The 57,671-nt window shown below is 54.2% G+C and carries 46 protein-coding genes, 3 tRNA genes and 2 pseudogenes (1 of these 51 running past the window's edge); 30 read left to right on the top strand and 21 right to left on the bottom strand.

Annotated elements, in window-relative coordinates:
• Together NQ012_RS05255 and NQ012_RS05250 are read left to right on the top strand one after the other, a co-directional pair.
• Positions 1–248 carry the end of an SDR family NAD(P)-dependent oxidoreductase gene (locus NQ012_RS05255; RefSeq protein WP_257066561.1) on the top strand. It extends 481 nt beyond the left edge of the window, so only the last 248 of its 729 coding nucleotides appear in the window; the start codon falls outside the window, past its left edge; the stop codon is at positions 246–248.
• Positions 249–426: 178 nt separating this feature from the next.
• The gene (locus NQ012_RS05250) at positions 427–1,047 is read left to right on the top strand and encodes a Smr/MutS family protein (RefSeq protein WP_257066560.1); all 621 of its coding nucleotides are present in this window, start codon (positions 427–429) and stop codon (positions 1,045–1,047) included.
• A gap of 229 nt (positions 1,048–1,276) precedes the next feature.
• On the opposite strand, the gene NQ012_RS05245 is transcribed toward NQ012_RS05250, so the two are convergent.
• The gene (locus NQ012_RS05245) at positions 1,277–2,905 is read right to left on the bottom strand and encodes a CTP synthase (protein ID WP_257066559.1); all 1,629 of its coding nucleotides are present in this window, start codon (positions 2,903–2,905) and stop codon (positions 1,277–1,279) included.
• A gap of 56 nt (positions 2,906–2,961) precedes the next feature.
• Between NQ012_RS05245 and NQ012_RS05240 the strand changes: the two are divergent.
• Positions 2,962–3,210, top strand: a pseudogene (locus NQ012_RS05240) (hypothetical protein).
• A gap of 33 nt (positions 3,211–3,243) precedes the next feature.
• Here the strand turns inward: NQ012_RS05240 and NQ012_RS05235 are convergent.
• Positions 3,244–3,393 (bottom strand): hypothetical protein, encoded by a 150-nt coding sequence (locus tag NQ012_RS05235; protein ID WP_257066558.1) that lies wholly within the window; start codon positions 3,391–3,393, stop codon positions 3,244–3,246.
• 326 nt (positions 3,394–3,719) lie between these two features.
• On the opposite strand from NQ012_RS05235, the gene NQ012_RS05230 reads away from it, so the two are divergent.
• The 3 genes and pseudogenes from NQ012_RS05230 to NQ012_RS05220 all read left to right on the top strand — a co-directional run.
• On the top strand, positions 3,720–6,182 hold the full coding sequence (locus tag NQ012_RS05230) for a heavy metal translocating P-type ATPase (protein WP_257066557.1): 2,463 nt from the start codon (positions 3,720–3,722) through the stop codon (positions 6,180–6,182).
• Between the two features lie 68 nt (positions 6,183–6,250).
• The gene (locus NQ012_RS05225; RefSeq protein ID WP_257066556.1) at positions 6,251–7,324 is read left to right on the top strand and encodes an NAD(P)H-dependent flavin oxidoreductase; all 1,074 of its coding nucleotides are present in this window, start codon (positions 6,251–6,253) and stop codon (positions 7,322–7,324) included.
• A 504-nt stretch (positions 7,325–7,828) separates the two neighbouring features.
• Positions 7,829–7,972 (top strand): annotated as a pseudogene (locus NQ012_RS05220) (lipoprotein signal peptidase); the annotation flags it as partial.
• A gap of 48 nt (positions 7,973–8,020) precedes the next feature.
• On the opposite strand, the gene NQ012_RS05215 reads toward NQ012_RS05220, so the two are convergent.
• Together NQ012_RS05215 and NQ012_RS05210 are read right to left on the bottom strand one after the other, a co-directional pair.
• A complete protein-coding gene (locus tag NQ012_RS05215; RefSeq protein ID WP_257066555.1) occupies positions 8,021–9,454 on the bottom strand; it encodes an NAD-dependent succinate-semialdehyde dehydrogenase in 1,434 nt (477 codons plus the stop codon).
• Positions 9,455–9,626: 172 nt separating this feature from the next.
• The gene (locus tag NQ012_RS05210) at positions 9,627–10,481 is read right to left on the bottom strand and encodes a c-type cytochrome (RefSeq protein ID WP_257066554.1); all 855 of its coding nucleotides are present in this window, start codon (positions 10,479–10,481) and stop codon (positions 9,627–9,629) included.
• A 253-nt stretch (positions 10,482–10,734) separates the two neighbouring features.
• Between NQ012_RS05210 and NQ012_RS05205 the strand changes: the two genes are divergently transcribed.
• The 5 genes from NQ012_RS05205 (at position 10,735) to ilvC (ending at position 14,918) form a co-directional block, all read left to right on the top strand.
• A tRNA-Arg gene (locus NQ012_RS05205) sits at positions 10,735–10,810 on the top strand.
• A gap of 366 nt (positions 10,811–11,176) precedes the next feature.
• Positions 11,177–12,955 (top strand): biosynthetic-type acetolactate synthase large subunit, encoded by a 1,779-nt coding sequence (ilvB, locus tag NQ012_RS05200; protein ID WP_257066553.1) that lies wholly within the window; start codon positions 11,177–11,179, stop codon positions 12,953–12,955.
• Positions 12,955–13,446 carry an acetolactate synthase small subunit gene (ilvN, locus tag NQ012_RS05195; protein WP_085365007.1) on the top strand — a complete coding sequence of 164 codons (492 nt, stop codon included), beginning with the start codon at positions 12,955–12,957 and terminating at the stop codon, positions 13,444–13,446. Before ilvB ends, ilvN begins: the two co-directional genes overlap by 1 nt.
• 118 nt (positions 13,447–13,564) lie before the next feature.
• Entirely contained in the window at positions 13,565–13,870 is a 306-nt protein-coding gene (locus NQ012_RS05190; protein ID WP_257066552.1) for a putative quinol monooxygenase, read from the top strand.
• 34 nt (positions 13,871–13,904) lie between these two features.
• Positions 13,905–14,918, top strand: coding sequence for a ketol-acid reductoisomerase (gene ilvC / locus NQ012_RS05185; RefSeq protein ID WP_257066551.1), 1,014 nt, complete (start codon positions 13,905–13,907; stop codon positions 14,916–14,918).
• A 263-nt stretch (positions 14,919–15,181) separates the two neighbouring features.
• On the opposite strand, the gene NQ012_RS05180 is transcribed toward ilvC, so the two are convergent.
• Positions 15,182–16,081 (bottom strand): DMT family transporter, encoded by a 900-nt coding sequence (locus NQ012_RS05180; protein ID WP_257066550.1) that lies wholly within the window; start codon positions 16,079–16,081, stop codon positions 15,182–15,184.
• A gap of 346 nt (positions 16,082–16,427) precedes the next feature.
• On the bottom strand, positions 16,428–17,618 hold the full coding sequence (gene dapC, locus NQ012_RS05175) for a succinyldiaminopimelate transaminase (protein ID WP_257066549.1): 1,191 nt from the start codon (positions 17,616–17,618) through the stop codon (positions 16,428–16,430).
• A 452-nt stretch (positions 17,619–18,070) separates the two neighbouring features.
• Between dapC and NQ012_RS05170 the strand changes: the two genes are divergently transcribed.
• From NQ012_RS05170 to NQ012_RS05160, 3 genes are all read left to right on the top strand, one after another.
• Positions 18,071–19,465, top strand: coding sequence for an MFS transporter (locus NQ012_RS05170; RefSeq protein WP_257066548.1), 1,395 nt, complete (start codon positions 18,071–18,073; stop codon positions 19,463–19,465).
• 55 nt (positions 19,466–19,520) lie between these two features.
• Positions 19,521–21,053, top strand: coding sequence for a phospholipase D family protein (locus NQ012_RS05165; protein ID WP_257066547.1), 1,533 nt, complete (start codon positions 19,521–19,523; stop codon positions 21,051–21,053).
• A 515-nt stretch (positions 21,054–21,568) separates the two neighbouring features.
• Positions 21,569–23,347 (top strand): transferrin-binding protein-like solute binding protein, encoded by a 1,779-nt coding sequence (locus NQ012_RS05160; RefSeq protein WP_257066546.1) that lies wholly within the window; start codon positions 21,569–21,571, stop codon positions 23,345–23,347.
• A 121-nt stretch (positions 23,348–23,468) separates the two neighbouring features.
• On the opposite strand, the gene NQ012_RS05155 is transcribed toward NQ012_RS05160, so the two are convergent.
• Together NQ012_RS05155 and NQ012_RS05150 are read right to left on the bottom strand one after the other, a co-directional pair.
• Positions 23,469–23,792, bottom strand: a complete 324-nt coding sequence (locus NQ012_RS05155) for a hypothetical protein (protein ID WP_257066545.1) — start codon at positions 23,790–23,792, stop codon at positions 23,469–23,471.
• 12 nt (positions 23,793–23,804) lie between these two features.
• On the bottom strand, positions 23,805–24,407 hold the full coding sequence (locus NQ012_RS05150) for an NUDIX hydrolase (protein WP_257066544.1): 603 nt from the start codon (positions 24,405–24,407) through the stop codon (positions 23,805–23,807).
• Between the two features lie 167 nt (positions 24,408–24,574).
• On the opposite strand from NQ012_RS05150, the gene NQ012_RS05145 reads away from it, so the two are divergent.
• The 11 genes from NQ012_RS05145 to NQ012_RS05095 all read left to right on the top strand — a co-directional run bounded on the left by NQ012_RS05145 (position 24,575) and on the right by NQ012_RS05095 (position 35,944).
• Positions 24,575–26,431: a tetratricopeptide repeat protein gene (locus NQ012_RS05145; protein WP_257066543.1), complete on the top strand. Its 1,857-nt coding sequence runs from the start codon at positions 24,575–24,577 to the stop codon at positions 26,429–26,431.
• A gap of 147 nt (positions 26,432–26,578) precedes the next feature.
• Positions 26,579–27,172 (top strand): lipoprotein insertase outer membrane protein LolB, encoded by a 594-nt coding sequence (gene lolB / locus NQ012_RS05140; protein WP_257066542.1) that lies wholly within the window; start codon positions 26,579–26,581, stop codon positions 27,170–27,172.
• Positions 27,173–27,188: 16 nt separating this feature from the next.
• On the top strand, positions 27,189–28,031 hold the full coding sequence (gene ispE / locus NQ012_RS05135; protein ID WP_257066640.1) for a 4-(cytidine 5'-diphospho)-2-C-methyl-D-erythritol kinase: 843 nt from the start codon (positions 27,189–27,191) through the stop codon (positions 28,029–28,031).
• 17 nt (positions 28,032–28,048) lie between these two features.
• Positions 28,049–28,124 (top strand) — tRNA-Gln (locus NQ012_RS05130).
• A 9-nt stretch (positions 28,125–28,133) separates the two neighbouring features.
• A tRNA-Gln gene (locus tag NQ012_RS05125) sits at positions 28,134–28,209 on the top strand.
• A 208-nt stretch (positions 28,210–28,417) separates the two neighbouring features.
• Positions 28,418–29,404: a ribose-phosphate pyrophosphokinase gene (locus NQ012_RS05120; protein ID WP_115336354.1), complete on the top strand. Its 987-nt coding sequence runs from the start codon at positions 28,418–28,420 to the stop codon at positions 29,402–29,404.
• A gap of 67 nt (positions 29,405–29,471) precedes the next feature.
• Positions 29,472–30,044: a 50S ribosomal protein L25/general stress protein Ctc gene (locus NQ012_RS05115; RefSeq protein ID WP_257066541.1), complete on the top strand. Its 573-nt coding sequence runs from the start codon at positions 29,472–29,474 to the stop codon at positions 30,042–30,044.
• A 346-nt stretch (positions 30,045–30,390) separates the two neighbouring features.
• Entirely contained in the window at positions 30,391–31,647 is a 1,257-nt protein-coding gene (locus NQ012_RS05110; RefSeq protein ID WP_373566635.1) for a TolC family protein, read from the top strand.
• A 42-nt stretch (positions 31,648–31,689) separates the two neighbouring features.
• Positions 31,690–33,840: a type I secretion system permease/ATPase gene (locus NQ012_RS05105; protein WP_257066539.1), complete on the top strand. Its 2,151-nt coding sequence runs from the start codon at positions 31,690–31,692 to the stop codon at positions 33,838–33,840.
• 88 nt (positions 33,841–33,928) lie between these two features.
• Complete coding sequence (locus NQ012_RS05100; RefSeq protein WP_257066538.1) at positions 33,929–35,158, top strand: HlyD family type I secretion periplasmic adaptor subunit; 1,230 nt, start codon at positions 33,929–33,931, stop codon at positions 35,156–35,158.
• A gap of 45 nt (positions 35,159–35,203) precedes the next feature.
• Entirely contained in the window at positions 35,204–35,944 is a 741-nt protein-coding gene (locus tag NQ012_RS05095; RefSeq protein ID WP_257066537.1) for a hypothetical protein, read from the top strand.
• A 665-nt stretch (positions 35,945–36,609) separates the two neighbouring features.
• Here the strand turns inward: NQ012_RS05095 and NQ012_RS05090 are convergent.
• Together NQ012_RS05090 and argG are read right to left on the bottom strand one after the other, a co-directional pair.
• Positions 36,610–37,293, bottom strand: coding sequence for a pseudouridine synthase (locus NQ012_RS05090; RefSeq protein WP_257066536.1), 684 nt, complete (start codon positions 37,291–37,293; stop codon positions 36,610–36,612).
• A 473-nt stretch (positions 37,294–37,766) separates the two neighbouring features.
• Positions 37,767–39,116, bottom strand: a complete 1,350-nt coding sequence (gene argG, locus NQ012_RS05085) for an argininosuccinate synthase (protein WP_257066535.1) — start codon at positions 39,114–39,116, stop codon at positions 37,767–37,769.
• 138 nt (positions 39,117–39,254) lie between these two features.
• On the opposite strand from argG, the gene NQ012_RS05080 reads away from it, so the two are divergent.
• From NQ012_RS05080 to NQ012_RS05070, 3 genes are all read left to right on the top strand, one after another.
• The gene (locus tag NQ012_RS05080) at positions 39,255–40,058 is read left to right on the top strand and encodes a competence/damage-inducible protein A (protein WP_257066534.1); all 804 of its coding nucleotides are present in this window, start codon (positions 39,255–39,257) and stop codon (positions 40,056–40,058) included.
• Complete coding sequence (locus NQ012_RS05075; protein ID WP_257066533.1) at positions 40,045–40,734, top strand: hypothetical protein; 690 nt, start codon at positions 40,045–40,047, stop codon at positions 40,732–40,734. The genes NQ012_RS05080 and NQ012_RS05075 overlap by 14 nt, the downstream gene beginning before the upstream one ends.
• A gap of 261 nt (positions 40,735–40,995) precedes the next feature.
• Positions 40,996–42,657, top strand: a complete 1,662-nt coding sequence (locus NQ012_RS05070) for an electron transfer flavoprotein-ubiquinone oxidoreductase (protein WP_257066532.1) — start codon at positions 40,996–40,998, stop codon at positions 42,655–42,657.
• Between the two features lie 98 nt (positions 42,658–42,755).
• Here NQ012_RS05070 and NQ012_RS05065 read toward each other — a convergent pair whose 3' ends face one another.
• The 6 genes from NQ012_RS05065 to recO form a co-directional block, all read right to left on the bottom strand.
• Positions 42,756–44,738 carry a DNA topoisomerase IV subunit B gene (locus NQ012_RS05065; protein ID WP_257066531.1) on the bottom strand — a complete coding sequence of 661 codons (1,983 nt, stop codon included), beginning with the start codon at positions 44,736–44,738 and terminating at the stop codon, positions 42,756–42,758.
• Between the two features lie 127 nt (positions 44,739–44,865).
• The gene (gene galU, locus NQ012_RS05060; protein ID WP_085365144.1) at positions 44,866–45,738 is read right to left on the bottom strand and encodes a UTP--glucose-1-phosphate uridylyltransferase GalU; all 873 of its coding nucleotides are present in this window, start codon (positions 45,736–45,738) and stop codon (positions 44,866–44,868) included.
• Positions 45,739–45,884: 146 nt separating this feature from the next.
• Complete coding sequence (gene ligA, locus NQ012_RS05055; RefSeq protein WP_257066530.1) at positions 45,885–48,323, bottom strand: NAD-dependent DNA ligase LigA; 2,439 nt, start codon at positions 48,321–48,323, stop codon at positions 45,885–45,887.
• Between the two features lie 120 nt (positions 48,324–48,443).
• Positions 48,444–48,821 (bottom strand): holo-ACP synthase, encoded by a 378-nt coding sequence (acpS, locus tag NQ012_RS05050; RefSeq protein WP_257066529.1) that lies wholly within the window; start codon positions 48,819–48,821, stop codon positions 48,444–48,446.
• Positions 48,822–48,852: 31 nt separating this feature from the next.
• Positions 48,853–49,584, bottom strand: a complete 732-nt coding sequence (pdxJ, locus tag NQ012_RS05045) for a pyridoxine 5'-phosphate synthase (protein ID WP_257066528.1) — start codon at positions 49,582–49,584, stop codon at positions 48,853–48,855.
• A gap of 65 nt (positions 49,585–49,649) precedes the next feature.
• Positions 49,650–50,396 carry a DNA repair protein RecO gene (gene recO, locus NQ012_RS05040; protein WP_257066527.1) on the bottom strand — a complete coding sequence of 249 codons (747 nt, stop codon included), beginning with the start codon at positions 50,394–50,396 and terminating at the stop codon, positions 49,650–49,652.
• On the opposite strand from recO, the gene NQ012_RS05035 reads away from it, so the two are divergent.
• Complete coding sequence (locus NQ012_RS05035; protein ID WP_257066525.1) at positions 50,374–50,649, top strand: hypothetical protein; 276 nt, start codon at positions 50,374–50,376, stop codon at positions 50,647–50,649. The two genes, recO and NQ012_RS05035, sit on opposite strands and share 23 nt — an antisense overlap.
• On the opposite strand, the gene trmA is transcribed toward NQ012_RS05035, so the two are convergent.
• The gene (trmA, locus tag NQ012_RS05030) at positions 50,603–51,697 is read right to left on the bottom strand and encodes a tRNA (uridine(54)-C5)-methyltransferase TrmA (RefSeq protein ID WP_257066524.1); all 1,095 of its coding nucleotides are present in this window, start codon (positions 51,695–51,697) and stop codon (positions 50,603–50,605) included. The genes NQ012_RS05035 and trmA overlap by 47 nt on opposite strands.
• A gap of 158 nt (positions 51,698–51,855) precedes the next feature.
• Positions 51,856–52,221, bottom strand: a complete 366-nt coding sequence (locus NQ012_RS05025; RefSeq protein ID WP_257066523.1) for a DUF4870 family protein — start codon at positions 52,219–52,221, stop codon at positions 51,856–51,858.
• Between the two features lie 362 nt (positions 52,222–52,583).
• On the opposite strand from NQ012_RS05025, the gene NQ012_RS05020 reads away from it, so the two are divergent.
• Positions 52,584–53,156, top strand: coding sequence for a hypothetical protein (locus NQ012_RS05020; protein ID WP_085364980.1), 573 nt, complete (start codon positions 52,584–52,586; stop codon positions 53,154–53,156).
• A 147-nt stretch (positions 53,157–53,303) separates the two neighbouring features.
• Here NQ012_RS05020 and NQ012_RS05015 read toward each other — a convergent pair whose 3' ends face one another.
• The 3 genes from NQ012_RS05015 to hemB form a co-directional block, all read right to left on the bottom strand.
• Positions 53,304–54,758: a dihydrolipoyl dehydrogenase gene (locus NQ012_RS05015; RefSeq protein WP_257066522.1), complete on the bottom strand. Its 1,455-nt coding sequence runs from the start codon at positions 54,756–54,758 to the stop codon at positions 53,304–53,306.
• Positions 54,759–54,983: 225 nt separating this feature from the next.
• Entirely contained in the window at positions 54,984–55,718 is a 735-nt protein-coding gene (locus NQ012_RS05010; RefSeq protein ID WP_257066521.1) for a glutathione peroxidase, read from the bottom strand.
• Between the two features lie 532 nt (positions 55,719–56,250).
• A complete protein-coding gene (gene hemB, locus NQ012_RS05005) occupies positions 56,251–57,258 on the bottom strand; it encodes a porphobilinogen synthase (RefSeq protein WP_257066520.1) in 1,008 nt (335 codons plus the stop codon).
• Between the last annotated feature and the right edge of the window lie 413 nt (positions 57,259–57,671).

The raw sequence follows: 57,671 nt of genomic DNA, 5'->3' as shown, positions 1-57,671 counted from the left end.
GCATCGCCGCCGAACAACATCCGCGCGTGAAAATCGCATCCATCGCCCCGGGCGTGGTCGATACCGCCATGCAGGGCGAAATCCGCCGCGCGCATCAGGCGGATTTTCCGATGGTGCAGCGTTTTCTCGACCTGAAATCAGAAGGCGGCTTAAGCAGCCCCGAAGCCACCGCCGCCGAAATTGCCGGAATGATTGCAAGCGAGTGTTTCGGCACAAATGTTATTGATGATGTGCGCCGCCTGCGTTAGGGCGTGTTGTCGAAGGCATTGCGGCGGTATTTTTGGTTAAAATCTGCTTCACAAGCTATCAACGACACGCCTTAGGGCGCGGTATAAAATGTTTTCAGACGGCCTCAAGGCGTATCGATATTAAAAAACGCAATCTTATTGAGGCCGTCTGAAAAAACGATCATAGAAAGCAACAAGCATGAACAAAGATTTCCAATCCGTTTTAAAAACATTGGGCAAACAGGCCAAACAGGCCGCCGAGGCGAAGGCACAAGCTGAAGAGGCGGCACGCAAACAGGCGGCGCAACAGGTGGATTTCGCCAAAGAAATGGCCGGCGTTACCCCGTTGAAAAACAGCAACCGCTACGCGCCGCCGCGCGACGTATCACCGATCAAACCGCGCCAAACCCAAGCGGAGGCCTTAGCGGCGGAAGATTATTTTTATGTGGGCGACGGCGGAACCGACGAACCGCCCGCCACCTTCAGCAAAAACGGGCAGGGCAAAAACGACATCCGCCGTTTGCAGAGCGGCCATTGGCCTGTGGTGGCCGATGTGGACCTGCACGGCTACACGCAGGAAGAAGCGCAGCAGGTGTTGAACGAGTTTATCGAGTTCACCAAAAAACGCGGCGTGTGCGGCGAAATCGTCCACGGCAGCGGTTTGGGTTCTTCGGGCTACAAACCTGTGCTGAAAAATCTGGTGCGTCGCTGGCTGATGGCCCACCCCGACGTGCTGGCTTATGCCGAACCGCGCCCGGGCAACGACGGTGCGGTTAGGATTTTGCTCAAACGCAACCGTTCGTGGGAGCAGGAAAGTTAGACGGGGGCTTTGCAAGCTGCCCAGGCCGTCTGAAATGCTTGAATACCGTCATATTCGGGCTTGCCCCGAGTATCGGCCAGTTCTTTTTTAACAAAGAGATGCCCGGGCCAAGCCCGAGCATGACGCAGAGGTTTTAAAAATACCGACATGAATTTGGCAAAGGTTGGCATATTGCGGCAACAAAAAAGCACCCTGAACAGGGTGCTTTCGGTTTTAACGGCAGGCTGCGTCAAACTTTTTTATTCGCCAGCGCCGCTTTGATATAGGCCGTAAACAGCGGGTGGCCTTTGCGCGGGGTGGAGGTGAATTCGGGGTGGAACTGGCAGGCAAAAAACCATGGGTGGCCGGGCAGCTCGATGGTTTCCACCAAGCGTTCGCGGCCGGCGGATACGCCGCCGATTACCAAGCCTGCTTTTTCCAGCTCGGGCACGAAGTTGTTGTTCACTTCGTAGCGGTGGCGGTGGCGTTCTTTGATTTCGGTGCTGCCGTAGATTTTGGCGGCAAGGCTGTCGGGCTTCAATTCGACTTCCTGTGCGCCCAAACGCATGGTGCCGCCCAAATCGGCGTTTTCGTCGCGTTTTTCCACGCTGCCGTCGGCGGTTTGCCACTCGTCGATCAGCGCCACAACGGGATACGGGGTTTTCAGGTCGAACTCGGTGGAGTTGGCGCCCTGCAAGCCGGCCACGTCGCGGGCGTATTCGATCAGCGCAATCTGCATACCGAGGCAGATGCCCAAATAGGGGATATTGTTTTCGCGCGCATATTTGACGGCGGCGATTTTGCCTTCCACGCCGCGCACGCCGAAGCCGCCGGGCACGAGGATGGCATCCATATCGTGCAGGCAGCCGGTGCCTTCTTTTTCGATGGCTTCGCTGTCCACATAGGTAATCTGCACGTCGGTTTCGGTGTGGATGCCGGCGTGTTTCAGGGCTTCGGTCAGCGATTTGTAGGATTCGGTCAAATCCACATATTTGCCGACCATGGCGATTTTAGCGGTGTGTTTGGGGTTTTTGATGGCGTAAACGATTTTTTTCCATTCGGTCAAATCGGCCTGCTGCACGTTGAGCTGCAACTGCTCGCAAATAATGTTGTCGATGCCCTGGTTGTGCAGCATTTCGGGGATTTCGTAGATGCTGTCGGCATCGTAGCTGCCCGCCACAGCGCGCTCTTCCACATTGCAGAACAGGGCGATTTTGCGCTTTTCTTCTTCGGGCAGAATGCGGTCCATGCGGCAGATCAACACGTCGGGCTGGATGCCGATTTCGCGCAATTCTTTCACCGAGTGTTGGGTGGGTTTGGTTTTGATTTCGCCGGCGGCGGCGATATAGGGCACATAACTCAGGTGCACGTATAAGGTGTTGTTGCGGCCGAGCTGGCTGCGCATCTGGCGGATGGCTTCCAGAAAAGGCAGCGATTCGATATCGCCCACGGTGCCGCCGATTTCGACGATAGCCACATCATGCCCCGCCGCGCCTTCGTGGATTTTACGTTTGATTTCGTCGGTGATGTGGGGGATAACCTGCACGGTGCCGCCCAAATAGTCGCCGCGGCGTTCTTTGGCAATCACCTGTTCGTAAACCTGGCCGGTGCTGAAGCTGTTGCGGCGCAGCATGGTAGAATTGATAAAGCGTTCGTAGTGGCCCAAATCGAGATCGGTTTCGGCACCGTCTTCGGTAACGAACACTTCACCGTGCTGGAACGGACTCATGGTGCCGGGATCGACGTTGATATAGGGGTCGAGTTTGAGCATGGTGACGTTCAAACCGCGCGATTCGAGAATGGTGGCAATAGAAGCGGCGGCGATACCTTTACCTAATGAAGATACGACGCCGCCGGTTACGAAAATAAACTTGGTCATGATTTTTACCGCTCGTTTTGAATGTGCGATTTTACCTTGAAAGAAGGGCGTTTTCAATAAGGTGTAGGCCGTCTGAAAACCTTTCAGACGGCCTGAGACCTTTGCAAAACCGCCATCTGCGGCGCATTTCTGCGTTGTGCGCTGCTCACTCGCTTGCCTAACTCCATGTTATGTCTGCGCTCGCTGCGCTGCTACGCCTTGAACTGCATCCGCATCTGAGGGTTTTGCAAAGGTCTCGGCCTGTTTTGAAATCAGGCGGGGCAGTGCGGCAGCGCAGCCGTTATGCGCGGAGCGGGTATGCCTGACGGCTGTTTTTTTATCCGCCCGTGTGTTGCCGTTTAAACCGCGGTGTGTTGCGTGTGTGTTTGGGTGGTTTTTTTCTTGTTTGGAAACAGGCTGCTGTAAACGGCCCAAGCCGCCAAGCCGGTGTAGCCGAGCATGGACAGCACACCGATAACGGCGAAAATGGGCATCAGGCGGTCAATCATGGGTATCTCCGAGTAAAGAAACGTTTTATTGCGTATTTGTTTGTTAATTCCATTAATTGAAATAAAAAGACTTGAAAATTTATTTATACTTTGTTTGATGTATTATATTTTGGAATTTTAAAAATTTTCTGTCAACTTTTATAACATTAAATTATTTTTAAAAAGGAATAGTGTTGTAAATTTATGTAATCAAGGGTTTGGAATCGATAACGTTGTTGGCCTGGAGATGGGAACAAAACATGCGGCGGGCGGCGGAAAACCCGAGGCCGTCTGAAAGGGCGGTGCGTCGTTGCCCGCGCCAAGCGCTGCGCGTACAATTCCGGCCTATGAAAAAAACATGCTTCCATTGCGGGCTGGATGTGCCCGACAACATTTCTTTAACCGTGGTTTACGAAAACGAACCGCGCGACACCTGTTGTGCGGGCTGTCAGGCCGTGGCGCAGGGGATTATCGATGCGGGGCTGGGCAATTACTACAAACAGCGCACGGCCGATGCCGAAAAAGCGGCGCTGCCGCCGCAGGAAATTCTCGACCGCCTGAAACTTTACGACCTGCCGGAAGTGCAGGCCGGTTTTGTGGAGGCGGGCTCGGGCGAAGAGCGCGAGGCGGTGCTGATGCTGGAGGGCATTACCTGCGCCGCCTGCGTGTGGCTGATCGAGCAGCAGCTTTTGCGCACGGCGGGGGTGTTGCGGGCGGATTTGAATTACAGCACCCGCCGCGTGCGCGTGTTGTGGGACAACAGCCGCGTGCTGCTTTCCGATATTCTGCTGCGCATTCAAAAAAGCGGTTACAGCGCCGTGCCTTACGATGCCCATAAAATGGAAGAGCAGGTGCAGGCCGAACGCAAGCAGTCGCTGATACGTTTGGCGGTGGCGGGTTTGTCGATGATGCAGACGATGATGTTCGCCGTGCCCGAATATCTTTATGGCAATGAAATCGAGCCGGTTTATTTGAACGTGCTGCATTGGGGTTCGTTTTTAATGGTGCTGCCGGCGATGCTTTATTCGGCGGTGCCGTTTTACCGCGGTATGTGGCGCGACCTCAAAAACCGCCGCACCGGCATGGATACGCCGGTGGCGGTGGCGCTGATTCTGACGTTTTCGGCCGGCGTGTACAGCCTGCTAAGCGGGGCGGGGCAGGGGATGTATTTCGAATCGATTGCCATGTTTGTGTTTTTTCTGCTCGGCGGCCGCTATATGGAGCAGATCGCAAGGCGCAAGGCGGGGGATGCGGCCGAGCGGCTGGTGAAGCTGGTGCCTGCGTTCTGCCACAAGCTGGGCGGTTATCCCGACAACGAAACGGCCGAAGAGGCGGCGGTGGTACAGCTGCGCCCGGGTGACGTGGTGGCGGTGTATCCCGGCGAAGTGATTCCGGTGGACGGCACGGTGCTGGCGGGCGAGAGCGAGGTAAACGAAGCCATGCTCACCGGCGAGAGCCTGCCCCTGCCCAAACAGGCGGGGTCGGCGGTGGTGGCGGGTACACTCAACACGTCCGGCCCGCTGGTTATCCGCACCGACCAAGTGGGCGGCGGCACGCGGTTGGCGCACATCGTGAAACTGCTCGACCGCGCTTTGGCGCAAAAACCGCGTTTGGCCGAACTGGCCGACAAATACGCCGCTTTCTTTTTATCGCGCCTGCTGCTGTTGGCCGTGCCGGTTTTCGTGGGTTGGACGATATACGCCGGCCCCATGCAGGCGTTGTGGATTACCGTGTCGCTCTTGGTGATTACCTGCCCGTGCGCGCTTTCGCTGGCTACGCCCACCGCGCTGGCCGCTTCCACGGGCGTGCTGGCTTCAGACGGCATCTTGATCAGCGGCAGCGGCAGTTTGGAAACTCTGGCTCAGATTGACGATGTGGTGTTTGATAAAACCGGCACCTTAACCCGGGGCACTTTATCGGTTATCGAGGCGCGCCCGTTAGGCCGTCTGAACAGCCGCCTGGCCACTGCCGTTGCCGGTGTGCTGGAAGCCCAGTCGGAACACCCCGTGGCCAAAGCCATTCTGGATTATGCCGAACGTTCGGGCGCCGAAGGGCAGCATGAAATCTGTGCCGAACAGCGCGCCAACCATGTGGGCAGCGGCGTGAGCGCACGGCTCACGGTAAACGGCGAAACGCAAATCTGGGCGTTGGGCAAGGCGGATTTCGTAGCGGGCATTTCCGGCAACCTGCCCGAAGCGGGCATGATCGAGCACGGCGGCGGTTTGGTTTACCTCGGCAACCAACAAGGTTTTCAGACGGCCTTTCTGCTGGCCGACGAAACCAAAGCAGGCATTGCCGATATGCTGGCCGAGCTTAAAGCGCAGGGTGTACGGCTGCACCTGCTCAGCGGCGACCGCAGCCCCGCCGTAGAAAACCTTGCCCGCGGTTTGGGTTTGGACAGCTACCGAGCGGAAGCCTCACCCGAAGACAAACTGGCTTATGTGGAAACCCTGCAACGGCAGCAGCGCAAAGTGCTGATGGTGGGCGACGGTATCAACGATGCCCCCGTGCTGGCGCAGGCCGACGTTTCCGTGGCCGTGTCGGGCGGTGCCGACGTTGCCCGCGAAGGGGCCGATGTGATACTGCTGAACGAAGATATGCGCGTGTTGCCGAAAACCATACGGCAGGCGCGGCGCACCCGTTCGGTTATCCGCCAAAACCTGATTTGGGCCAGCGTTTACAATCTGATTGTGGTGCCTTTGGCCGTGTGCGGTTACGTTACCCCGTGGGTGGCCGCGCTGGGCATGAGCCTAAGCTCGCTGGTGGTGGTGGCCAATGCGTTAAGGTTGTTGAAAAAAGAGGCTGTCTGAAAACAGAAAAGGCCTTGGATGGGATTGCAGGGAAAGTAACCATAGCTACACCGATTTAGGAGCAAACCATGAATACCGTGTCCCGTTTGTTGAAGCTGATTCAAACCCGCCTGCCGCTGATTCAGGCGCCGATGGCGGGCGTGCAGGGCAGCAGGCTGGCCGTTGCCGCCTGCCGTGCCGGCGCGCTGGGTTCGCTGCCCGCCGCCATGTTGCCGGCCGAGCGTTTGTGTGCCGAAATCGAAGCCGTGCGGCGGCAGACCGACCAACCGTTTAACATCAACTTTTTCGCCCACAAACAGCCGCAAGCCGATGCCGCGCAGCAGGCAGCATGGTTGCAGGCGCTGCAACCGTTTTACCGCGAATTCGGCTTGAATGAAGCAGACGTTGCCGCAGGCGGCGGCAGGCAGCCGTTTGGCGAAGAGCAGGCGGAAATCGTGCTGCGTTACCGCCCGGCCGTGGTCAGCTTTCACTTCGGGCTGCCCGAGCAGACATTGTTGGACAAAGTGAAAAGCAGCGGCGCCGTGGTGATGTCGAGCGCCACCACAGTGGAAGAAGCCCGCCGGCTCGAGGCCGGCGGCGCCGACATTATTATCGCGCAAGGCTTGGAAGCAGGCGGCCACCGCGGCATGTTTCTCAGCAGGGACTTAACCACCCAGTCGGGCACGTTCAGCCTGCTGCCGCAAGTTTGCGCGGCTGTAAACGTGCCGGTGGTGGCAACAGGCGGCATCTGCAATGCCGCCACCGCCCGCGCCGCCTGTGATTTGGGCGCGGCAGGCATACAGATCGGCACCGCGCTGATGCTGGCCGACGAGGCCGACACCTCGCCCCTGTACCGCGCCGCCCTGCAAAGCAGCCGTGCCGAACATACCGCTCTAACCAACCTGTTCAGCGGCGGCTTCGCGCGCGGCATCGTCAACCGCTTTATCCGCGAAGCCGGCCCCATCAATCCCGCTGCACCGCCTTTCCCGCTGGCGCAGGCTGTGGCCGCACCGTTGAAAGTGGCGGCGGAGAAACAGGGTTCCGACGAATTTTCTTCGTTGTGGGCAGGGCAGAATGCGCCGCTGGCCGAAACCGGCAGCGCGGCGGAAATTATCGGCAGAATCATGGCAGGTTGGGGAAATGTGCCGGAAGGTAGTGAATGAGATGGAGTTAAATTATTGATACAAAAGGTTTATAAAGATATTCAGGCCGTCTGAAAGTATGCGTTATATGCTTTCAGACGGCCTGAAACCTTTGCAGAAATTTCAGTTCATGCCGGTATTTTAATATCTTCGTCATGCTCGGGTTTAACCCGAGCATCTTTTTGTTTCAAAAGGAATAACAGATACCCGGGCTGAGCACGGGTATGACGAAACATAAATAAATTCAGGGTTGGGGAGTGTAGTCAGAATGCTTGCGAAGCGGTTTTTTGAGGAAAAATCCGCAGATGCCAGGCAAAAAGCGCAGCAAGATTGGACATCTTGCGAGCATTTTAGCTTCGCAAGTCCGCTACGCTACCTAACGCCGCAGATGCGGACTTTAACCAAAAATACCGCCGCAACGCTTTCTGACTACACTCCCTAAAACGTGTTTTTGCAAAGGTCTCAGGTCAAGCCCGAGTATGACGGTGAATACGGCAATCGGGCATTTCAGACGGCCTGAGACCTTTGCAACCCCCCCATCTGCGGCGCATTTCTGCGTTGTGCGCTGCTCACTCGCTTGCCTAACTTCATGTTATGTCTGTGCTCGCTGCGCTGCTACGCCTTGAACTGCATCCGCATCTGAGGGTTTTGCAAAGGTCTCGGCCTGAGCGGATTTTGCAAAAGTATCAGTCTATCCGTTTCTGTGCCGGCAGATATTCAGCCGATATCCAAACACAGATATTTCAATTCGAGATATTCGTCTATGCCGTATTTGCTGCCTTCCCTGCCCAAGCCGCTCATTTTGATGCCGCCGAAAGGCGCCACTTCGTTGCTGATGATGCCGGTGTTGATGCCCACCATGCCGTATTCGAGCGCTTCGGCCACACGCCATTGGCGGGCAGTGTCGCGGGTAAACAGGTAGGCAGCCAAGCCGGCTTCGGTGCGGTTGGCTTGGGCAACGGCTTCTGCTTCCGATTCGAATTTGAACACGGGACAGAGAGGGCCGAAGATTTCTTCGCGGGCCAAAAGCATATCGGCGGTGGCGCCGCTTAACACCGTCGGTTCGAAAAACGTGCCGCCCAACGTGCTGCGCCGCCCGCCGGTTAAGCATTGCGCGCCTTTTTCGAGCGCATCGGCGATGTATGCTTCCACCTTGGCCACCGCGTCTGCATCGATTAACGGGCCTTGCTGCACGCCTTTGTCCAAACCGTTGCCGAGTTTCAGACGGCCTGCCTGCACGGCGAGGCGGCGGCAGAATTCGTCGTAAACGCCGGCCTGCACATATACGCGGTTGGTACACACGCAGGTTTGGCCGCTGTTGCGGAATTTGCTGAGCATGGTGCCTTCTACGGCTTTGTCGAGGTCGGCATCGTCGAAAACCAGCAGGGGGGCGTTACCGCCCAGCTCGAGGCTGAGTTTTTTAATGTGCTCGGCGCTGTTGCGGAAAATCTGTATGCCCACTTCGGTGGAGCCGGTGAAGCTGATTTTGCGGATAATCGGGTTTTGCGTGAAAGTGTGGCTGATGTCGGCGGCTTTGCCGTTCACAACCGCAAACAAGTCTTGCGGAATGCCTGCGCGGTAGGCCAACACGGCTTGGGCGTAGGCGCTCAGGGGTGTTTGGCTGGCGGGTTTGACAATCATGGCACAGCCTGCCGCCAGTGCGGGTGCTGCTTTGCGGGTAATCATGGCGGCCGGGAAGTTCCACGGGGTGATGGCGGCGGTCACGCCGACGGGCTGCTTGATCACCATCAGCTTTTGGGTGGGTTTCAGGCTGGTGAGAATGTCGCCGTCGATGCGGCGGGCTTCTTCGGCAAACCAGCGGATAAACCCTGCGGCATAGTCGATTTCGCCCAGCGACTCGGCCAGGCTTTTGCCTTGTTCCATCGTCATCAGGCGGGCGAGGTTTTCTTTGTTTTCCTTCATCAGGCGGTACCATTGCCAAAGTATGTCGGCACGCTCCAGCGCACTTTTCGCCGCCCACTCGGTTTGGGCGGTTTGGGCTTTGGCGATGATGTGGTTCAGCTGTTGCACGGAAGCGGTACGGATATAGGCCAGCGTGTCGCCGGTAGCGGGGTTGCGGATTTTGAGGCCGTCTGAAAGCGGGGTGGTGCGGACGTCGGGGTGGTTAAGCAGTTGTTCGATGGCGTTCATGGCGGGTTCCTGTGAAAGCGGCGGGCGGCACGGCCGGGCGGGAAAACCTGATTTTCCGTTTTGTGCCGGATAGGGTTGGGGCCGTCTGAAAAGGTTGCGGCAGCGGCCGGCCCAAATAAAAAAAGCGTACCTGAATAGTACGCTTTTAAAAAACATTTGAGTATGAAGCTGATCAAATTTTACCGCCGGATTGGTTAACCATATAGGTTACCGCGGCTTTCACTTCGTCGTCTGTCAGATTGGCGTTGCCGCCTTTGGCCGGCATCAGGCTGCCGCCGGGGCCGGTGAAGCCTTCGATCGCATGTTTGAACAGAGTTTCTTTGCCTTGTTTGATGCGCGGTGCCCACTCATCATTTTTGGTGATTTTGGGTGAATTGGGAATGGCAGAAGTCGCACCGTGGCAGGCAACGCAGGTGGCGTCGAACACTTTCTTGCCGTCGGCCGAAGCGGTGGCGGCAGCCGGAGCCGCTGCACCGGCGGAATCGGAAGCCGCAGAAGAAGCAGAAGAAGCGTCGGCATCCGAAGCGGCAGCACCCGAGGCCGCGCCTACGGCCGGGGCTTGCAGATTGCCGCCTGATTGGTTGGCCATATAAGCGATGGCGCGTTTGAGTTCGTCGTCGGTCAGGTCGGCCTGGCCGCCTTTGGCCGGCATGGCGTTAAAACCGTTGAGTGCGTTGTTGAACAGGGTTTCGAAACCCTTAGCGATACGCGGCGCCCATTCGTTATTGTGGGTTACGCGGGGAGCGTTGGGGATGTTGCCGTCGGCGGCGTGGCATTGGATACAGATTTTGTTGAAAATCTGCTCGCCGGTGCGTTGGCCGACGGGTGTGCCGTCGCCCATGGTAACGCTGCCTGCGGGCATGATGCGGGTTTGGGTGGCGGAGGGCGTGGAAGCCTCTACATCGCTGTAATAGCCGCTGGTTGCCAGTTTGACCAGAAAAAACAATACTGCAAGCAGGATTACGATGCCGCCGATAAGCGGAGTTAACGCAGAGCCTCGGGCTTTGTTGTTGCTCAAGTGGTTCATGTGGTTGGGCCTCGCCGTTTTTGGTAGGTTGTGAGGATAAGGGATTGTAATTGTTGGTTCTGTTAATTTGCATTAACAATAATTTGCTGGATTATACTGAATTCGCGGCGGCTTTCCAATCTTTAAGTTTAACCTTCCTCAAAAAAATGCCGATTACTACATCCGCCTACATGCTGTGCGCAAAAGACGGTGCGGCGCGCATGAAATAACTTTTGCCAAAAAGGGCGTTTTGCGTTAATCTGTCGGCCTTTCCGCACCCATAGCTCAGTTGGAAGAGTGTCAGTTTCCGAAGCTGGAGGTCACAGGTTCGATCCCTGTTGGGTGCGCCAGTTCGGTTGTCGGGCAGCTCCGTGTTATGCGGTGTTGCCCGATTGGTTTTCAGGCCGTCTGAAAGCGGATTTTCTTCGGTAATACCGATTTATTTTGTTGTAAATCAAACATTAAAACATATATGAATTTTTTCTGCTTTCAAATGAAAGTTTTTGTCTTGATTGGATAGAGTGTTTGGGTTATCTTTCAAGCTCTTTTACTTCGATAAACGCTCAAGCGTCTGAATCAATTGATTGGGCTGCTTGGCTGCCGCTGTTTTTCTGCAATGCGCGTACCCTAAACCGCTGCCTGCAGAAATTGCATTACAGGTGCTGTGGCGGAGCCGGCTTCCCCTATTGGTTTACACGCAGAAAAAAGAGGCAGATATGCAGTTATCAGGTGCACAAATACTCGTGCAGAGTCTAAAGGCCGAGGGCGTGGAATACGTTTTCGGTTATCCCGGCGGCGCGGTTCTCGAAATCTACGACGCGCTTTTCCAGCTTAATAAGTTCAAACATATTTTAGTGCGCCACGAGCAGGCCGCGGTACATGCCGCCGATGCTTATTCGCGCACCAGCGGCAAAGTGGGCGTGGCCTTGGTAACATCCGGCCCCGGCGCCACCAATGCGCTGACCGGCATTGCCACGGCCTATTCGGATTCGATTCCGTTGGTGGTGATTACCGGCCAGGTGGGCACGCCCGCCATCGGCACCGATGCGTTCCAAGAAGTGGACACCGTGGGCATCACCCGCCCGTGCGTGAAGCATAACTTTCTGGTAACCGATATCAACGAGTTGGCCGTTACCATTAAAAAGGCATTCCAAATCGCCGCCAGCGGCCGCCCCGGCCCGGTGGTGGTGGATATTCCCAAAGACGTTACCCAGGCGATGGCGAAATTCAGCTATCCGCAGGAAGATATCTTTATCCGTTCCTATCAGCCCGTTACGCAGGGTCACACCGGCCAAATCAAAAAGGCCGTGCAGATGCTCGCTTCGGCCAAGCGTCCGCTGGTGTATTTCGGCGGCGGCGTGGTGCTGGGCAATGCGCATCAGGAACTTATCGACTTCGTGCGCCTGACCGGCGTACCGTGCACCGGCACGCTGATGGGCTTAGGCGCATATCCGGCCGGTGACCGCCAATATCTCGGTATGTTGGGTATGCACGGCACCTATGAGGCCAACCTGGCCATGCAGAATGCCGACGTGGTGGTGGCGGTGGGTGCGCGTTTCGACGACCGCGTGGTGTCGGTGCCTACCAAGTTCTTGGAAAAATCCAAAAAAATCATTCATATCGACATCGACCCTTCAAGCATCGCCAAGCGCGTGCGGGTGGACGTGCCGATTGTGGGCGATGTGAAAAACGTATTAACCGAAATGACTTGCTTGTGGAAAAAGCAAGAGCTGGTGATTACGCCCGCCGCCCTTGAAAAATGGTGGCAAACCCTCGAAGCATGGCGCAGCCGCAACTGTTTGTGGTTCGATAACGACGGCGAAATCATCAAGCCGCAATATGTGGTGCAGAAACTTGCCGAGATTACCCAAAATTCGGCCATCATCACCTCGGATGTGGGCCAGCACCAAATGTTTGCCGCGCAATATTATCCGTTCGAGCGCCCGCGCCAATGGCTCAACTCGGGCGGTTTGGGCACGATGGGCGTGGGTTTGCCCTATGCGATGGGCGCCAAATTGGCAGCGCCGGAGCGGGATGTGTTCTGCATCACCGGCGAAGGCTCAATTCAGATGAATATCCAAGAGCTTTCCACCTGCTTCCAATACCGTATTCCGGTTAACATCGTTACCCTCAACAACGGTTATCTGGGCATGGTGCGCCAATGGCAGGAGCTTTATTACAGCAACCGCGAATCGGAAACCTATTTTGATTCGCTGCCCGATTTTGTGAAACTTTCCGAAGCCTACGGCCACGTCGGTATCCGCGTAGAGAAGAAATCCGACGTGGAAGGCGCGCTGCGCGAAGCGGTAAGGTTGAAAGACCGTTTGGTGTTCCTCGACTTTATTACCGACAAAAAGCAAAACGTGTTCCCGATGGTGGGCAACGGCAAAGGTTTGGACGAAATGGTGCTGCCGCCGCATATGCGCGAAACGCCCAAAGATTCCGATGTAAACGATGTGAAAGACCGTGATTACGACACAAGGAGCGTGCCATAATGCGACATATTTTATCTATCCTGATGGAAAACGAATCAGGCGCGATGAGCCGCGTGGTGGGCCTGTTTTCGGCTCGCGACTACAACATCGATTCATTGGCCGTGGCCGCCACCGAAGACAAAACCCTGTCGCGCATGACCATCGTTACCCACGGCGACGATACCGTGCTGGAGCAGATCACCAAACAGCTCAACAAACTGGTTGAAGTGGTGAAAGTGGTTGATTTGAACGAAAGCCGTTTCGTCGAGCGCGAGCTGATGCTGGTGAAACTGCGCGCGCTGGGCAAAGACCGCGACGAATTCCTGCGTCTTACCGAAATCTACCGCGGCAGCGTGGTGGACGTTACCGACAAAACCTACACCGTCGAAATCACCGGCTCCAGCGACAAACTGGATTCGTTTTTAGAAACCGTAGGCAAAACCGCGATTCTCGAAACCGTGCGCACCGGTGCCGCAGGCATCGGCAGGGGCGAGCGGATTTTGAGAATTTAAACAGGTATTTCAGACGGCCTAAGCGTGCAGATTCAAGGCCGTCTGAAACGCCGGAAACCTTTTCAGACGGCCTCTAAAGATTAATTTGGCCGTCTGAAAAAACACTAAGGAAGCCGCCATGCAAACCGTTAAAATTGCCGCCACCATTGTTGTCAAACCCGAACACCGCCAAGAGCTACTCGGCGTGTTTCAGCAACTGGTATCGGCCAGCCGCCGAGAAACAGGCAACCTGCGTTATGATCTGCACCAAGACATCGAAAACCCAAACCGCGTGGTGTTTTTCGAAATCTGGCAATCGCAGGCAGCGGTGGACGAGCACGGCCAAAGCGCGCATTTCCAAAACTTTCTCAAAGCCATCGAAGGTAAAACCGAAAGTGTGGACATCGTGCTGATGAGCGATATTTCCGACAACGCCAACCAATAACTTTTTCAAACATTCATCCCTATAAGGAAACAACATGCAAGTTTATTACGATAAAGACGCCGACCTATCCCTCATCAAAGGCAAAACCGTAGCCATCATCGGCTACGGCTCGCAAGGCCACGCCCATGCCGCCAACCTGAAAGATTCGGGCGTGAACGTGGTGATCGGCCTGCGTCAGGGCGGTTCATGGAACAAGGCCGTTGCTGCCGGACACGACGTGCGCAGCGTGGCCGATGCCACCAAAGCCGCCGACGTGGTGATGATTCTGCTGCCCGACGAAAATCAACCCGTTGTCTATAAAAACGAAATCGCCCCGCACCTGAAAGATGGCGCCGCTTTGGCATTCGCCCACGGTTTCAACATCCACTACAACCAAATCGTACCGCCGAAAAACGTCGATGTGATTATGGTTGCCCCCAAAGGCCCCGGCCACACCGTGCGCAGCGAATACCTCAAAGGCGGCGGCGTGCCCACCCTGATTGCCGTTTACCAAGACAACTCCGGCAAAGCCCGCGACATCGCCCTCTCTTACGCCGCAGCCAACGGCGGCACCAAAGGCGGCGTGATTGAAACTAACTTCCGCGAAGAAACCGAAACCGACCTGTTCGGCGAGCAAGCCGTATTGTGCGGCGGCGCGGTGGAGCTGGTGAAATGCGGCTTCGAAACCTTGGTTGAAGCCGGCTACGCCCCCGAAATGGCCTACTTCGAGTGCCTGCACGAGCTGAAGCTGATTGTGGATTTGATGTATGAAGGCGGTATCGCCAACATGAACTATTCGATTTCCAACAATGCGGAATACGGCGAATACGTTACCGGCCCCGAAGTGATTACGCCGGCCACCAAAGAAGCGATGAAAAAAGCGCTCTACCGCATCCAAAGCGGCGAATACGCCAAAATGTTTATTCAGGAAGGTGCCGCCAACTACGCCAGCATGACTGCCCGCCGCCGTCTGAATGCAGACCACCAAATCGAAAAAGTGGGCGCACAACTGCGCAGCATGATGCCGTGGATTGCCAAAAACAAACTGGTTGATTTGGATAAAAACTAACCGGTATCTGATGTACAGGCCGTCTGAAACCTTTCAGACGGCCTGTGTTTTTTACACAAGCCTTGGCGCTAAACTTCAACCCGAAACCTTTGCAAAACTTATTGAGGCCGTCTGAAATGCTTAAGTACCGCCATACTCGGGCTTGACCCGAGTATCTCACCTTTTTGAAAGGTATTGAAAAACAAAAAGATGATCAGATCAAACTTAGGCATGAGGCAGATGTTTTAAAGGCTTCATCTAGGAATATGGGTTTTGCAAAAGCCTCACCCCGACGCCCGCTTATTGCTCAACAAAATCCCGCCGAAAATCGCGGCAATGCCAACCAAGTGGTAAAGGTGGAGGGATTCGCCCAGCAGGGTAACGGCCAGCAGCGTGCCGAATACGGGCATCAGGTGTATGCTCAAGCCGGCGCGTACGGCGCCGACGCGGGCGATGGCGGCGGTGTAGCACAGATAGGCCACCACCGACGGAAAAATGCCCACATAAGCCAAACCGGCGAGCGTATTGCCGTTCCAATAAACCGGAACATCACCCGCGCGCTCCCACAGCCACAGCGGCAACAGCACCAGCAAGCCCAGCATAATCTGCACGGCGGTCAGGCCGGTGCGGTTGATTTCGGCGGGCATCTGCCGCATCCATAATGTGTAGAACGCCCAGCACACCACCGCAGCCGACACCCACAAATCGCCCGGGTTAAAGCGCAGCGCCCATAAATTGTCCGGCTGGCCGCGCAGAATAATCACCAGCACACCACATAGCGACAGCAGCAGCCCGGCCGTCTGAAAGCGGTTTAACTTCTGCCCGTAAAACAACGAGCCGATCAGCATAATCAGCACGGGAATGCACGAATTGAGCAGCAATGCGTTGGTGCTTGTGGTTTGGTGCAAGCCGGTATAAACCAGCGTGTTGAACGCCGCGATGCCGGTGAGCGAGGTGCCGATAACCAGTTTGGCGTGGCGGCGGTATAAAGTGCGGTCGCGGCGCATGGCTGCCCAAGCGAAGGGGAACAGAATCAGCAGCGAAATCACCCAGCGGCCGAACGAAAGGGTGAGCGGCGGAATATCGTTGCGCACGGCGCGCGCAACGATCACATTGCCCGCCCACAGCAGCGGCGGCGTGATCAGAAAGGGAAGGTTTTTTAATAATGACGGGGGTGTCGGCATGATTCAGAACAGCGGCGGGTTGGAGTAGGCAGATTGGGTTTCAGACGGCCTGAGACCCTTGCAAGTTGTTTAGGCCGTCTGAAATATTCAACCATCGTCATTCCCGCGTAGGCGGGAATCCGGAATTTAATAAGTTATTGAAATAAAATAATTAATAGTTTTAAGGTTAGATCCCCGCCTGCGCGGAAATGACGGAATTTAAGCATTTCAGACGGCATTAGGGGTATTTTTGCAAAGGTGCCGGCCTTCGGGTTTTTTACAAAGATTCCGGCCTATAAGCGGTTTGCACCGGCAGCACAGATTAAGAAGCAGGGCGCATCAAACACCCTGCCGTTATGGCAGCCGTTTAGCGGCGGTATAGCGCCGCAATGGTTTGGGCCGCTTTAACGCAGGTTTCCACATCGGCCACCAGCGCGATGCGCACATAACCCGCGCCCGGGTTGCCGTGTTCGGTGTCGCGGGCCAAAAAGCGGCCGGGCAACACTTGGATGGCGGCCTGCTGCCACAGCGTTTTGGCAAAGGCCAAGTCGTCGCCGTCGGGCACTTTCAGCCAGATATAAAACGAAGCGTCGGGCAGGCGCACGTCGAAAACGGTTTGCAGGATAGGCAGCACTTTGTCGAATTTTTCCTGATACAGGCGGCGGTTTTCGATAACGTGGGCTTCGTCGTTCCAAGCGGCGATGCTGGCGCGCTGCACGGGGATGCTCATGGCGCTGCCGTGATAGGTGCGGTAGAGCAGGAAGGCTTTGAGAAGCTCTACGTCGCCCGCAACGAAGCCGGAGCGCAGGCCGGGCACGTTGGAGCGTTTGGAGAGGCTGGTAAACATCACGATGCCTTTGTTGCTGCGGCCGAGCTGCTGCGCGGCTTGCAGGCCGCCGATGGGTTTGTTGCCGCCGAAATAGATTTCGGAATAGCATTCGTCGGAAGCGATAACGAAGCCGTAGCGGTCTTGCAGAGCGAAGAGTTCCGCCCAATCGTCAAGCTGCATCACGCTGCCGCTGGGGTTGTCGGGCGAGCAAACGAACACCAGTTTGGTGCGCTGCCAAACGGTTTCGGGCACTTGGCTCCAGTCGGGCAGAAAGCGCGGGGCGCGGCTGTTGGCAAAGTGGATTTCGCCGCCGCCGAGCAGGGTGGCGCCTTCGTAAATCTGATAAAACGGATTGGGGCTGACAACGGCGGGTTTGGAGCCGTCTGAAACGTGTTCCAGCACCACTTGGGCAAACGAAAACAGCGCTTCGCGGCTGCCGAGCACGGGCAGGATTTCGGTTTCGGGGTCGAGTTGCAGGCCGTCGTAGCGGCGCGCCGCCCAGCCGGCACAGGCCTGCCGCAGTTCGGGCAGCCCGGCGGAAAGGGGGTATTTTTCAAGCTCGGCCAAAGAAGCGGTAAGCGCGTCGGTAATCACGGCGGGGGTGGGGTGTTTGGGTTCGCCGATGTGCAGCGGCACGGGGGCGGTGCCGGCGGGCGCTTCCAGCCCGGCCATGGCTTCGCGCAAACGGGCGAAAGGATAGGGTTTGAGGGTGTCGAGTAACGGGTTCATAAGTGTGGGTTCGGACGGCGTGCTATTGAAAAGAATGCGTATCTTAACATCAATCGCGCGGGGCGTGCGGTTGCAAGGGCGGGACTCCGTCAGCAGTAAAGCCCGTCGGCTTGTTGAAGGCCGTTGAATAGTTATATGGCCAATCAACTTAAGAAAAAAGTACACACGTCATACTCGGGCTTGACCCGAGTATCTTTTTGGATTTTAGAAGCTTTTTAAGAAAGTGAGATACTCGGGTCAAGCCCGAGTATGACGAAAACTGTTGTTAATAAATAGCTTGACTTATCTGTACCGCCTTCGGCTTGTTGCTTTGTACCGAAAATTTAAGTGGATTCATATAGTGCCATGAAAACAAAAGCAAACCTTATATCAAGCCGTTGCGCTTTCGCGTACAATCCGGTTTTCGGCAAAACGCCGCCCGCATATTTTCAGACGGCCTGTCCAACCGCTCCATGACCACCCGATCCGCACCGTCAAAATATCTGCCCATGTTGCTGGCCGTTGCCATCTTCATGCAGATGCTCGATACCACCATACTCAACACCGCGCTGCCGAAAATGGCGGCCGGTTTGAACGAATCGCCGCTCAATATGCAGTCGGCGGTGATTGCTTATGTGCTGACGCTGGCGCTGCTGATACCTCTGAGCGGTTACCTGGTCGACCGTTTCGGCACGCGCAATGTGTTTGTTACCGCAATGGGGCTGTTTATGACCGGCTCGCTGCTGTGCGCCGCCGCGCCCAACCTGCCCATGCTGGTGCTGGCGCGGGTGGTGCAGGGGCTGGGCGGTTCGATGCTGGCGCCGGTGCCGCGGCTGACCCTGATGCGGGTGTATGAAAAATCGCAGCTGCTCAATGCCATCAATTATGCCGTGATGCCCGCGCTAATCGGCCCGATATTGGGGCCGCTGGTGGGCGGCTATCTGGTGGAATATGCAAGTTGGCACTGGATTTTTCTGATTAACCTGCCCATCGGCGCATTGGGCATCTGGCTGGCTTTGAAAGTTATGCCCAACATCAAAGGCGAGAAAGGCCGTTTCGATATGGTGGGCTTTCTGCTGTTTGCCGCTGCAGCCTGCGCCCTGAGTTTGTCGGTGGAAATCATCACCCACCCCGGAGCGTTGCTGTTTTCAGTGCTGCTGGCGGTGTTCGGAGCAGCGGCATTGTGGCTTTACCGCGAACACGCCAAGCGCGACGAAGACCCGATTTATGCAGGCCACCTGCTTCAGGTGCGCACGTTCCGCATCGGGCTGGGCGGAAATCTGGCCAGCCGCTTGGGCATCAGCTCGGCGCCGTTTTTATTGGCGCTGATGTTTCAAGTGGCGCTCGGCTTCAGCGCCAGCCTGTCGGGCTGGCTGGTGGCGCCGATGGCGTTGGCCTCGCTATTGGTGAAGCCGCTGATTAAACCGATTATGACCCGCTTCGGCTACCGCAAAGTGCTGATCGGCAACACCCGCATTCTCGGGCTGCTGATTGCAGCGGTAGCGCTGCCGCCTGCCAACGCGCCCCTGTGGGTATGGGTGGCGCTGCTGTTCGGCATAGGCTTGTGCAATTCGATACAGTTTTCCGCCATGAACACCCTCACCATTGCCGATTTGCGCCCCTATCAAACCGGCAGCGGCAACAGCCTGATGGCGGTTAACCAGCAGCTTGCCATGGGATTCGGCATCGCATTGGGCGCGCTGATGCTGCAATGGTTCAGCCGCAGCAGCCTGGCAGGCGGCAACCTGCACACCGCCTTCCGCTGCACCTTCGCCGCCACCGGTGCCATTACCTTTGTATCCAGCCTGATATTCGTCCGTTTGCACCGTTCAGACGGCCAAAATCTGGTCGAAGCAAAAAAAGGGTAAAATACCCTGCAACAAGAAAACGTGTTCAGGCCGTCTGAACACCACCCGAAAACGCATGAAACCACACATCATTTTATTAACCCTGCCAGCCATCCTTACCGGTTGTATGAGCCTGCCTTCATTAGAAAACCGCACAGTCAGCCAATACCTCGACGTGCCCGCCTCGCCGCGCCTCGTTTCCGCGCTCACGCCCGCCAAAGCAGGGCAGGCCGATTTAGAGCCGGATACTTCGGGCATCTATGTGCTCGATGACGCACACGATGCCTTCGTTGCCCGCGCCACCCTGATCGATGCGGCCGACCACACGCTCGACTTGCAATACTACATCTGGCATAAAGACGTTTCCGGCAGAATCCTTTTCAACATGCTGCACCGCGCAGCCGAGCGCGGCGTGCGCGTGCGGCTGCTGCTCGACGACAACAATACCAACGGGCTGGACAACATACTCGCCGCACTCGACAGCCACCCCAATATCGAAATCCGCCTGTTCAACCCCTTTCTCACACGCAAATGGCGCGCGCTGGGCTATCTCACCGATTTCCCGCGCCTCAACCGCCGTATGCACAACAAATCGCTCACCGCCGATAACCACGCCACCATCGTCGGCGGGCGAAATATCGGCGACGAATACTTCAACATCGGCGCAGACACCGCTTTTGCCGATGTCGATATCCTTGCCACCGGCCGCGTCGTAACCGAAGTTTCCGAAGATTTCGACCGCTACTGGGCGAGCGAATCGGCCTACCCGTTCGAGCGCATCGTGCGCCGCGCCAACGCAGAGAAAGGCCGCGCAGAACTCGAAATCAGCGATAACGACCGCAACCAAACCCTCGCCCGCTACCGCCGCGATTTGGAACAGTCGCAACTGTTCGAAGCCATCAAAAACAACCGCATCCAATGGCGGCACGTCAAAACCAAACTTGTTAGCGACGACCCAGCCAAAGCGCTAGACCGCGCCCGCGACAAACCGCAAATCAGCGACAAACTCGACGAAGCCCTAGGTTCGCCCGAAAAAGAAATCTATTTGGTATCGCCTTACTTCGTGCCCACCAAATCCGGCACCGAAGCCATTGCCGATTTGAAAAAACAAGGTGTTGACATCACCGTGCTCACCAATTCCCTGCAAGCCACCGACGTGGCCGCCGTGCATTCCGGCTATGCCAAATACCGCAAGCCCCTGCTTAAATCAGGCGTTGATTTATACGAACTCAAAGCCGTTCATGCCGTGCCCAAAACCAAAGACCGCGGCTTAACGGGCAGCTCGTCCACCAGCCTGCACGCCAAAACCTTTATCGTCGATCAGCAGCGCGTATTTATCGGTTCGTTCAATCTCGACCCGCGTTCCGCACGGCTCAACACCGAAATGGGCGTGGTTATCGAAAGCCCGCAGCTGGCGCAGGATATGCAGCACAGATTGGTAGAAATCACCCCCGCATATGCCTACAAGGTTACCCTCGGCAAACACAACAAACTGCAATGGCAAGATCCGGAAGACGGCACAGTTTCCAAAAAAGAACCCGAAGCAGGCTTTTGGAAACGCATCACCGTAAAAATACTTTCCATTCTGCCGATAGAAGGATTGCTGTAAAAGCAACAGGCCGTCTGAAAGATTCAGACGGCCTGAAACCTTTGCAAAATTCTTTTCGGCATATTAAACCCTCTTCGTCATGCCCGGGCTTGACCCGGGCATCTTTTTGTTTCAAAAGAAATAACAGATACCCGGGTCAAGCCCGGGTATGACGAAACATAAATAAATTCAGGATTAAAACGCATTTTTTGCAAAGGTCTCAGCCTGAAACCTTTGCAAGTTAATTAGGCCGTCTGAAATACCCAACTACCGTCATACTCGGGCTTGACCCGAGTATCTTTTTTCACCCGCCGGAAAACCTCGTTCCGGCGCCGCATCGCTGTTTCGTTACCGGGGCAAAACCCCTGTTCCAATGTTGCAAAATAGATATATGTCCCTCAGCAAAACCCGCACAATTGTTAATGACAATTGTGTTTAAACAAGCATTAATTTACAATTTCTCAAATTTGTTATGAATTGTAATTTCCGAAGGAAAACCTTTTCCGCCGGCCGAACCATTAACCTAAGGGGATATCATGTCTAAGAAAACAACCGTAAAACACATTGCACTCACCATCGCCTGCGCAGCCGTTTTAGCCGCCTGCGGAGGCGGGGGAGGCGGTTCGACCAGCACAGATTTGGTCGATAACGCCGTTGCCGCACGCAACGTAATGAACATGATCGAAGCGCTGGACGAAGCTGCCGAAATCACACTGGAAGACAAGGCAAGCGTAGAGGCGGCCGCACAAAGCTACAACCGCCTGAGCGACAGCCAGAAATCCTTAATCAGCAAAGAGCAGAAAGACAAACTCGCAGCGGCGTTGAACGCATTGGCCGCAGCATCGGCTGCCGGTACGTCAACCGGCAGCGGCAGCACCGTTGATACTTCCGAAATCAGTGATAACAACAGTTTGGCACCTTTAAATCTGCCTGCTCCGTTGCATACTTCTTTTATTTCTTCTACGGGTGCACAACAGCACAACCCTCATCTTCAATTGCGTACGGTTGACGGTAAACCGACCTTTGTAGATTCGCAAATCGGTTTGATCCGCACATTGGTTTTAAATAAAAATGACCAAGTGGTTCTGGATGGTGCCGTTTTAACAAACTCGGCAGAGTCTCCTGCCTCCCAAGTTAATTATCGCACTCCCAACTCCTCCATCACTAAATACACATCAGCCGGCTCTACTTTAGAAGATATTGCCCCTTTGTTCGGAAAGGAAAAGGGCGTATATTCAGAAGTAAAAACTACTTTAGACGAAGGAATCAAATCGGATTATACGAAGCTGGATGAGGCTTGGAAGATAATTAAAGATCCTGAGGCCGATCCTAAGGCAATTGCAGAGGCTAAGAAAGTTGTTCAAAATTTGCGCCCTACATACACCTCTGATTTTAAATATGATTATGCATTGGAATTAGCTAAGAAGGAGCAGGAAAAATTTACTGAGCAAGGAATGAAAGATGCTCTTGATAAGTTGAAAGATCAATATAATAAAAATATGCAAGATGCTGGCGAGTTGGCCTCAGCATGGGAAAAATACAATAATAATGGTGACAGTGAGGCTTGGTCTGTTATAGAAAAGTATGAGCCGAAACTGACAGACCAAATGCTTTTGCGCGTTGTGCTAGATGCCAATAGCAATAACGCAATTGATGGTATGCCTGCCGGTGCTGAAAAAACGTTGGATGCCGTTGAAGGTATTGCCTATGTTCAGAAAGACAAAGATAAATTGGCTTTCGATAAAAAATTTGACGGGGTATATGTTATTAAATTTGCAAATGGGGTGCGTATCACTTTGCATGATCCTGCTGCTGCCGGTTGGACTTATCAAACTTTTGCCCATTATGTTGATATGAATAACAATATTAGCCATGCTTATCAAAGTGTAGGTAATGAAACCCCTGTTGCCGATATGCCCACCAGCGGCACGGCAACTTATACCGGTATTACCACGGCTTATTTGGTTGAAAAAGATAAAGCCGACCGTCAGCTGACTGCCGATGTGAAAGCCGTGGCCGATTTTGCCAAAAAAGGTTTGCGTTTTGAAACCAGCAATGCGCAGTTTCACGCTTTGAATAACGGCGTGCGCGAATCGCAAGCGGCTTCCGGCTACAACATGAAAGGCTCGGCTTCATGGTCTGCCAACAGCAACAGCTTTACAGGCACTGCCGCCACGGCAGACAACCAAATGACAGGCCGGCTGCTGGGTAAATTCTACGGTGCGCAAGCTGCCGAAATCGGCGGTACCTACGGCTTGAAAAATGACGGCAACACCAAGCAGCTTATCGGCGGCTATGGCGCCAAACGGCCGTAAGCCGGTGGTTTTACCGGGTTAACCCGTAATATTGAGACAGGCCGTCTGAAATCTTTTCGGATTTCAGACGGCCTGAGACCTTTGCAAAATTCAAATTGCTATCTAAAAAATCTGAACTCCGTCATTCCCGCGCAGGTGGGAATCCAGGTGCTTGGCATTCAAGTATTTGTTTAATCAACACTTCAATATTTCCATCTGGATTCCCGCCTGCGCGGGAATGACGGGATTTAAACATTTCAGACGGCCTTAAGGTATTTTTGCAAAGGTCTCGGCCTGATTCTTTTTGATTGGTTTCGCTATAAATTAAAACACCTGCGTCATACTCGGGCTTGACCCGAGTATCTTTATTGGTTTTCAGAATTTCTGAAGGAAGTGGGATACTCGGGTCAAGTCCGAGTATGACGAAAAAGAAACTTTTGGTGATGTTTTTGAATGAATTTTGCAAAGGTCTCGGTCTTTATCCGTGCCCCCTGTGTTGCTCATATCTTTCTGCCAAATCATAAAGAATCATCGCCGTCATGCCCCAAATATCGTAATGCAGATAGGGCAGAAAAGGGGTGGAAACGGTTTGGCCGTTATGGCTGAAGTCGCGGCGGCGGTAAAGTTTTTTATCGAGGGCGAAATCGAGCGGCAGATAGAAAACCTCGTCCACTTCGTCGGCATTCGGGTAAACGGGCGGATTGGTGGTGCTTAATGCCGGCACGGGCGAAACGGTATAGCCCGACGGAGTGAAATAAGGCGGCAGCGGCGGAAAGGTTTGCCAGTAGCCGGCGGTGATGCCCGTTTCTTCAGCGGTTTCGCGCAGGGCGGTGTGGGTGAGGTCGGTGTCGCTATCGTCGCGCCGCCCACCTGCAAAGGCAACTTGGCCGGGATGGTGGGGCAGGGTGGCGGTGCGGCGGGTGAGTAAAACCTGCCATTGCCGCTCGCGGAACACCACGGCCAGCAATACGGCGGCCTCGTGCATTTCGATGCCGTTAATCAGGGCGTTGCGCAGGTTGCGGGTTGCGGCGGGGTAGTCGGCGGCGTGGCGGAAAAATCGGGTTAGTTCGGCGTGGGTCATGATGTGTTATCTGTTGTTTTCAGACGGCCTGCATACTTTTACATAGGTAGGGTGCGGTAGGCAATATCAACAAAGCCGCGGGCTTGTGATAAAGTATTGCACATTTGTATATCGGGGTACAGGCCGTCTGAAAGCGTGCCGGTTTTGCCCGCCATTAAGGAAAGTGTATGTTTTTTGGCCGAACCGAAATCCATTCCGCCGCGCTGGCGGTGATGCTGCTGTTTGCCGGCAGCGTTTACGCCGTGGGCGAAACGCCTAAGCAGCCGCCGCAGGCCGTGCAGCAGGCTGCGAAAAAAAGCCTTTATTCGCCCGAAGAGCGGGCTTTGGAATACGAACGCCGTGCGGGTATCGTCGAGCGTGCCAACGATATGTTTACCTTGCTGGGCGGTGAAATGGCCTTGCAGAAAGGCGAACCCGGCACGGCGCTGGCCACTTATCTGGTGATGCTCAACCGCACCAAAAGCCCCGAGGTGGCCGAACGTGCGATGGAGATGGCGGTTTCGCTGAACGCTTATCAGCAGGCGGAACAGATTTACCAGAAGTGGCGCGAAATCGAGCCTGTGCCGGGCAATGCGCAAAAACGCATGGCGTGGGCGCGTGATTTGGTTACCGGCAAAACCGACCGTACCGGCAAAGATTTGGACGATATCCTGAAGCATGCAAACGAGGAGCAGGTGCGGCGCATTTTCTTGTTGTTGTCGCAAATCAGCGTGCAGCAGCCCCAATTGGCAGGGAAAATCGGTAAAGATGTGCACAAAGCCACCAAGCGCTATGCCGATTTGCCTGAAGCGGCCATTGCCGACTTGATTTTCAGCGCGCAAAATAATAAAGAGCGTGATGCCGTGAATGCTTTGCAGCGTTTGGCCAAGCTCGACACCGAAATCCTGCCGCCCACCGAAGCCACCCTGCGTTTGGTGGCGCAGCACAGCCCGAAAATCCTGCGCCGCTTCTTTACCGAAACCGACACCGCCAAACTGTCGCCGGTGTGGCAGGAAATGGAAATCAGCAGCCTGATAGCCGACGGTCAGAACGACAGAGCCTACCAGCGCCTGCAAACCCTGCTGAACCAAAACCCGAATGCCGATTTATACATTCAGGCGGCCATTTTGTCGGTTAGCCGCGAAGAAGATATTTCGACGGTAGGCAGTTATCTCGACAAAGCCTACCGCATCGGCACCAGCGAGCAGAAAAGCCGTGCCGCGGTAATCGGTGCGATGCGCTATGCCGACGCGAGAGATTTCAAACAGGCCAAAGCCTGGGTAGATAAAATCACCGCGCCCGAATATGTATTTGATAAAGCCGTGCTCAAAGCCTCTATCGAAGCCGAGCAGGGCAACGGCAGCAAAGCGCTGGCGGAGGCACGTCGCGCCCAACGCCTGCCGGAACAGCAAGGCCGCTTTTTCAGCATGAGCGACGTGCAACGGGTGTATCTGTTTGCCTTGAGCAAGCACAACAGCCCGCGAGAGGCGTTGGCCGAATTGAACGTTTTAGCAGCCAATGCAGAAAAACAGCCGGGCGGCAAAGAGCGTTTGCCCGATATTCTCTACCAGCGCGCCATGCTGTATGCCGACAAACTCGGCCAGCCTGAAAAAGCCGTGGCCGATTTGCGCCGTTATCTCGAGCTGAATCCGAACAGCGCCGCCGGTTTGAACGCGTTGGGCTACACCATGTTTTCGTTGCCCGAATATGATGTGGAAGAAGCTTTCAGGCTGATTCAGGCCGCCTATCAGCAAGAGCCGGAATCCGCCGCCATCAACGACAGTATGGGTTGGGCATATTATCTGAAAGGCGATGCACAGTCGGCGCTGCCGTATCTCGAGTACGCATACGCCCAGTTTCCCGATCCCGAAGTGGCCGCCCATTTGGGTGAAGTGTTGTGGAAACTCGGCCAGCAGGAGAAAGCCAAATCCGTATGGCGTGAAGGTTTGAGCAAAGGAGCCGACGATGCCGTGCTGCAAAAAACCTTGCAGCGCTTGGGCGTGAAGCTGCCGGCAGTCGGTTCGAAAACCAACCGCAGAAAATAAGTGCGCAGGCAGTAAAACAGCCGGTATTTTATTTTCAGACGGCCTTAAATGAACTTAACCGCTGATTTGCCGGTCAAGCCTGATATTGAGAACCGGCTGTTTCAAGTTTCTTAGGCCGTCTGAAAAAAACAATCATATAGGTATTTCATGAAAAACAAACATACCAAGTTTATTTTGTGCAGTGCCGCTGCATTGCTGCTCGCTGCCTGTGCTCAGCCGCGCTTGGCTGATAAAGAGAGCTGGCGCGCACAAACCGATATCGGCGACTTCGCCGCCGATGGCCGGTTGGCTGTGAAAGTGAATGAAAAAGGTTCATATGCCAATTTCGATTGGACTTATCAAAACCAAGTTCAAACCATCAACGTCAACACCCCGCTGGGCAACACGTTGGGGCAGCTTTGCCAAGACAGCATGGGCGTGTTGGCTGTTGACAGCAAAGGTAAAAAATACCAGGCCGCCACCGCGCAGGAATTGAGCGAACAATTGTTGGGTTTTCCCATGCCGGTGCAATACCTGCATATATGGGCGAACGGCCAATGGGTGAAAAATGCCCCTTACCAACTTTTGCCCGACGGCCGTTTGCAGCAGTTTGAATGGACTATTTCACGTTCGCTGAATGAAAACGGCACGCCGCGCATACTGTTGCTCGAAAGCCCAAAACTGACTTTGCGGCTGGTGTTCGACCAAATGGAAAAAACCAAAGATACCAACGCACCCGCACAGTGTGCGGCACGCAGTTAAGGGCGCAATCATGGCGCTGATTGTGCCTGCCGGCGCGCAGGCTTATCTGGCTCCGGCCAAGCTGAATTTGGATTTGCGCATCACCGGCCGTCGTGCCGACGGCTATCATGAGTTGGAAAGCATATTCTGCTTGATTGATTTGTGCGACACGGTTTACATCGCCCCGCGCAACGACCGACAAATCATATTGCACACCCCGATTAGCGGTGTGCCTACCGAAGCCGATTTAACCTACCGTGCCGCTGCTGCTTTGCAGCCTTTTTCAGACGGCCTGTGCGGTGCGGATATTTGGTTGGAAAAACGTATTCCGATGGGCGGCGGCTTGGGTGGGGGCAGTTCCGATGCCGCCACTGTGCTGATGGTATTGAATAAATTGTGGCGGTGTGCGTTGACGCGGCAGCAGCTGATAGACATTGGCGTGAAACTAGGGGCTGACGTGCCGTTTTTCATATTCGGTAAAAACGCATTTGCCAAAGGCATAGGCGAGCAATTAACCGAGCTGCATATTCCGCAGCAATGGTATGTGGTGGTGAAGCCGCCCGTACACGTCAGCACAGCCGTGATTTTTTCTCACGAACGCTTGACACGAAATTCCGAACCCAGCATAATGCCGTCTTTCCAATCGCTGCAACCGTTCAGAAACGATATGCAGGCGGTGGTTTTTCAGGAATATCCCGCAGTTTCGGAAGCTTATCGGGTGCTTGAAAAATTAGGCAAAACATTAATGACAGGCTCCGGTGCCTGCCTGTTTGCCACTTTCGATAGCGAAGATGAAGCCGCTGCCGCGTTCGGGCAAATTTCGGAAAACTATGAAGCATATTGCGTGAAGGGTCTCACCCGTCACCCGTTGCAGGTATAGGTAAAGTTTTATTGTGTTGGGGAGTCGTCAAGTGGTTAAGACACTGGATTTTGATTCCAGCATGCGAAGGTTCGAATCCTTCCTCCCCAGCCAACCCCGAATTGGGGAGTCGTCAAGTGGTTAAGACACTGGATTTTGATTCCAGCATGCGAAGGTTCGAATCCTTCCTCCCCAGCCAATCGGAAAAGCGTGTGAGTTTCTCGCACGCTTTTTATATTGTGCGGGGAGTGTGCATAAGGCCGTCTGAAAACCGATAATTGCGGGCAGGGGCTTTGAATGCACCATACTCGGGCGTATAATGTCGGTTTCCGGCCGCAAGGCCAAAAGCGGAAGGAAGCGTGATGTTTTCCGAGCACAAATCCAACACAATCCCAGGTGATGAAGATATGGCTGCATACGACAGTTTGATGGTGTTTACCGGTAATGCCAATCCTGAATTGGCGCAAAAAGTGGTAAAACATTTGGATATTTCACTAGGCAATGCTTCCGTTAGCAAGTTTTCAGACGGCGAAGTCGCAGTCGAGCTTCTGGAAAACGTGCGCGGCCGTGACGTATTTATTTTGCAGCCAACCTGTGCGCCGACCAACGATAACCTGATGGAAGTGCTGACTATGGCCGATGCGCTCAAACGCGCGTCGGCAGGCCGTATTACCGCCGCTATTCCTTATTTCGGCTATGCCCGCCAAGACCGCCGCCCGCGCTCGGTGCGCGTGCCGATTTCGGCCAAACTGGTGGCCAATATGCTGTATTCGGCAGGCATCGACCGTGTCTTGACCGTTGATTTGCATGCCGACCAAATCCAAGGTTTTTTTGATATTCCGGTAGATAATATTTATGCCACACCGATTCTGATTAACGATATCCAGCGCCAGCGCATCGAGGATCTGACTGTTGTCAGCCCCGATATCGGCGGTGTGGTTCGTGCGCGTGCTGTGGCAAAAGTATTGAACGTTGATTTGGCGATTATCGACAAACGCCGCCCTAAAGCCAATGTGGCGGAGGTAATGAATATTATCGGCGATATCCAAGGCAGAACCTGCCTGATTGTCGACGATATGATCGATACCGCGAATACTTTGTGCAAAGCCGCTTCCGCATTGAAAGAGCGGGGCGCGTCACGGGTGCTGGCTTATGCCACCCACCCCGTATTTTCGGGTGAAGCCGTATCCCGCATCGCTTCTTCCGATATCGATCAGGTTGTCGTTACCGATACCATCCCCTTGTCTGAAGCTGCGCGCAGTTGCGACCGCATCCGCCAAGTAACAATTGCCGGTCTGCTTGCCGAAACCGTGCGCCGCATCAGCAATGAAGAATCTGTTTCATATCTTTTTAATGAAGATGTGTTGACAGCAGGCAGTGTGTTTCTGCCTTAATCCGATGTTGCCTTAAGCTGGTCGCGGCCGACGGCAACTGTTTTGTTTCTTTTGGAGTATTTTTATTATGTCATACGAAATTCAAGCTACCGTTCGCGATGCCCAGGGCACTGGTGCGAGCCGCCGCCTGCGTCGCGAAGGCCAAACCCCCGCCGTGCTTTACGGTGAAGGCCAAGAGCCGGTTGCCATCTCTGTGGATCACAAAACCGTATATTACGCATTGGAAAAAGAATCTTTCCATACCGCATTGATTAAACTGACTTTAGACGGCAAAACCCAAGACGTTATCGTGCGTGATTTCCAAATGCACCCGTTCCGCCAGCAAGTGCAGCATATCGACTTCCAAGTCGTTGATGCCGCCAAGCCGCTGCGTATCCGCGTGCCGCTGCACATTATTAATGCAGAAACCTCACAAGCCGTTAAACTGCAAGGCGGCCGTGTTTCCCTGTTGAATACCACCGTTGAAGTAGTGGCCTTGCCTAAAGATATTCCCGCAGCTTTGGAATTGGATTGCGGTAATGTAGTAGCCGGTGATATCCTGCACCTGTCGGACATCAAATTCCCCGAAGGCGTGCAAAGCGTGGCATTGAAACGTAATGCCGACTTGGCTGTTGCTACCGTTACTGGTAAAAAACGCTAAGTAATCCATTGGAAAAATCCCATTGCATTAGCAGTGGGATTTTTTCTTTATTGCAAAAATAACTATTCGGAATATTTTAAGTGTGAAAGTCTTTAACTGGTATTTTTAAAGAGATGGAGACATTCATAAAATAATAGTCAATTCCGTGGTAGTATGGTTTACTATGTACTTTGGGTAGCTTTTCCCTACCTTTCATCTGAGATTTACCGGGAAATGTTAAATATAGTGTTATGCTAATAAAATTAGTACAAAGTCCTATCTTTAATAACGACAAACAATTTCCGGTTTTGAAATATCGGAAGTTGTACAAACATTACGATGGCTTTATAAAAAAATGAAAAAAAATATGTCCCCATTCTCTCTGAGCGGAAAACTGGAAAAATGGCCGGTTTTGCCGCTACTGTTGCTTTTTAGCCTACAAACTGCCGGGGCGCAGGGGTTGAAAGATATTCTTAAACGTTCTTTGGTTTCCGACCCGGCCTTATTGGAGGCGAAAGCCAATGAAAATGCAGCCAAAAGCACTACAAAAGCCACCCGTGCCGGCCATTACCCGGTATTAGCGCTTACCGGTACCCAAGTTATTACACAAAAACATAAATACAGCAGCAACGATAAGGATAACGGCCTAGGTGTGCGGGGTAGTTTGAATCTTTATTCTTGGGGCGGTATCAACGCGGCTGTCAGACGGGATAAACACAAAGAAATTTACTACGGCCACAAATATTTTGAAACCCAAGAACAATTGGGTGGCGAGATCGGTAAGCTGTATTTAACGGCATTGCGGGCCAAAGAGTCGTTGGATGTCAGCCGTCAAAGTTTGAACCGCCACAACAATCTTTTGAAAGATTTAAGCATTATCGTTAAATACGACGGCGGTCGCCGTTCGGAGTTGATTGAAGCCCGTTCGCGCCAGTTACAGGTGGAAACCTCTATGGCGCAACTTCGCCGTACTATGGAAATGGCACTGAGCAGGTTATCGAAATATACAACCTCACCGATTTCGCCGGCAGATTTGAAAGATCCGTTTGCCGGTGATTCGGCCTCGGGTATTGTGAAAAAATTTAATAGTGAAGATAAAGGGTTGAACCCGTCTTATCTTGCCCAACAGGCGGAGCGGGAAAGTGTTAAGGCCGAGTTGGATGTAACCAAAGCATCGCGACTGCCGGCTGTCAATTTGGAAGGCTTGGCCACCAAAGACAGCAAAGAGCTTTATTTGAATCTGACTTGGAACGTGTTGGATATGGCCGCACGGCATAATGTAGACAAGAATGCACAGGCGCTGATTGCGGCCGACTCCAAGTCGGAACAGATTCTCCGTGAAGTTACCGAGAAAGCGCGAACTGCCGAAATCGACATGGTGCAAAGCGAACAGCGTCAGGACATCACTGCGCAGCATATAGCCGCACAAAAAGAGGTTGTGAAATCTTACGAACTGCAATTCAAAATCGCACGCCGAACCCTCACCGACGTTTTGGGGGCTTATAACGAATTGGCGGGCATCGAGCAGGAAAACGTCAATGCGCGTAACGATTTCCGGGATGCTGCCCTCGAATATTTGGTTTCCCAGTCGCAGGTTGCCAGCTGGGCAGGTGCGGCACGCTAGTTTGAATGAACAATCCAATAACATTAACGTGAAAACATTACTATGAAATCCATTATCGAACACATTGCTTTGGCTACCCGCCTGTTGGGTGCGCCGGTGTCTGAAGCGGCACTTGCTGCGGAGGTTGTGCGGGATAAAAAACTGAACGTCAACTTCCACTCGCTCTCGGAAGTTTTAAAAAGCCACGGTTTTGAAAACACACTGTCCAAACGTAATTTGGAAGACATTCCTTCGCTGGCCGTGCCGGTCGTGCTGATTTTGCATAATGAAGAAGCAGCCGTAGTTACCAAGATCGAAGGTGTAGGCCGTAACCGTAAATATCATGTCCGCCAAGCCGACGGTTTGTCTCAAGAATTGGATTATGACCAATTATCCATTCTCTATTTAGGTTATTGCTGGTTTATCAAGCAGAAAATGGTTTCCGATATGCGTTCTGAGCTGCCGGAATACCACCTGCCCAAATCATGGTTTTGGAAAGTGATTTGGCGCTTTAGAAGCTACTATTACCAAGTGATTCTCGCCACTTTCATCATCAATTTTCTAGCGTTGGTCAGCTCACTGTATGTGATGAATGTGTATGACCGTGTGATTCCCAATCAGGCTTATGAAACGCTGTGGGTTTTGAGTATCGGTGTGATTTTGGCGATCACGTTTGAATTTGCCGCCAAAATGATTCGCGGCCATTTGACCGATATTGCCGGTAAAAAAGCCGATTTGATTATCAGCTCGGCACTGTTCCGCCGCGTAATGGCATTGCGTTTGGCCGACAGACCGGCGTCTTCCGGTTCTTATGCCAATAACCTGCGTGAATTTGAATCGGTGCGTGAATTTATGACCAGTGCGAGCCTGTTAACTTTGGTCGATTTGCCGTTTCTCTTGTTGTTTATCACGGTGATTGCAGTAGTGGGTGGCAAGTTGGCACTGGTTCCGTTAATGATTATCCCCATTGTGGTGATTGTAGGTTTGTTGGTTCAGCGGCCGCTTTCCCGTCATATCAACGAATCGATGAAAGAGTCTTCCCAGCGTTCCGGTTTGGCGGTTGAAGCGATTGAGGGGATTGAAACTTTGAAAACCAACAATGCCACCTCTTGGGCGCAACAGCGTTGGGACGAATATACTGCAAAAACCTCGGCTTCCTCTATTAAGGTGAAAGATACCAGCAATTTTATGGTGAACTTCGCCACCGGCATGCAGCAGTTGAATACCGTATTTTTGGTATTGCTCGGCACTTATTTGATTCACACGGAAAATCCGGCGGAAAGGATCACGATGGGCGCACTGATTGCATCGGTTATTTTGTCTGGCCGCGCATTGGCGCCGTTGGCGCAAGTGGCAGGATTGGCAACCCGGTTCCAGCAGGCCAAACTTGCTTTGGAAGGGGTGAACAATATTGTGGAACGCCCGATTGAACGCAGCCCCGAGCGTCAATACATCACGTTGGACCATGTGCAGGGTAACGTTACATTTGAGAATGTATCGTTCAAATACCAGCAGGAAGGCAGTGCGGCGGTTACCGATTTGCGTTTGAATATCCGCCCGGGCGAGAAAGTGGGCATTTTGGGGCGTATCGGCAGCGGTAAAAGCACGATGTTGAAATTGGCCAGCGGTTTGTATGATGCCGAGAAAGGCAGCGTGATGCTCGACGGTGTCGATATGCGCCAGCTTGATCCCAATTTTCTGCGTAACCAGGTTGTGTTGCTGAGCCAGTCACCGCGTCTGTTTTTGGGTACGTTGCGCGAGAATATGGACTTGGCGCGTACCGACGGTTATTCCACCGATCAAGACTTGTTGACCGCACTCAAGCGTTTCGGCCTCGACCGTATTATCCGCAGCCACCCCCGCGGTTTGGATATGCCGCTGGGTGAAGACGGTTTGGGTTTGTCGGGCGGGCAAAAACAGATTATCGCTTTGGCTCGTATGACTTTGCGCAACCCTAAAGTTGTGTTGTTGGACGAACCGACTACGGGTTTGGATCAAGCAACCGAACGTATGGCGCTGAATGCCGTCGCACAATGGGGCAAGGACAGAACCATGGTTTTGGTTACCCACCGCCCGCAGGTTCTGCAAATCGTGAACCGCATTATCGTAATGGATAACGGTAAGGTTGTGATGGACGGCCCGCGTGACTTGGTGCTGCAAAAACTGATGCAGAACGAAAGGAAAAACGAAAAACAACTGCAACCGGCAGCATAAGGTGAAACCGGTTTGCTGCATCACAGCATAACAATAAAGCCGTTACCTTTCAGACGGCCTATAACAAAACCGTAAAGGTATTATCATTATGAGTAGCGAAAACAATATTAAATCCAAAGATTTGGCATTGGTAAACGACCTGAATGCCGCTTTGCAGAAAGAAAAACACAGCGGCCAGTTTTGGGTCATCATTCTGTTTTTCGTATTTTTGGTGGTGTTTGTGATTTGGGCGTATAACAGCCCGATTGAAGAAGTAACCCGAGGTCAGGGTAACGTTATTCCCAGCAGCCGCGAGCAAGTGGTGCAGAGTTTGGATCCGGGCATCATTACCGAAATGCTGGTTAAAGAAGGGGATATTGTTGAAAAAGATCAGGTTCTGCTGAGATTGGACGACACCCGCAGTTCGGCCATTCTGCGTGAAAGCGAAGCCAAAGTGCAAAACCTCGAAGCGATGGTTGCGCGTTTGAAAGCCGAAGCCTATGACAACAATTTAAGTTTCCCGCAAGGTATCAGCAACGAATTGAAACAGCGCGAGCAGGCCGCTTTTGCTGCACGCCGCCGCGCCGTCAGCGAAGCCATTCACAACTTAAGCATCAGCAAAGCCACTTTGGATAAAGAAATCAGCATTACCGCACCGATGGTGGCGCAAGGTGTGGTTTCAGAAGTGGAACTGCTGCGCATGCAACGTGAATCCAGCGATTTGGCCATGCAGATTGCCGAGCGTAAAAACCGCTACATGGCTGATGCCAATAACGAGTTGGTACAGGCGGAGTCGGAATTGGCCCAAGCCAAAGAAAATATGGTGATGCGCGCCGATCCTGTGGAGCGTTCGCAAATTCGTGCGCCGATGCGCGGTATTGTGAAAAATATCCAAATCAATACTGTGGGCGGTGTGGTAAATGTGGGTCAGGATATTTTGCAGATTGTGCCGTTGGACGACAAACTGCTGGTAGAGGCCTATATCCGCCCGCAAGACGTTGCATTTATGCGCCCCGGCCTGCCTGCCGTGGTTAAAATCAGTGCTTACGATTATGCTATTTACGGCGGTTTGGACGGCAAAGTTACTTTAATCAGCCCGGATACGGTCAGCAGCAGCAACCAAGCCCGCGTAAACGACTTGAAGCTCGACCCCAACCAGGTTTATTACCGTATTTTGGTACAAACCAACAGCAACAGCCTGAAAGACCGCAATGGCAAAGATATGCCGATTATTCCCGGTATGGTGGCAACGGTGGACGTGAAAACCGGCGAAAAAACCGTTTTCCAATATCTCATCAAACCGATCACCCGTATGAAGCAGGCTCTGCGGGAGCGTTAATCTCGGCAGACATGCTCAGGCCGTCTGAAACTTTCAGACGGCCTATTGTCTAAATATGGTTTAATTATCTTGAGGATAGTCACTATGCGTAAAATTATGCTTTCTTTGGTTGCCTTGTCATTACCGCTTTCCGCTTGGGCAGCAGATGATATTGATGCCCAATTGCTGGCTATGGCCGGCCAGTTTGAAACCGGCAAAGCCGAACACCGTATCAAATCTATTACTTATGATGTTGCCGAGCAGAATAATACTCAGGCCGGCGTGAACATCAGCCGCCAAACCGATAAATTTTCAAATGTGAAATTATTTTCTTCAGAACATGCCAATGTAAAGCGGAAAATCTCGTGCGTCAAAGGTCGGCCTGATGCGAAGAGCTTGATTTTATTAAATCATTGGGAGTTAAAATGGGCAATGGGAGAGCAGGGGTTTGTAACACAGAATATCCAAATCAATCCGGTACCCGCGCAGTGGAATGCAAACGGCGGCACTTTCCAAAGTTCGGCCGTATTGGTTGACAGAAACGGGCAAATCGATCTGAAAGAACAATGCCGTTTAGGCTCGTCGGAAGATGCGGCCGTGATTCACCGCAAACTGAAAGGTGCGATGCAACGGGTGAGTTGCACATTAACCATGAACAACCAAACAGGCACAATGAAGCTGACGCAAGGCTTCGAAGGATATTACCTGCCGGGTTATCAGATTTTTATTCCGCGTATTTTATTGGTTACCAACAATAAAACCGGTAGGGTAGACAGGCTTGATTATCAGATTCAGAAAATCCGTTGAGTAAACGGTATCGTTCTTCACGGCCGATACAAAACGGTAAACCATAGGTGTTGAAGTCTTTGCAAAATACCCTTTAGGCCGTCTGAAATACTTAAATCCCGTCATTGGATCCACAGGTTCGCTGTACTATCTTTGTAAAGCTAATGAAGGTAGAGAAGCGTTTAACGGATATTGGAGCAATGTTGCGAAGTCTTGTTTGCCCATCAAAAAACCGCTGCAAATGTGGAAAGTTTGCAGCGGTTTTTTGTGCAGGTGGTTGTCCGGCTAAAACGGTATTAACACAAATGGACGTTTCTATGTGGTGAAAGCAATATTGATCGTGATACCTAGTTTGCGGGTATGAAGTAATATTTGTGCGCGATTAAGATAGATTTAATATTTATAGGTATAGTTAATTTTAATATTATTAATATAGTTAATTAAAAATTTGGATTAAAAAAAACCATCTATACTAAGGGGAAAAGTATAGATGGCCAAACACATTACGGGGAAAACGTCTTACTCACTTACTCACTCCTTTCGGAGTAAGTGTTACTCAGACAGGTGAATTATATAATAGTTCATAAGTTTTGGCATTAAGTTTTGTAAACCGGTCTTAAAATCAAACAACATCATGTTTTATAAAGAAAAAGATTGTTTAATACGGTTGTCATTTTGGTCGTTATTTACATAACTATAAACTTCCAGCCGCCTTCGGGTAGGTTTTCGGTGGTTTGGTTGCCGAATTTGCTGCGATGGAGTTGCTCTACGCGGTTGCCGGCGGCGGCCACCATGCGTTTGACTTGGTGGTATTTGCCCTCGGTGATGGTGAGCAGCAGTATTCGGGGAGATTCGAGCACAGCATCGGCGGCGGCTACGGATTCGTTGTCATCGTGAAGCAATACACCGTTTTTCAGGGTGGTGCACAAGGTTTCGTCTGCGTCGTGTTTGAGTGTAACGCGGTATAGTTTGGGCACTTTGTGTTTGGGGGAGGTTTGGCGGTGGTTGAAGCCGCCGTCGTTGGTGATCAGCAAAACGCCGGTGGTGTCGGCATCCAGGCGGCCGACGGCCTGCATGGGCAGTCGGCGCATATGGTCGGGAAACAGGCTGAATACGCTGGGATATTGCTGCGGTTTGTGCGAAGTTTCGTAACCTGCCGGTTTGTTGAGCAGGATATAAAAATAGGGCATGGGCACCACTGCCAAAGATTCGCCGTTTACTTCGAGGCTTTTTACTTCTTCGGGTTGGACGGTACTGCGCGGGTTGCTGCACAGGATGCCGTTGATGGCGATACAGCCGTTTTCAATCAGCCACTGGCATTCTTTGCGGGTGCCGATGCCTTGCGATTGGAGATATTTGAAAAGTTGCATGGTAAGGGGGATAGGTTTTCAGACGGCCTGATTGTACTGCAAGGCCGTCTGAAAACCTATTTTATATAGTGAATCAATTTAGGGAGTGTAGTCGACCGCGTTGCGGCGGTATTTTTGGTTAAAATCCGCACCTGCGGCGTTAGGTAGCGTAGCGGACTTGCGAAGCTAAAATGCCCGCAAGATGTCCAATCTTGCTGCGCTTTTTGCCTTGCATCTGCGGATTTTTTCTCAAAAAACCGCTTCACAAGCATTCTGACTAAACTCCCTAGGGAAAATTATATACGTCATATTCGGGTTTGATCCGAGTATCTCAAAGTTTGCTGAAACTCAAGATACTCGGGTCAAGCCGTCGTATGACGGAGCGGTTACTAAAATGAGGGTTTGGCAAGTTTAAGGCCGTCTGAAAGCAACATCGTGCAGAAAATGCGCGGCATTGCTTTCAGACGGCCTGTAGGTTTGCAGGGCTTTATTTTTTATTTTTCGTTGTTACCCAGTTGCGGCAGCACCGAGCCTTCGCCCAGCGACAACAGGCCGGTTTGCGAGTAGAGGCCGAGTTTGGCGCGGGTGTCGGTGATGTCGAGGTTGCGCATGGTGAGTTGGCCGATGCGGTCGAGCGGGGTGAAGGCGGCGTTTTCCACTTTTTCCATGCTCAGGCGTTCGGGCGCGTAGGTAAGGTTGGGCGATTCGGTGTTGAGAATCGAATAATCGTTGCCGCGGCGCAGCTCTAAAGTTACTTCGCCGGTGATGGCTTTTGCCACCCAGCGTTGGGCGGTTTCGCGCAGCATCAGCGCTTGGCTGTCGAACCAGCGGCCTTGATACAGCAGGCGGCCGAGACGCAGGCCGTTGATGCGGTATTGCTCGATGGTGTCTTCGTTGTGGATACCGGTGAGCAGGCGCTCGTAGGCGATATGGAACAAGGCCATGCCGGGGGCTTCGTAGATGCCGCGCGATTTGGCTTCGATGATGCGGTTTTCGATTTGGTCGCTCATGCCCAAGCCATGGCGGCCGCCGATTTTGTTGGCTTCGAGAAAGAGGGCGACGGGGTCGGCGAATTCTCGGCCGTTTAAGGCCACCGGCACGCCCTCTTCAAAGCGTACGGTAACTTCTTCGGGCTTCACTGTTACATTTTCATCCCAAAAAGCCACGCCCATAATCGGTTTGACGATTTTGATGCCGCTGTTTAAGAATTCCAAATCTTTCGCTTCGTGGGTGGCGCCCAGCATATTGGAATCGGTGGAATAGGCTTTTTCGACCGACATTTTGTAATCGAAGCCGTTGGCGATTAAGAATTCGCTCATTTCTTGGCGGCCGCCGAGTTCGTCGATAAAGGTTTGGTCGAGCCAGGGTTTGTAGATGCGCAGGTTCGGGTTGGTTAACAGGCCGTAGCGGTAGAAGCGTTCGATATCGTTGCCTTTGTAGGTGCTGCCGTCGCCCCAGATGTTCACGTCGTCTTCTTTCATGGCCGAAACCAGCATGGTGCCGGTTACGGCACGGCCTAGCGGCGTGGTGTTGAAATAGGTGGCGCCGCCGGTGGAAACGTGGAAAGCGCCGCACTGGATGGCGGCGATGCCTTCGTGTGCCAACTGGCTGCGGCAGTCGATTAAGCGGGCTTCGATGGCGCCGTATTCTTTGGCTTTTTTCGGGATGGCGTTGTAGTCGCTTTCGTCGGGCTGGCCCAAATTGGCGGTGTAGGCATAGGGCAGCGCGCCTTTGAGTTTCATCCACAACAGGGCGGCGGAGGTGTCGAGGCCGCCTGAAAAGGCAATGCCGACTTTCTGGCCTGCGGGCAGGCTTTGCAAAATGGTATGGTTATGCTGGCTCATGGAAAATCCTATCGAATGTGGAAATGCCGTTTCAGACGGCCCGAAAACGGGTTATTATTGTATGAATCGGCCTGTTAGTCCAGCCTGGATCGGTTTCAGGCGGCTTGTTCTCACACAACAACCAGCCAAGAGCGTGCCATGATTGATTTCAATTTAATTATTATCGGCGATGAAATTCTGCACGGCAGCCGAGCCGACCAACATTTCGCCTTTTTTAAAAACCTGCTCGAATCGCGCGGCCTGCGTTTGGGGCAGGTGCAGTATCTGCCCGACGACAGGCCGCTCTTGGCCAAACAGTTGCGCCGCAGTTTTTCAGACGGCCTGCCGACTTTCGTTACCGGCGGCATCGGCGCCACTTTGGACGACCACACCCGCCAAGCCGCCGCTGATGCGTTGGACGTGCCGCTGGTGCGCCATCCCGAAGCGGCGGCGCTGATAGACGGCGTGTCGCTCAAACGCGGTGATGCGCTTGATTCGGCCGCCCACCGCCAGCGGTTGTTGATGGCCGATTTCCCAGCCGGCTCCGATCTGATACCCAACAGCTATAACGACATCGCCGGTTTTTCGATACGCGAACACTATTTCATGCCCGGCTTTCCCGTGATGGCGCAACCGATGGGCGAATGGGTGCTGGAAACCTATTATGCCGACCGTTTTCACCAAACCCGCAGCGAGCAGCGCTCGGTATGGGTGTTCGGCATCCCCGAGTCGCACGTTGCGCCGGTAATGCAGCATATCGAAGCGGAATATGCGGGTATACGCACGTTCAGCCTGCCCAGCGTCGGTTGGGTAAACGGCAGAGGGGAAAGGGTGCCGTCGCATATTGAATTCGGCATCAAGGCCGTGGGCGAAGCCTGTGCCCATATGGATGCGGCTTGGGCGGATATGCTGGAAAAACTGGCGCAGGCAGGGGCGCGGGTGGAGATGAGTGCGCCCGAATGATGGTATTGAGTTTTTAATTTATGGAGATTTTTGTATGGGTAAGAGGGTTTGGAAAGGGATAGTCGAATATGTTGAACAGTATTCAAAACCTGAGTTCAATCACACTACATATCATCTGATATTTTTAATACTTTTTAGTATTGCACCTATAGCGATACATATTGTCATATATTATGCTCTAAACAGGTTGTCGTATAAAGGTGGAACACTGTTTCATATATTAACTCTTTCAGAAATGCTATTTTTATTAGTATTTTTTGTTTTTTTATTTGCTATATTAGTCAATACTTTTTGTAATCCCAAAGTTAAAATATTAAGTATAACCATTGTGTTGAGTTTAATGACTGCGGTTATTCCTAAATTTAACGAATCTTGGCCTAGGAAAGGGAGTGATCCTGAATATTTGAATTTTTTTGGTAATGCCATATTTGAATTTTCATATATATTTTTTACAGCACTATTGGCTGTTTTTCTTGGATTTTATGTCTCGGAAAAAAGGAAACTTGCTGAAGTAGGAAAAACTTCTGTGTCGTGTAAAGAAAATAATAAAAGAATAAATAAATTCCATCATTATTTCGTGAATGGCTCATCGAATTATAGATGTAAAAAATATTTACCTTCTGTTTATTCACGAAGATATGGGCGGAATAGTAGAAGAAAATGTCCAAGTTTATAGATTTGAAAAATTATCGCTTTAAATATAAAGCAAGATTTAAAGTAGCATATAATTTTCAATGCAGCTATTTTTTCATATGCCTACTGTTTAGTTGGTGTTGACCCAGCGCAGAAGACTGCCCGAAACCTTGCCGCCGTTTTGGCGGCATGATTGCACTATGCTGTATAATCGGGCATTTCAAAACCATAACAGGCCGTCTGAAAACGGGTGGTGTTAAAAAACCGCACCGATTGGGCGCCGCAACCAACAGGAACCACAACCATGACCGAAACCATCGAACGCGACAGTATGCAGTATGACGTCGTTGTTGTCGGCGCAGGCCCCGCGGGCTTGTCGGCCGCCATCAGGCTAAAACAGCTTGCGCAGCAGGCGGGGCGCGAAACCAGCGTATGCGTGGTGGAAAAAGGTTCGGAAGTGGGGGCGCACGTTTTATCGGGTGCGGTTTTCGACCCCGCCGTGCTCAGCGAACTCTTGCCCGAGTGGAAAACGCAAGGTGCGCCGCTCACCCGCAGCGTAACCGCCGACCAAGTGCTGTTCCTAACCAAAAACAAAGCCTACAAACTGCCGGTTACCCCCAACTTCAACAACCACGGCAACTACATTATCAGCCTCGGCGCATTGTGCCGCTGGCTGGCCGAGCAGGCCGAAAGCCTCGGCGTGGAAATCTACCCCGGTTTTGCCGCCGCCGAAGTGCTCTACCACCCCGACGGCTCGGTGAAAGGCATTGCCACCGGCAATATGGGCGTGGGCAAAGACGGCGAAGCCACCGAAATGTTCCAACCCGGCATGGAGCTTTGGGCGCAGCAAACCGTGTTTGCCGAAGGTTGCCGAGGCTCGCTCAGCCAGCAGGTGATTCAAAAATACGCGCTCGAACGTGACAGCCAGCCGCAAACCTACGGCATCGGCATCAAAGAAATCTGGGAAGTGCCCGCTGGCCAATGCCAACCCGGCTTGGTGGTGCACAGCACCGGCTGGCCGCTCGACACCAAAACCTACGGCGGTTCGTTTATTTACCATCTCGACAACAACCAAGTGGCGGTAGGCTTTGTGGTGGGTTTGGACTACCAAAACCCCTATCTTTCGCCGTTTGAAGAATTCCAGCGTTTCAAGACCCATCCCGAAATCCGCAAAACCTTTGCCGGCGGCCGCCGCATCGCTTACGGCGCGCGCGCGCTTACCGAAGGCGGCCTGCAAAGCCTGCCCAAACTCGCCTTCCGCGGCGGCGTGCTGGTGGGCGACGCCGCAGGCTTCTTAAATGTGCCGCGCATCAAAGGCATACACACCGCCATGAAATCGGCCATATTGGCGGCCGAAGCGGTTTTCCCCGTTTTGGAAAGCGCCGAAGCGGCAGAGGCATCAAGCAGTGGCAAAACCGCCTATGCCTACGAAGATTTGTTCAAACAAAGCTGGGCATACCGCGAATTGCACGCCGCCCGCAACATCCGCCCCGCCTTCAAATGGGGGCTGTTCCCCGCCATGGCCTACACCGGGCTGGAACAATATGTGTTTAAAGGCAAAACGCCGTGGACCATCAAACACCACGGCACAGACCACGGCGCTTTGAAAAAAGCCGCCGCCGCCCGCCCCATCGATTACCCCAAACCCGACGGCGAACTCACGTTCGACCGCATGAGCAGCGTGTTTCTCGCCAACCTCAGCCACGAAGAAAACCAACCTTCGCACCTGAAGCTGAAAAATCCGCAAACCATGCTCGATGTAAACCTGAAAGAATACGCCGCCCCAGAAACGCGCTACTGCCCCGCCGGCGTGTATGAAATCGTGGAAGAAAACGGCAAACCGCAGTTGCAGATTAACGCGCAAAACTGCGTGCATTGCAAAACCTGCGACATCAAAGACCCCACGCAAAATATCGTGTGGGTCTGCCCCGAAGGCGGCAGCGGCCCGAATTACGGCGCGATGTAGTTTGTAGGGTTTGGCCAAGCGGCAGAAAGCATCAAGGCCGTCTGAAAAGTTTTTCAGACGGCCTGTTTTTTTCCGGCCGGCCGGATTCGGCCGTTGGGTTAAATATCCACCTGCGCCGTATCGCCTTCGGCTTCCATCCACGCGCGGCGGGCGGCGGCCTCGCCTTTGCCCATCAGCTTCACGAAAATGCCGTGGGTTTCTTCGAGCGCGCCGTCGGGAATCTGCACTTGCAGCAGGCGGCGGGTGTCGGGGTGCATGGTGGTGTCTTTGAGCTGGTCGGGGTTCATTTCGCCCAAGCCTTTGAAACGGCTGATGGCATATTTGTTTTCAGACAGGCCTTCTTTTTGCAGGCGTTCCAAAATACCGTCCAATTCCGCCTGATCCAACGCATAAATTTTGCGCGCAGGTTTGTTTTTGCCTTGCGCGTTCACGTCCACGCGGAAGAGCGGCGGTTGGGCGACATAAATGTGGCCGTCTGAAACCAGCTTGGGGAAGTGGCGGTAAAACAGGGTGAGCAGCAGCACTTGGATATGCGAGCCGTCCACGTCGGCGTCCGACAAAATGGCGATTTTGCCGTAGCGCAGGCCGCTTAAATCGGGGTTGTCGCCCGCGCCGTGGGGGTCGACGCCGATGGCAACGGAAATATCGTGGATTTCGGCGTTGCCAAAGAGTTGGTCGGGGTGGACTTCAAAGCTGTTGAGCACTTTGCCGCGCAGGGGCAGGATGGCCTGGGTGGCTTTGTCGCGCGCGAGTTTGGCGGAGCCGCCGGCCGAATCGCCTTCCACCAGAAACAGCTCGTTTTCGCGGATGTCTTCGCTTTCGCAGTCGGTAAGTTTGCCTGGCAACACCGCCACGCCGCTGCCTTTTTTCTTTTCGATTTTCTTCACCGAGCGCATGCGCGCCTGCGCCTGCCGGATGGCGAGTTCGGCGATTTTTTTGCCGGCTTCTACGTTTTGGTTGAGCCATAATTCGAGCGGATCGCCCGACACCGCGGCCACCAGCTTGAGCGCGTCGCGGTTGGTGAGTTTGTCTTTGGTTTGGCCTTGGAACTGCGGATCGAGCACGCGGGCGGACAATACGAAAGCCACGCGGCCGAATACGTCATCGCTCTGCACTTTCACGCCGCGCGGCAACAGATTGTGGTGGTTGATAAAGTTGTTCACCGCGCCGAACACGGCCTGTTTCAGCCCGGCTTCGTGGGTGCCGCCCAGCGGGGTGGGAATCAGGTTGACGTAGCTCTCGCTGTTGCACACGCCGTCTTCCAGCCAGGTGAGCGCGAAAGCCGCGCCTTCACCGGCGGTGAAATCGCTGTCGTGGCCGGTTGAAATATAGTTTTCGCTGGCAAACACCGGCACGGCTTCCTGCGCTTCGCTGATTAAGTCGGCGAGATAGCCTTTGAGGCCGTCGGGGTAGTGCCAGGTTTGCGTTTGCGGCCCGGCTTCGCCTTTAACGGGGCGGGTGAGCGACACGGTAACGCCGGGCAGCAGCACCGCTTTGGCACGCAGCAGCCGCTCCAGCTCGGCGATGCTGTAGTTCGGGCTTTCAAAGTATTTGCCGTCCGGCCACACGCGCACTTCGGTGCCGGAATCTTTGGCCGCGCATTTGCCGATTTCGCTCAAGGGTTCGACCACATCGCCGCCGGCAAACACGATGCGCCAGATTTTGCCCTCGCGCTTGACGGTTACTTCCAAGCGGGTGGAAAGGGCGTTGGTTACCGACACGCCCACGCCGTGCAGGCCGCCTGAAAAGGCATAGGCGCTGCCGCCGTCTTTTTTGTTGAACTTGCCGCCCGCGTGCAAACGCGTAAACACCAATTCCACCACCGGCACGTTTTCGGCGGGGTGCAGGCCGATGGGAATGCCGCGGCCGTTGTCGCGCACCGACAGCGAGCCGTCGGCGTGGATTTCTACATCAATCTGCGTGGCAAAACCGCCGAGCGCTTCGTCGGCGGCGTTGTCGATCACTTCCTGGCAGATGTGGGTGGGGCTTTCGGTGCGGGTGTACATGCCCGGGCGTTCTTTTACCGGCTCCAGGCCTTTGAGTACGGTGATGCTGGATTCGCTGTATTGGGGTGTGGTCATAGCGGGTGTGGGGTTGAATCAGTCGGGCGGGATTTTAGCATAGATAGCCGGAACGGTTTCAGACGGCCTGTTCCTTTATCACAGGCCGTCTGAAAGCAGGTTGAAGCGTTGCCGGCAAAACGCCCGTTTAGTTTTTGCCGGTATATTGCTGCAACAGTTCGCGGAATGCCGCGCCGGTTTCGGGGTGTTTCAAGCCGTAGGCAACGGTGGCTTCGAGGTAGCCCAGTTTGCTGCCGCAGTCGTAGCGCGTGCCCTCGAAGGCGTGGGCCAGCACGAACTCGTGGTCGAGCAGGCGGGCGATGCCGTCGGTGAGCTGGATTTCGTTGCCCGCGCCGCGCGGCAGGTTGGTGAGCAGGTCGAAAATGCGCGGGGTGAGGATGTAGCGGCCGACCACGGCCAAATTGGAAGGCGCTTCTTCGGGTTTGGGTTTTTCAACGATATTGGTGATGCGTTTGTAGCTTTTGAGGTTTTCCACTTCCACAATACCGTAGGAGCCGGTTTGGGACGGGTCCACCGTTTCCACGCCCAACACGCTGTTGCCGGTTTGGTTGTAGATATCGACCATCTGTTTGAGCGCGCCTTGCGGGGCGTCGATTAAGTCGTCGGCCAGAATCACGGCAAACGGGTTGTCGCCCACGGCGGCGCGGGCGCACAGCACGGCGTGGCCCAAGCCCAGGGCTTCGGCTTGGCGGATATACAGGCAGGTGATTTCGGGCGGCAGGATGTCTCTAACGTGTTCGAGCAGTTTGTCTTTATTGCGCTGTTCCAGCTCGGTTTCGAGTTCGTAGGCTTTGTCGAAGTGGTCTTCGATGCTGCGTTTGTTGCGGCCGGTAACGAACACCATTTCGGTGCAGCCTGCCGCCACGGCTTCTTCCACCGCGTATTGGATCAGGGGTTTATCGACAATCGGCAGCATTTCTTTGGGGCTGGCTTTGGTGGCGGGCAGAAAGCGGGTGCCCATGCCGGCAACGGGGAATACGGCTTTTTTAATCGGTTTGATCATGTGTTGCTCCTCAAAATAATTGAATGTATGACCATACGGCGCGGCTTAAGTTTGCTTAAATTCGGCGGCCGTCTGAAAACTTATGGTGCGCGGTTTAAAGTTACGCATTTTACTGGTTTGCGGCAGAGATGGGTAGGTTTGATTCATTTGTCAATATTCAGCAAAGCCTTCAGTTGCGCTTCATCCAACACCGCCACGCCCAAGGCCTGCGCTTTTTCGAGTTTGCTGCCCGCCGCTTCGCCGGCCACCACATAGTCGGTTTTTTTCGACACGCTGCCCGACACTTTGCCGCCTGCGGCTTCAATCATGGCTTGCGCTTCGTCGCGCTTGAGCGTGGGCAGGGTGCCGGTGAGCACGAAGGTTTTGCCTGCAACGGCGCTGTTGCCGCTCTCGGGCTGCGCTTTGTTTTCAGACGGCATATCGTTCAAAAACGCTTCTATATCGCGCAAGAGGGCGAGATTGGCGGGCTGTTTTCGCCATTGCTGCCATTCGGCATTGAGCGCGTTGTCGCCGATCAGGCCGGCCATGCTTTTGCCGGCCAGCTCCCATAACGCGGCGGCTTTTGTTTCGCTGGTTTTGTAGCCAGGCAGGCGGGCGAGCCATTTTTGCGGTTCGGCATATTGCGAAAGCGGCAGGGTAACGGGCTGGTTTTTCGGCGATACGCCGGCGGCCAGCAGTTCGTCTATCATGGCCTGCTGCCCGGCCTGGGCGAAAAAGTGGGCGACGGAATGCGCCACCACGGTGCCGATGTCGGGCAGGCAGGCCAGCAGCGGCTCGGGGGCGCGGCGCACTTTTTCGAGTGTGCCGAATGCCTGCGCCAGCGATTTGGCGGTGCGTTCGCCCACATGGCGTATGCCCAGCGCAAACAGAAAGCGCGCCAAGTCGGGCTGTTTGCTCGCTTCGATGCCGGCCAGAATGTTTTGCGCCCACTTGACGGGCGACTGTTTTTTGCCGTTTTTGCGGCCGTCTGAAAGCGGTTCGCCGCCGCTTTCCGGTTGCGTTTCGCCTTTGTCGGCGTTTTCTTTCATCTGCTGTAAGGCGGGAATGTCGAGGCGGTATAGATCGGCGAAATGTTTCACCAAGTCCTGCGTCACCAGCTGCTCGATTTGCCGCTGCCCCAAGCCTTCGATGTCCATCGCTTTGCGCGAGGCGAAGTGGATAAGCCCCTGCGCACGCTGGGCGCGGCACAGCATGCCGCCGCTGCACCGCGCCACCGCTTCGCCTTCTTCGCGCTCAATGCCGCTGCCGCAAATCGGACAGTGTTCGGGCAGGCGGTATTGCGGGTGAAGAGGTTCGCGGCGGCTTTCAGACGGCCTGTCGAACATATCGCCTTGCAGGCCGTCTGAAACGGCGGCGGCTTCGCGCATCGGGCGGCGATCGAAAATCACGCGCACCACTTCGGGAATCACGTCGCCCGCGCGGCGCACCACCACGGTGTCGCCCGTGCGCACGTCTTTGCGCTGCGTTTCGCCTTCGTTGTGCAGGGTGGCGTTGGTAACGGTTACGCCGCCCACAAACACGGGTTGCAGGCGGGCAACGGGCGTTACCGCGCCGGTGCGCCCCACCTGCACATCGATGGCTTCCACCACGGTTAAGGCTTCTTCGGCGGGGAACTTGTGCGCGACGGCCCAGCGCGGCGCGCGCGAAATAAAGCCCAGCTCCTGTTGTTCGGCCAGGCTGTTCACTTTCACCACCATGCCGTCGATTTCGTAGGGCAGGCCGGGGCGTTTTTTGCTCATTTCTTCGTAAAACGCCAACACGCCGGCGATGTCAGGGAACACGCCGTACCGGCCGTCGGGCAGGCTGAAGCCCAGTTTTTTCAGATATTCCAGTTCTTCAAAATGCGTGGCGGGCGCCAAGCCGCCTTCGTTGCGGGCGATGCCGTAGGCGAAAAAATGCAGGCGGCGGCGGGCGGTGATGCGTGAATCGAGTTGGCGCAGGCTGCCGGCGGCGGCATTGCGCGGGTTGGCAAACAGTTTTTGGCCGGTGGCGACCTGCTGCTCGTTCAGCGCGGCAAAATCGGCTTTGAGCATCAGCACTTCGCCGCGCACTTCGATTAATTCGGGTACCTGCCCGCCGTACAGCCTGAGCGGCACGTTGGCGATGGTTTTCACGTTGAGGGTAACGTCTTCGCCCACCGAGCCGTCGCCGCGCGTGGCGGCGCGTTCCAGCACGCCGCTGCGGTAGAGCAGGCTGACGGCCAGTCCGTCGAACTTCGGTTCGATTACATATTCTGGCTGCCTGCCGCCCAAGCCGCCGCGCACGCGCTCGTCGAAGGCATACATTTCGGCGTGGTCGAACGCACCGTTTCCGTTTTGCGGCGAAAAGGCGTTGGAAAGCGACAGCATCGGCACTTCGTGGCGCACGCTCTCGAAGCCCGCCAACGGTTCGCCGCCCACGCGCAGGGTGGGGCTGTCGGGCAGTTTCAGCTGCGGATGGGCGGCTTCGAGCGCTTCGAGTTCGCGAAAGAGTTTGTCGTATTCGGCATCGGGCACGCTGGGCGCGTCGAGGGTATAGTATTCGTAGGCGTAGCGGTTGAGCAGGGCGGTAAGTTCGCGGATGCGGAGGGCGGGGTCGTTCATAACATCAGGCCGTCTGAAAAAAGATAAAAGGTTTTTCAGACGGCCTGATGTGTGGACAAGGCCGTCTGAATGCAAACCGGATTGTATGGAAAAAAAAGCGAGCCGTTTCGGGCTGCGTGCTTATTTTTCGGCCACGGCAAACGCCAGCACCTGGCCGCCCTCGTCGCTCATGCTCAGATGCACACGCTTGATGCCTTTTTCTTGCAGCCATTGCTGCAAATCGGGTTCGCAGATAAATTCGGGTTTGCCCAATCCGTCGTGCCCCACGCCGATGTTGCGCAGGCTAACGGGCGAGCGCAGGCCGGTGCCGACGGCTTTGGCGAAGGCTTCTTTGGCGGCGAAGCGTTTGGCGAGAAAGTTCACCGGCTTGCCCGATTGCGGGTATTCGAGCAGTTCGATTCGGCTGAGCAGGCGCTGGGCGAAGGCTTGGCCGTATTTTTTGTGCAGTTTTTCGATGCGCTCCAGCGCAACGATGTCGGTGCCGATTCCGTAGATCATGGGGTTTTCCTTTTCGGGTTTTCAGACGGCCTCAATAAGGCAGCGAGCGCGCCCTGAACATCACTTCTTTCATCTGCCGTATCGCTTCGGGCAGGCCGAGGAACACGGCTTGGGCAATCAGCGAATGGCCGATGTTCAGCTCATGGATGGCGAGAATTTTGGCAATCGGGGTTACGTTGTGGATGGTGAGGCCGTGGCCTGCGTTGACAACCAGCCCCAAATCGCTGCCGAAGTTCGCGCCTTCTTCGATGCGCTGCAATTGCGTCGCGCGCGCATACGGCGTTTCGGCATCGGCATAGGCGCCGGTGTGCAGTTCGATAACGGGTGCGCCCACGTCGCGGGCGGCTTGGATTTGCGCTTCGTCGGCGTCGATAAACAGGGAAACGCGGATGCCGGCTTCGGTGAGCGTTTTGGTGAAGGCGGCGATTTTGTCTTGTTGCGCCAAAACGTCGAGGCCGCCTTCGGTGGTGATTTCTTCGCGCTTTTCGGGCACGATGCACACGTCTTCGGGCATCACTTTAAGGGCGTTTTCGAGCATTTCTTCGGTGAGCGCCATTTCGAGGTTCATGCGGGTGCGGACGGCGTTTTTGATGGCGAACACGTCGGCGTCTTTGATGTGGCGGCGGTCTTCGCGCAGGTGCAGGGTAATCAGGTCGGCGCCGTGGGTTTCGGCAATCAGCGCGGCTTCGAGCGGGTTGGGGTAGGGGGTGCCGCGGGCGTTGCGCAAGGTGGCGATGTGGTCGATGTTTACGCCTAGTAACATGGTTCGGTTCCTTTTTGAAGGTCTGGTTGTGTTTTCAGACGGCCTGTGCGGGTTGGGTAAAAAATTCAGGCCGTCTGAAACGCCTGCATCTGCTGCAAAACCTGCCGCGATTTGATGCCTTCGGGCAGGCGGAAATCCAGCAGCATACGGGTGAGTTTGAGGGTTTGCTGCAAACTTTCGCCGTTGTCGAAAATGCCGTTGCGCAGTTGGATTAAGGTGCTGCCGTCTACCGAAACGCCTTGCGCTTCGTGCTGTGGCAAACCGCCCGCCTGTGCCAGCGGTAGCGGGGCGTGCTCGGGGCGCAGCCAGTAGGTTTGCCCGGCGGCAACGGGTTGGCCGTGTTCGTCGTGTTGCAGGTCGGGTGCGAAGCCCAATTCGGTTAACAATGCCCACTCGAAGCGGCGCAGGGCGGCAACGTGGTTCGGCTCTTCGGCCACCGCGCGCATCAGGGTGTGGAGCGCGTCGTACAGGGCGGGGTGCGGGTCTTCGCGGGCGGTGAGTTTGTATACCAACTCGTTGGCATACAGCCCGCTGAACAGCGACCGCCCCTGCGGCTGCCGCCAGCCGCCCAGCCATTCGGCGCGGTGCAGGGTTTTCAGCTCCTGCGAACCGTACCACGATGCGCTCACCGGCACAAACGGCACCAGCACGCCGCGCAATTCGCTCTGGCGCGTGCGGGCGCTGCGGGCGAGCAGGGCCACGCGCCCGTAGCGGCGGCTGAACATTTCCAGCCACAGGCTGCTTTCGCGCCAGGGTCTGGCGGTGAGCAGGAAGGCGGGTTCGTGGTTGATGCGGTGGGTTTGGGCGGACATATTAACGGTTTATCCTGCGGCAGGCCGTCTGAGACCTTTGCAAAACCCCCATCTGCGGCGCATTTCTGCGTTGTGTGCTGCTCGCTCGCTTGCCTATCTGTTTGATATGTCTGCACTCGCTGCGCTGCTACGCCTTGAACTGCATCCACATCTGGGGGTTTTACAAAGGTCTCCGTCTGAAACGGTTTCAGACGGCCTTAGGTGCTTTACCTGCGCTTTTCCAGCCATACCCCGCTTTCGATATGGGGGGTAAACGGAAACTGGTCGAACAGCGCCATGCGGCGTATGCGGTGGGTTTGCGCCAGCGTGTCGAGGTTGGCGCGCAGGGTTTCGGGGTTGCACGAAATATAAATCACATGGTCGAACTGCTGCACCAGTTTCAGGGTTTCGCTGTCGATGCCGGCGCGCGGCGGATCGACGAAAACAGTGGAAAAGCGGTAGTCGGCCAATACGATGCCTTGTTCTTGCAGGCGGCGGAACTCGCGCACGCCGGTGTAGGCTTCGGTAAATTCTTCGGCCAACAAACGGGCGATTTTCACGTTGCCGCTGCCGTTCGCTTCTATATTCCATAACGCGGCCTGCACCGAGGTTTTCGATACTTCGGTGGCCAACACTTTGTCGAAACTGCGCGCGAGCGGCAGCGTGAAGTTGCCGTTGCCGCAATAAAGCTCCAGCATGTCGCCACCGCCGATGTGCTGCGCCACATCACACGCCCAAGCGAGCATTTTTTCGCAAACGGCGGCGTTGGGCTGGGTGAAGCTGCCTTCGTATTGGCGGTAAACGAACGGGTGGCCGTTTACATGCAGTTTTTCGGTAACGAAATCCTGTTTCAACACGATTTTCTGCCCTTTGCTGCGGCCGATCACGGCGATGCCCAGCTCGTTTTGCATCTCTTCGGCGGCGGCGCGCCAAGTGTCGTCGAGTTTTTTGTGGTAGATCATCGTTACCAGCATTTCGCCGCTCAAAGTGGCGAGAAATTCCACCTGATACCAGCGGTTTTTCAGCACGCCCACGCGGCCGGCCGCAGCGAGCAGGCGCGGCATCAGGCGGTTGACGGCTTCGCAGGCGGGGGCAAAGCTGTCACAGCGCTGCATGGTTGCGCCGCCGGCTTTGCGCCCCTGCTCGAACATGGCGTAAAACATGGTTTCGCCTTCGTGCCAAACCCTGAATTCGGCGCGCATACGGTAGTGTTGTTCGGGAGAGTCGAACACTTCCAAAGCGGGCACGGGCAGCGGCGCGAACAGTTGCCCGATGCGGCGGATTTTTCCGTTTAGCTGTTGCTGGTAGGCAGAATCGGTCATGGTTGGAACAATCGTGGGAAAGAGGGCGATTATATAGCGTAAATACGGTTTTTTCGCTATGCGGGCAGGCGGGCCGTTTGAAACGGCCTGTTCGGGCAGATTGTTTTCAGACGGCCTTTCTTTGATTGGCGGCCGTCTGAAAAAAAACAATCGTTTGTTTACAGCCAGCCGTCGGGCGACACGGGCTGGTTGTCCAGCAGTTTTATAAATCCGGCCACCACGCGGTAGATAAACCACACGCTTGCCGCGAGAATAACCGCGAAGCCGATGAAGATAAACAGCGTGAGCCAGCCAATGAACATACCCAGCAGGGTGTACCAAAAAGTTTTAATCAGATATTGCGCATGGCTTTGATAAACCGTGTCCGCCATTTCGTCGCGTTTCACATAGGCCATAATCACGCCCACCAGTGCGGTGATGCCGTTGACCAGCGACAAGGCGTAAAGGGCGTAGATGATAATAGAGTAGGTGCGCAGGCTGTCGTTCGGCGCGGGGCTGTTGTGTTCGATAACATCGTTGCTCATGGCAGTTTCCTTTCTCGGTTGGATTGCGGGCGGGGGCAGGCTGGAACAGCAGGCCGGCACACCTATTATAAAGCAACCGGGCGCCGTTGTTGCCTATCGGCGGCGCAAGCCGCAGTGGCCGCCGTTTTGCCGCCCGGGCAGGGCAGGGGAAATCTTTACTTGTTTTGAACTGTTTTTTCATACGGCATAAAACAAAAGCCAAATCAACGGCATAAGGACAAAGACGGCACGGTTTGCGCACACAAGCCCGTTTTGCGGCGCGGCGCGCAAAAGACACGGAACTTTTTATCTGTTATGGTTGCCCAATACCCGTCTGTGCCGCACCGGCGCAATTTGAATAAAACGATTAACGGAGTAACTTTATGAAATCAAATTTGAAAACCATCGTTCCCGCTCTGGCCATGGTAGCTGCCCTGAGCGCCTGCGGTATGTTCGGCAAAGACAAGCCCAAAGCCCAACCCGCTCCCGCGCCTGCCGCGCAACAGCAGCCGGCACCCCAAGCCCAAGGCCCGCAAACCGTTCAGGTTGATTCCATCGACGGTAAAAAAGAAGTGGCCTACAAATGCGGCGACAAAGGCCAAAACCCGTTGAACGTGATGTATGGTTTCAAAAACGGCGAAGTAGTGGTTGCCCAAGTTAAATATCAAGATAAGGTTTCTCCCGGCCTGTTCCGCGTAGTGGGCAATGAAGACCAAAACATCTTCGCCGGCGGCGGCATCACTTGGTCGGCAAGCAAAGCCACTGCCGCCAATGTGGATAAAGTGGACGGCAATATGCTGACCCAAGCGGCTGTGGAAACCGTAAACGGCCAACAGCAGCAAGTGTCGCAAATCGTAACCCGCGGCTGCGTGCTCGACAAAGCGGCCACCGCCAAACTGAACAAAGCCGCAGCACCCGCCAAAGCGCCTGCGAAAAAAGCACCGGCTAAAAAATAAACGCCCGTGAAATAAAACAAGGCCGTCTGAATATTTTCAGACGGCCTTGTTTGATGTTTGATGCTATAGCAAAGCCACTTGTTTAATAACCGTTCCGTTATGCTCGGGCGTGGCCCGGGTATGACGGGGCTGTTACTCAGTATAGGCTTATGCGCCCGGGCATTCGGCACATTCGGTATGCACTTCGCCCAGCTTCAGTTTGCTGTTCACATCACGCAGGGCGGTGCGCAGGCCCTCTTCGATAACGGGGTGGTAGAAGGGCATATCGAGCATTTGCGGCACGGTCATCTTTTGCTGGTGTGCCCAAGCCAAGAGGTGCGCCAGATGTTCGGCGGCGGGGCCGACGATTTCGGCGCCGATAAACAGGCCGGTGCCTTGTTCGGCATACACGCGCATGTGGCCTTTGTTAACCAGCATCACGCGGCTGCGGCCCTGGTTGCGGAACGACACTTCGCCGATCACCACGCACTCGGGGTTTTTATAGCGCTCGAGCACGCGCGCATAACGCAGGCCCACGATGGCGATTTGCGGGTTGGTGAACACCACGCCCAGCGGGCTGCGGCGCAGGCCGTTGGCGATGTTGGGGTAGAGGCCGGCATTGTCGCCCGCGATTTTGCCTTGGTCGCTGGCTTCGTGCAGCAGCGGCAGCTGGTTGGAGGCGTCGCCTGCGATAAAGATATGCGGAATGCTGGTTTGCATGGTAAGCGGGTGGGCTTTGGGCACGCCGCGCTCATCCAATTCGATGTTCAGGTTTTCCAGCCCGATTTTATCGATGTTGGGGCGGCGGCCGATGGCGGCCAGCAGGTAGTCGGCGGTGTACACGCCGCGCTCGCCGCCGCACACCCAGTGCACTTCCACTTTGCCTTCCTGATTGAGTTTGACTTCGGTTTTTTCGGGATCAACGTCCAAATGCAGCGGCAGCTCTTCGCTGAAAATGGCTTTGGCTTCGGCCAGCACCACGGGGTCGGTGATGCCGCCCAATGCGCCGCCCACGCCGAAGATTTCCGTTTTTACGCCCAAGCGGTGCAAGGCTTGGCCGAGTTCCAAACCGATTACGCCGGGGCCGAACACGGCCACGCTTTCGGGCAGAGTGTCCCAAGAGAATACGTCGTCGTTGATAATCAGTTTGTCGCCCAGCGCTTCCCATTGCGGCTGGATAACGGGGCGCGAACCGGTGGCAATCACGATGTGGTCGGCTTTGATTTGGGTGTGGTCGTCGATTTGGACGGTGTGTTCGTCGATAAATCTGGCGTTGCCCATGATGCGCTTGTCGGCCGGCCATTCTTCTACGTCGCTGACCACGAAGCCGACAAAACGGTCGCGCTCGGATTTCACGCGCTTCATCACTTCTGCGCCGTTAACGGTGATGCTGTTTTTGTCTAAGTGGATGCCGAACGGGTCGGTGTGCAGGGCATGGTGGCGCGCTTCGGCGGCGGCAATCAGGAGCTTGGAGGGCATACAGCCGACGCGGGCGCAGGTGGTGCCGAAAGCGTAGCCTTCGATCAGGTAAACGTTGTCGGTGTGGAAGCGCGCGTTGCGGAATGCGCCCATGCCGGCGGTACCGCCGCCGATAACCACTACGTCTGCTTGGAGTTGTTTCATGGTGTTGTCCTTTTGGGTTGCCGTTTCAGACGGCCTTTAAAACGGATAAGCAAGAAATTTAAGAAAACCGGAACCACGGTTTGCAATGCCGGTTTGCGTAAATCTGCTGCATTTTTTCAGACGGCCTGCATTGCATTTTGGCCGTCTGAATATTTGAAAACGTGCCGTTACGGGTGGATAACGGCACGTTTTGCAAGTGGCGTTCAAACCACGGTAACCAGCGGATTATTTGGCCAAAAAGGCTTCCAGCTCTTCGCTGCCGCCGATGTATTTGCCGCCGATAAACACTTGCGGGGCAGAGGTTTTGCCGGTGATGGCGCGTACGGAAACGGTGGTGGCGTCTTTGCCCAAAACGATTTCTTCGTAGTCCAAGCCTTTGTCTTGCAGCAGTTGCTTGGCTTTGGCGCAGAAGGGGCAGCCGGGTTTGGTGAAGATGGCAATGGATTCTTGCTGTTTCCAGTTGGGGTCGATGAATTTCAGCATGGTGTCGGCATCGGAAACTTCAAAGGGGTCGCCTTCTTTTTCCGGCTCGATAAACATTTTTTCGATTTTGCCGTCGTTAACCAGCATAGAGTAACGCCAAGAGCGGTCGCCGAAGCCCAAACCTTCTTTGCTAACCAGCATGCCCATGCCTTTAGTGAATTCGCCGTTGCCGTCGGGCACAACGATGATGTTTTCGGCTTCCTGGTCGGCCAGCCATGCGTTCATCACGAAAGTGTCATTTACGGATACGCACAGGATGCTGTCAACGCCGCGGGCTTTGAATTCTTTGGCCAGCTCGTTGTAGCGGGGCAGGTGGGTGGAAGAGCAGGTGGGGGTGAAGGCGCCGGGCAGCGAGAACACCACTACTTTTTTGCCTTTGAACAAATCGTCGGTGGAAACGTCTTTCCAAGCATCGCCTGCGCGGGTGTGGAATACAACGCCGGGGACTTGTTGGCCGGTACGGTCTACTAATGCCATTTGGAACTCCTAAACAATAATAAGGTTGATAAAAAGGTGCATCAAAAACGATGAGGCGGATTGTACGCCCCTTGTGTTGATTTGGATAATTTATAGTTCAAATAATCTTAATTATGAAAAACTATTTGAACAGGAGGTTGATGAAATATAAAGAAAACAAAATGTTAATTTCTAATTTTGCAGCAGGCTTCAGATATCAGGGCAGTTGCGGAGAAGGCTGGTTGGTTTTACTGGAATTTACGGTCGAGGCCGTATGGCATAGTGTTCGAGCAAAAGATTTTAGACGGCCTCTGATTGCTAAGCTATAGAATATATTTTTGTGCTATTGATGATTTTGCGGAAATGGTATGCAGCCGCCATTTTGCCGGTTGGTTCGCAGCAGATACCGTCAGGCATAGTTGTTTTGTGATATGGCTGCTGTTATCCGTTTGCATGCTCAACGCGATGGTTTTCTACATAAAGAAGGCTGTCTGAAACGTTTCAGACGGCCTTCTTGGTTCAGTATGCTCTATATATAGGCAACAATATATTCTTAACGTTTGGCCTGAAGTTGTTTGGCAGCTTCCAAGGCGTAATAAGTCAGAATACCGTCGGCGCCTGCACGTTTGAAAGCCAGCAGGCTTTCCAAAATCACCTTGTTGCCGTCAAGCCAACCGTTTTGGATGGCAGCCTGCAACATAGCGTATTCGCCCGACACCTGATAAGCATAGGTCGGTACGCCGAATTCGTCTTTTACGCGGCGGATAATGTCCAAATACGGCAAGCCGGGCTTCACCATCACCATGTCCGCACCTTCCTGAATATCCAGTGCCACTTCCTGTAAAGCTTCGTTGGAATTGGCGGGGTCCATTTGGTAGGTGTATTTGTCGGCCTTGCCCAAATTGGCCGAGCTGCCCACAGCATCGCGGAACGGCCCGTAAAACGCCGAAGCATATTTGGCCGAATAAGCCATGATGCGGGTGTGGATATGGCTGTGCTCTTCCAGCGCCTCGCGGATGGCGCCGATGCGGCCGTCCATCATGTCGGAAGGTGCCACCACCTGCGCACCGGCTTCGGCATGACAAAGCGCCTGCTTGATTAACACTTCGATGGTTTCATCGTTTAACACATAACCTGTTTCATCGGTTAAGCCGTCTTGCCCGTGAATGGTGTAGGGGTCGAGCGCCACATCGGTCATGATGCCTAATTCGGGAAAGCTCTCACGCAGCTTGCGAACCACCGTCGGCACCAATCCGTCGGGGTTGTAAGCTTCTTCCGCCGTTTCGGTTTTATTCTGCGTTACCACGGGGAACAAAGCCAGCATCGGGATTCCGAGCGTAACGGCCTCTTCCGCCGTATATAGCAGTTTGTCCAAACTCTGGCGTTTCACGCCGGGCATAGAAGCAACCGGTTCTTCTTGATTGCTGCCTTCCAATACAAAAACCGGATAAATCAAATCATCAGCAGTAAGCGAGTGCTCGCGCATCAGGCGGCGGGAAAAATCATCTTTACGCATACGGCGCAAACGGGAAGAGGGAACAAAACGATGGGGGAAATTCATAATGAAAACCTTGAAATTGTCGAACAGGCAGATTATACGTTCTTTTGTTCCTGAAAGAGAGAAGGGGCGTCGATAAGCCGTCTGAAAAACCATTTTCAGGCGGCCAATTGTTTGTGTCGAATTAAATATTGTTGAGAAACAGTCTGTTGTTATTTTTGGTGTAGGATTTTTTGGTTTTTGGGTTGACTGTATGGTTTGAGGTTGTGTATAGTTCGCCTTCTTCGCTGCTGCGGCAGCAGGAAACGCTCTTTAACAACACAGATTACCGATAAGTGTGAGTGCCTTGGTGCCTCACACTGCGACAAAAACAGACAAGATGTAGATATATCTATTCTTTGTCGGTTTCTTTGAAGCAGACCAGAAGTTATTAAGTTAGAGATTGAACATAAGAGTTTGATCCTGGCTCAGATTGA

It is taken from the genome of Neisseria dentiae, assembly GCF_024580525.1.
In the GTDB taxonomy this organism is placed as follows: domain Bacteria; phylum Pseudomonadota; class Gammaproteobacteria; order Burkholderiales; family Neisseriaceae; genus Neisseria; species Neisseria dentiae_A.
Note: the sequence above shows the minus strand (reverse complement) of the source record. Positions and strands in the feature narration are given on the sequence as shown.

Excerpts from the sequence above, each read along its gene's own strand:
- NQ012_RS05250 (WP_257066560.1), top strand. The coding sequence starts at position 427 with ATGAACAAAGATTTCCAATCCGTTTTAAAAACATTGGGCAAACAGGCC.
- NQ012_RS05245 (WP_257066559.1), bottom strand. The coding sequence starts at position 2,905 with ATGACCAAGTTTATTTTCGTAACCGGCGGCGTCGTATCTTCATTAGGT.
- NQ012_RS05235 (WP_257066558.1), bottom strand. The coding sequence starts at position 3,393 with ATGATTGACCGCCTGATGCCCATTTTCGCCGTTATCGGTGTGCTGTCC.
- NQ012_RS05230 (WP_257066557.1), top strand. The coding sequence starts at position 3,720 with ATGAAAAAAACATGCTTCCATTGCGGGCTGGATGTGCCCGACAACATT.
- NQ012_RS05225 (WP_257066556.1), top strand. The coding sequence starts at position 6,251 with ATGAATACCGTGTCCCGTTTGTTGAAGCTGATTCAAACCCGCCTGCCG.
- NQ012_RS05215 (WP_257066555.1), bottom strand. The coding sequence starts at position 9,454 with ATGAACGCCATCGAACAACTGCTTAACCACCCCGACGTCCGCACCACC.
- NQ012_RS05210 (WP_257066554.1), bottom strand. The coding sequence starts at position 10,481 with ATGAACCACTTGAGCAACAACAAAGCCCGAGGCTCTGCGTTAACTCCG.
- ilvB (WP_257066553.1), top strand. The coding sequence starts at position 11,177 with ATGCAGTTATCAGGTGCACAAATACTCGTGCAGAGTCTAAAGGCCGAG.
- ilvN (WP_085365007.1), top strand. The coding sequence starts at position 12,955 with ATGCGACATATTTTATCTATCCTGATGGAAAACGAATCAGGCGCGATG.
- NQ012_RS05190 (WP_257066552.1), top strand. The coding sequence starts at position 13,565 with ATGCAAACCGTTAAAATTGCCGCCACCATTGTTGTCAAACCCGAACAC.
- ilvC (WP_257066551.1), top strand. The coding sequence starts at position 13,905 with ATGCAAGTTTATTACGATAAAGACGCCGACCTATCCCTCATCAAAGGC.
- NQ012_RS05180 (WP_257066550.1), bottom strand. The coding sequence starts at position 16,081 with ATGCCGACACCCCCGTCATTATTAAAAAACCTTCCCTTTCTGATCACG.
- dapC (WP_257066549.1), bottom strand. The coding sequence starts at position 17,618 with ATGAACCCGTTACTCGACACCCTCAAACCCTATCCTTTCGCCCGTTTG.
- NQ012_RS05170 (WP_257066548.1), top strand. The coding sequence starts at position 18,071 with ATGACCACCCGATCCGCACCGTCAAAATATCTGCCCATGTTGCTGGCC.
- NQ012_RS05165 (WP_257066547.1), top strand. The coding sequence starts at position 19,521 with ATGAAACCACACATCATTTTATTAACCCTGCCAGCCATCCTTACCGGT.
- NQ012_RS05160 (WP_257066546.1), top strand. The coding sequence starts at position 21,569 with ATGTCTAAGAAAACAACCGTAAAACACATTGCACTCACCATCGCCTGC.
- NQ012_RS05150 (WP_257066544.1), bottom strand. The coding sequence starts at position 24,407 with ATGACCCACGCCGAACTAACCCGATTTTTCCGCCACGCCGCCGACTAC.
- NQ012_RS05145 (WP_257066543.1), top strand. The coding sequence starts at position 24,575 with ATGTTTTTTGGCCGAACCGAAATCCATTCCGCCGCGCTGGCGGTGATG.
- lolB (WP_257066542.1), top strand. The coding sequence starts at position 26,579 with ATGAAAAACAAACATACCAAGTTTATTTTGTGCAGTGCCGCTGCATTG.
- NQ012_RS05120 (WP_115336354.1), top strand. The coding sequence starts at position 28,418 with ATGGCTGCATACGACAGTTTGATGGTGTTTACCGGTAATGCCAATCCT.
- NQ012_RS05115 (WP_257066541.1), top strand. The coding sequence starts at position 29,472 with ATGTCATACGAAATTCAAGCTACCGTTCGCGATGCCCAGGGCACTGGT.
- NQ012_RS05110 (WP_373566635.1), top strand. The coding sequence starts at position 30,391 with ATGTCCCCATTCTCTCTGAGCGGAAAACTGGAAAAATGGCCGGTTTTG.
- NQ012_RS05105 (WP_257066539.1), top strand. The coding sequence starts at position 31,690 with ATGAAATCCATTATCGAACACATTGCTTTGGCTACCCGCCTGTTGGGT.
- NQ012_RS05100 (WP_257066538.1), top strand. The coding sequence starts at position 33,929 with ATGAGTAGCGAAAACAATATTAAATCCAAAGATTTGGCATTGGTAAAC.
- NQ012_RS05090 (WP_257066536.1), bottom strand. The coding sequence starts at position 37,293 with ATGCAACTTTTCAAATATCTCCAATCGCAAGGCATCGGCACCCGCAAA.
- argG (WP_257066535.1), bottom strand. The coding sequence starts at position 39,116 with ATGAGCCAGCATAACCATACCATTTTGCAAAGCCTGCCCGCAGGCCAG.
- NQ012_RS05080 (WP_257066534.1), top strand. The coding sequence starts at position 39,255 with ATGATTGATTTCAATTTAATTATTATCGGCGATGAAATTCTGCACGGC.
- NQ012_RS05070 (WP_257066532.1), top strand. The coding sequence starts at position 40,996 with ATGACCGAAACCATCGAACGCGACAGTATGCAGTATGACGTCGTTGTT.
- NQ012_RS05065 (WP_257066531.1), bottom strand. The coding sequence starts at position 44,738 with ATGACCACACCCCAATACAGCGAATCCAGCATCACCGTACTCAAAGGC.
- ligA (WP_257066530.1), bottom strand. The coding sequence starts at position 48,323 with ATGAACGACCCCGCCCTCCGCATCCGCGAACTTACCGCCCTGCTCAAC.
- acpS (WP_257066529.1), bottom strand. The coding sequence starts at position 48,821 with ATGATCTACGGAATCGGCACCGACATCGTTGCGCTGGAGCGCATCGAA.
- pdxJ (WP_257066528.1), bottom strand. The coding sequence starts at position 49,584 with ATGTTACTAGGCGTAAACATCGACCACATCGCCACCTTGCGCAACGCC.
- NQ012_RS05035 (WP_257066525.1), top strand. The coding sequence starts at position 50,374 with ATGCGGTGGGTTTGGGCGGACATATTAACGGTTTATCCTGCGGCAGGC.
- recO (WP_257066527.1), bottom strand. The coding sequence starts at position 50,396 with ATGTCCGCCCAAACCCACCGCATCAACCACGAACCCGCCTTCCTGCTC.
- trmA (WP_257066524.1), bottom strand. The coding sequence starts at position 51,697 with ATGACCGATTCTGCCTACCAGCAACAGCTAAACGGAAAAATCCGCCGC.
- NQ012_RS05025 (WP_257066523.1), bottom strand. The coding sequence starts at position 52,221 with ATGAGCAACGATGTTATCGAACACAACAGCCCCGCGCCGAACGACAGC.
- NQ012_RS05020 (WP_085364980.1), top strand. The coding sequence starts at position 52,584 with ATGAAATCAAATTTGAAAACCATCGTTCCCGCTCTGGCCATGGTAGCT.
- NQ012_RS05015 (WP_257066522.1), bottom strand. The coding sequence starts at position 54,758 with ATGAAACAACTCCAAGCAGACGTAGTGGTTATCGGCGGCGGTACCGCC.
- NQ012_RS05010 (WP_257066521.1), bottom strand. The coding sequence starts at position 55,718 with ATGGCATTAGTAGACCGTACCGGCCAACAAGTCCCCGGCGTTGTATTC.
- hemB (WP_257066520.1), bottom strand. The coding sequence starts at position 57,258 with ATGAATTTCCCCCATCGTTTTGTTCCCTCTTCCCGTTTGCGCCGTATG.